The organism is Siminovitchia terrae, assembly GCF_003605405.2.
In the GTDB taxonomy this organism is placed as follows: domain Bacteria; phylum Bacillota; class Bacilli; order Bacillales; family Bacillaceae_C; genus Siminovitchia; species Siminovitchia terrae.
On record NZ_QYTW02000001.1, the window covers coordinates 173,015 to 230,685 of the forward strand.

The 57,671-nt window shown below is 41.6% G+C and carries 62 protein-coding genes and 1 pseudogene (1 of these 63 cut by a window edge); 10 read left to right on the forward strand and 53 right to left on the reverse strand.

What is annotated here, in order from left to right; genetic code table 11:
• The 18 genes from ccpN to rpsU all read right to left on the reverse strand — a co-directional run.
• Positions 1-574, reverse strand: the 5' portion of a protein-coding gene (gene ccpN, locus D5F11_RS00860; protein WP_120114943.1) for a transcriptional regulator CcpN. The gene continues 65 nt to the left of window position 1, outside the view; 574 of the gene's 639 nt are visible here — the first part of the coding sequence; the start codon lies at positions 572-574; its stop codon lies off the left edge, out of view.
• A gap of 259 nt (positions 575-833) precedes the next feature.
• On the reverse strand, positions 834-2,900 hold the full coding sequence (glyS, locus tag D5F11_RS00865) for a glycine--tRNA ligase subunit beta (protein WP_120114942.1): 2,067 nt from the start codon (positions 2,898-2,900) through the stop codon (positions 834-836).
• Positions 2,893-3,786: a glycine--tRNA ligase subunit alpha gene (gene glyQ / locus D5F11_RS00870; RefSeq protein ID WP_120115107.1), complete on the reverse strand. Its 894-nt coding sequence runs from the start codon at positions 3,784-3,786 to the stop codon at positions 2,893-2,895. The genes glyS and glyQ overlap by 8 nt, the downstream gene beginning before the upstream one ends.
• 660 nt (positions 3,787-4,446) lie before the next feature.
• Entirely contained in the window at positions 4,447-5,199 is a 753-nt protein-coding gene (gene recO, locus D5F11_RS00875; protein ID WP_120114941.1) for a DNA repair protein RecO, read from the reverse strand.
• 62 nt (positions 5,200-5,261) lie between these two features.
• Complete coding sequence (locus D5F11_RS00880) at positions 5,262-5,408, reverse strand: YqzL family protein (RefSeq protein ID WP_018705897.1); 147 nt, start codon at positions 5,406-5,408, stop codon at positions 5,262-5,264.
• Positions 5,409-5,501: 93 nt separating this feature from the next.
• Positions 5,502-6,428, reverse strand: a complete 927-nt coding sequence (gene era / locus D5F11_RS00885) for a GTPase Era (RefSeq protein WP_244862073.1) — start codon at positions 6,426-6,428, stop codon at positions 5,502-5,504.
• Positions 6,421-6,816 carry a cytidine deaminase gene (locus D5F11_RS00890; RefSeq protein WP_120114940.1) on the reverse strand — a complete coding sequence of 132 codons (396 nt, stop codon included), beginning with the start codon at positions 6,814-6,816 and terminating at the stop codon, positions 6,421-6,423. Before D5F11_RS00890 ends, era begins: the two co-directional genes overlap by 8 nt.
• Before the next feature lie 397 nt (positions 6,817-7,213).
• Positions 7,214-7,603, reverse strand: a complete 390-nt coding sequence (locus D5F11_RS00895; RefSeq protein ID WP_120114939.1) for a diacylglycerol kinase family protein — start codon at positions 7,601-7,603, stop codon at positions 7,214-7,216.
• Positions 7,587-8,060, reverse strand: a complete 474-nt coding sequence (ybeY, locus tag D5F11_RS00900) for an rRNA maturation RNase YbeY (protein WP_120114938.1) — start codon at positions 8,058-8,060, stop codon at positions 7,587-7,589. Before ybeY ends, D5F11_RS00895 begins: the two co-directional genes overlap by 17 nt.
• Before the next feature lie 21 nt (positions 8,061-8,081).
• Positions 8,082-10,232, reverse strand: coding sequence for an HD family phosphohydrolase (locus D5F11_RS00905; protein WP_120114937.1), 2,151 nt, complete (start codon positions 10,230-10,232; stop codon positions 8,082-8,084).
• A gap of 107 nt (positions 10,233-10,339) precedes the next feature.
• Complete coding sequence (locus D5F11_RS00910) at positions 10,340-11,314, reverse strand: PhoH family protein (RefSeq protein WP_120114936.1); 975 nt, start codon at positions 11,312-11,314, stop codon at positions 10,340-10,342.
• An 11-nt stretch (positions 11,315-11,325) separates the two neighbouring features.
• A complete protein-coding gene (gene yqfD, locus D5F11_RS00915) occupies positions 11,326-12,504 on the reverse strand; it encodes a sporulation protein YqfD (RefSeq protein WP_120114935.1) in 1,179 nt (392 codons plus the stop codon).
• Between the two features lie 12 nt (positions 12,505-12,516).
• Positions 12,517-12,801: a sporulation protein YqfC gene (gene yqfC / locus D5F11_RS00920; protein ID WP_120114934.1), complete on the reverse strand. Its 285-nt coding sequence runs from the start codon at positions 12,799-12,801 to the stop codon at positions 12,517-12,519.
• Between the two features lie 447 nt (positions 12,802-13,248).
• Positions 13,249-13,743: a hypothetical protein gene (locus tag D5F11_RS00925; protein ID WP_120114933.1), complete on the reverse strand. Its 495-nt coding sequence runs from the start codon at positions 13,741-13,743 to the stop codon at positions 13,249-13,251.
• A 146-nt stretch (positions 13,744-13,889) separates the two neighbouring features.
• Complete coding sequence (floA, locus tag D5F11_RS00930) at positions 13,890-14,885, reverse strand: flotillin-like protein FloA (protein ID WP_120114932.1); 996 nt, start codon at positions 14,883-14,885, stop codon at positions 13,890-13,892.
• Positions 14,886-15,313: 428 nt separating this feature from the next.
• Entirely contained in the window at positions 15,314-16,615 is a 1,302-nt protein-coding gene (locus D5F11_RS00935) for an NfeD family protein (protein ID WP_120115105.1), read from the reverse strand.
• A gap of 583 nt (positions 16,616-17,198) precedes the next feature.
• On the reverse strand, positions 17,199-17,645 hold the full coding sequence (locus tag D5F11_RS00940; RefSeq protein ID WP_120114931.1) for a GatB/YqeY domain-containing protein: 447 nt from the start codon (positions 17,643-17,645) through the stop codon (positions 17,199-17,201).
• Positions 17,646-17,657: 12 nt separating this feature from the next.
• On the reverse strand, positions 17,658-17,831 hold the full coding sequence (gene rpsU, locus D5F11_RS00945) for a 30S ribosomal protein S21 (protein WP_120114930.1): 174 nt from the start codon (positions 17,829-17,831) through the stop codon (positions 17,658-17,660).
• 169 nt (positions 17,832-18,000) lie between these two features.
• On the opposite strand from rpsU, the gene D5F11_RS00950 reads away from it, so the two are divergent.
• On the forward strand, positions 18,001-18,927 hold the full coding sequence (locus D5F11_RS00950) for a Na/Pi symporter (RefSeq protein ID WP_120114929.1): 927 nt from the start codon (positions 18,001-18,003) through the stop codon (positions 18,925-18,927).
• Positions 18,928-19,219: 292 nt separating this feature from the next.
• Here D5F11_RS00950 and D5F11_RS25755 read toward each other — a convergent pair whose 3' ends face one another.
• The 17 genes from D5F11_RS25755 to gpr all read right to left on the reverse strand — a co-directional run bounded on the left by D5F11_RS25755 (position 19,220) and on the right by gpr (position 37,589).
• On the reverse strand, positions 19,220-19,369 hold the full coding sequence (locus D5F11_RS25755; protein ID WP_185830423.1) for a hypothetical protein: 150 nt from the start codon (positions 19,367-19,369) through the stop codon (positions 19,220-19,222).
• Positions 19,369-20,820 (reverse strand): carbon starvation CstA family protein, encoded by a 1,452-nt coding sequence (locus D5F11_RS00955; RefSeq protein WP_120114928.1) that lies wholly within the window; start codon positions 20,818-20,820, stop codon positions 19,369-19,371. The genes D5F11_RS25755 and D5F11_RS00955 overlap by 1 nt, the downstream gene beginning before the upstream one ends.
• 126 nt (positions 20,821-20,946) lie before the next feature.
• The gene (locus D5F11_RS00960; protein ID WP_120114927.1) at positions 20,947-21,144 is read right to left on the reverse strand and encodes a hypothetical protein; all 198 of its coding nucleotides are present in this window, start codon (positions 21,142-21,144) and stop codon (positions 20,947-20,949) included.
• A 40-nt stretch (positions 21,145-21,184) separates the two neighbouring features.
• Positions 21,185-21,916: a LytR/AlgR family response regulator transcription factor gene (locus D5F11_RS00965; protein ID WP_120114926.1), complete on the reverse strand. Its 732-nt coding sequence runs from the start codon at positions 21,914-21,916 to the stop codon at positions 21,185-21,187.
• Positions 21,882-23,654: a LytS/YhcK type 5TM receptor domain-containing protein gene (locus D5F11_RS00970; RefSeq protein WP_120114925.1), complete on the reverse strand. Its 1,773-nt coding sequence runs from the start codon at positions 23,652-23,654 to the stop codon at positions 21,882-21,884. Before D5F11_RS00970 ends, D5F11_RS00965 begins: the two co-directional genes overlap by 35 nt.
• Positions 23,655-23,753: 99 nt before the next feature.
• Complete coding sequence (deoC, locus tag D5F11_RS00975; protein ID WP_120114924.1) at positions 23,754-24,410, reverse strand: deoxyribose-phosphate aldolase; 657 nt, start codon at positions 24,408-24,410, stop codon at positions 23,754-23,756.
• 60 nt (positions 24,411-24,470) lie between these two features.
• The gene (gene mtaB / locus D5F11_RS00980) at positions 24,471-25,820 is read right to left on the reverse strand and encodes a tRNA (N(6)-L-threonylcarbamoyladenosine(37)-C(2))-methylthiotransferase MtaB (RefSeq protein ID WP_120114923.1); all 1,350 of its coding nucleotides are present in this window, start codon (positions 25,818-25,820) and stop codon (positions 24,471-24,473) included.
• Positions 25,821-25,824: 4 nt separating this feature from the next.
• Entirely contained in the window at positions 25,825-26,577 is a 753-nt protein-coding gene (locus D5F11_RS00985) for a 16S rRNA (uracil(1498)-N(3))-methyltransferase (RefSeq protein WP_120114922.1), read from the reverse strand.
• 15 nt (positions 26,578-26,592) lie between these two features.
• On the reverse strand, positions 26,593-27,525 hold the full coding sequence (gene prmA / locus D5F11_RS00990; protein WP_120114921.1) for a 50S ribosomal protein L11 methyltransferase: 933 nt from the start codon (positions 27,523-27,525) through the stop codon (positions 26,593-26,595).
• A 17-nt stretch (positions 27,526-27,542) separates the two neighbouring features.
• Positions 27,543-28,664, reverse strand: coding sequence for a molecular chaperone DnaJ (gene dnaJ / locus D5F11_RS00995; RefSeq protein ID WP_120114920.1), 1,122 nt, complete (start codon positions 28,662-28,664; stop codon positions 27,543-27,545).
• A 142-nt stretch (positions 28,665-28,806) separates the two neighbouring features.
• Entirely contained in the window at positions 28,807-30,648 is a 1,842-nt protein-coding gene (dnaK, locus tag D5F11_RS01000) for a molecular chaperone DnaK (RefSeq protein WP_120114919.1), read from the reverse strand.
• Positions 30,649-30,682: 34 nt separating this feature from the next.
• Positions 30,683-31,336 carry a nucleotide exchange factor GrpE gene (gene grpE / locus D5F11_RS01005; protein WP_185830456.1) on the reverse strand — a complete coding sequence of 218 codons (654 nt, stop codon included), beginning with the start codon at positions 31,334-31,336 and terminating at the stop codon, positions 30,683-30,685.
• A gap of 359 nt (positions 31,337-31,695) precedes the next feature.
• Positions 31,696-32,727: a heat-inducible transcriptional repressor HrcA gene (gene hrcA, locus D5F11_RS01010; protein ID WP_120115104.1), complete on the reverse strand. Its 1,032-nt coding sequence runs from the start codon at positions 32,725-32,727 to the stop codon at positions 31,696-31,698.
• 114 nt (positions 32,728-32,841) lie between these two features.
• Positions 32,842-33,972 (reverse strand): radical SAM family heme chaperone HemW, encoded by a 1,131-nt coding sequence (hemW, locus tag D5F11_RS01015; protein WP_120114917.1) that lies wholly within the window; start codon positions 33,970-33,972, stop codon positions 32,842-32,844.
• 89 nt (positions 33,973-34,061) lie between these two features.
• A complete protein-coding gene (lepA, locus tag D5F11_RS01020) occupies positions 34,062-35,900 on the reverse strand; it encodes a translation elongation factor 4 (protein WP_120114916.1) in 1,839 nt (612 codons plus the stop codon).
• Between the two features lie 120 nt (positions 35,901-36,020).
• Positions 36,021-36,365 (reverse strand): DUF3679 domain-containing protein, encoded by a 345-nt coding sequence (locus D5F11_RS01025; RefSeq protein WP_120114915.1) that lies wholly within the window; start codon positions 36,363-36,365, stop codon positions 36,021-36,023.
• Positions 36,366-36,440: 75 nt separating this feature from the next.
• The gene (gene gpr / locus D5F11_RS01030) at positions 36,441-37,589 is read right to left on the reverse strand and encodes a GPR endopeptidase (RefSeq protein WP_425470716.1); all 1,149 of its coding nucleotides are present in this window, start codon (positions 37,587-37,589) and stop codon (positions 36,441-36,443) included.
• A 338-nt stretch (positions 37,590-37,927) separates the two neighbouring features.
• Between gpr and rpsT the strand changes: the two genes are divergently transcribed.
• Positions 37,928-38,191 (forward strand): 30S ribosomal protein S20, encoded by a 264-nt coding sequence (gene rpsT, locus D5F11_RS01035; protein ID WP_120114913.1) that lies wholly within the window; start codon positions 37,928-37,930, stop codon positions 38,189-38,191.
• Between the two features lie 121 nt (positions 38,192-38,312).
• Here rpsT and holA read toward each other — a convergent pair whose 3' ends face one another.
• Positions 38,313-39,332, reverse strand: coding sequence for a DNA polymerase III subunit delta (holA, locus tag D5F11_RS01040; protein WP_120114912.1), 1,020 nt, complete (start codon positions 39,330-39,332; stop codon positions 38,313-38,315).
• A gap of 294 nt (positions 39,333-39,626) precedes the next feature.
• Here holA and D5F11_RS01045 point away from each other — a divergent pair, with 294 nt between their 5' ends.
• On the forward strand, positions 39,627-39,773 hold the full coding sequence (locus D5F11_RS01045; RefSeq protein WP_120114911.1) for a YqzM family protein: 147 nt from the start codon (positions 39,627-39,629) through the stop codon (positions 39,771-39,773).
• A gap of 279 nt (positions 39,774-40,052) precedes the next feature.
• Here the strand turns inward: D5F11_RS01045 and D5F11_RS01050 are convergent, their stop codons facing one another.
• From D5F11_RS01050 to D5F11_RS01060, 3 genes are all read right to left on the reverse strand, one after another.
• Entirely contained in the window at positions 40,053-42,380 is a 2,328-nt protein-coding gene (locus tag D5F11_RS01050; RefSeq protein WP_185830424.1) for a DNA internalization-related competence protein ComEC/Rec2, read from the reverse strand.
• Positions 42,381-42,874: 494 nt separating this feature from the next.
• Positions 42,875-43,339, reverse strand: a complete 465-nt coding sequence (locus tag D5F11_RS01055) for a ComE operon protein 2 (RefSeq protein WP_120114909.1) — start codon at positions 43,337-43,339, stop codon at positions 42,875-42,877.
• 55 nt (positions 43,340-43,394) lie between these two features.
• Positions 43,395-44,015 (reverse strand): helix-hairpin-helix domain-containing protein, encoded by a 621-nt coding sequence (locus D5F11_RS01060; RefSeq protein ID WP_120114908.1) that lies wholly within the window; start codon positions 44,013-44,015, stop codon positions 43,395-43,397.
• 87 nt (positions 44,016-44,102) lie between these two features.
• Here D5F11_RS01060 and comER point away from each other — a divergent pair, with 87 nt between their 5' ends.
• Positions 44,103-44,921, forward strand: coding sequence for a late competence protein ComER (gene comER / locus D5F11_RS01065; RefSeq protein ID WP_120114907.1), 819 nt, complete (start codon positions 44,103-44,105; stop codon positions 44,919-44,921).
• Between the two features lie 281 nt (positions 44,922-45,202).
• Here the strand turns inward: comER and D5F11_RS01070 are convergent, their stop codons facing one another.
• Genes D5F11_RS01070 through D5F11_RS01105 form a run of 9 tightly spaced genes read right to left on the reverse strand, consistent with a single transcriptional unit; the run spans position 45,203 to position 50,410 of the window.
• On the reverse strand, positions 45,203-45,949 hold the full coding sequence (locus tag D5F11_RS01070) for a class I SAM-dependent DNA methyltransferase (protein ID WP_120114906.1): 747 nt from the start codon (positions 45,947-45,949) through the stop codon (positions 45,203-45,205).
• The gene (rsfS, locus tag D5F11_RS01075) at positions 45,946-46,302 is read right to left on the reverse strand and encodes a ribosome silencing factor (protein WP_120114905.1); all 357 of its coding nucleotides are present in this window, start codon (positions 46,300-46,302) and stop codon (positions 45,946-45,948) included. The genes D5F11_RS01070 and rsfS overlap by 4 nt, the downstream gene beginning before the upstream one ends.
• A gap of 14 nt (positions 46,303-46,316) precedes the next feature.
• Entirely contained in the window at positions 46,317-46,874 is a 558-nt protein-coding gene (gene yqeK, locus D5F11_RS01080) for a bis(5'-nucleosyl)-tetraphosphatase (symmetrical) YqeK (RefSeq protein ID WP_120114904.1), read from the reverse strand.
• Positions 46,864-47,436: a nicotinate-nucleotide adenylyltransferase gene (locus D5F11_RS01085; protein WP_120114903.1), complete on the reverse strand. Its 573-nt coding sequence runs from the start codon at positions 47,434-47,436 to the stop codon at positions 46,864-46,866. Before D5F11_RS01085 ends, yqeK begins: the two co-directional genes overlap by 11 nt.
• 4 nt (positions 47,437-47,440) lie before the next feature.
• A complete protein-coding gene (gene yhbY, locus D5F11_RS01090; RefSeq protein ID WP_120114902.1) occupies positions 47,441-47,740 on the reverse strand; it encodes a ribosome assembly RNA-binding protein YhbY in 300 nt (99 codons plus the stop codon).
• On the reverse strand, positions 47,734-48,576 hold the full coding sequence (gene aroE / locus D5F11_RS01095; protein ID WP_120114901.1) for a shikimate dehydrogenase: 843 nt from the start codon (positions 48,574-48,576) through the stop codon (positions 47,734-47,736). The genes yhbY and aroE overlap by 7 nt, the downstream gene beginning before the upstream one ends.
• A gap of 24 nt (positions 48,577-48,600) precedes the next feature.
• Positions 48,601-48,747, reverse strand: coding sequence for a hypothetical protein (locus tag D5F11_RS25760; RefSeq protein WP_185830425.1), 147 nt, complete (start codon positions 48,745-48,747; stop codon positions 48,601-48,603).
• A 44-nt stretch (positions 48,748-48,791) separates the two neighbouring features.
• On the reverse strand, positions 48,792-49,898 hold the full coding sequence (gene yqeH / locus D5F11_RS01100; protein WP_120115103.1) for a ribosome biogenesis GTPase YqeH: 1,107 nt from the start codon (positions 49,896-49,898) through the stop codon (positions 48,792-48,794).
• Positions 49,895-50,410 carry a YqeG family HAD IIIA-type phosphatase gene (locus D5F11_RS01105; RefSeq protein ID WP_120114900.1) on the reverse strand — a complete coding sequence of 172 codons (516 nt, stop codon included), beginning with the start codon at positions 50,408-50,410 and terminating at the stop codon, positions 49,895-49,897. Before D5F11_RS01105 ends, yqeH begins: the two co-directional genes overlap by 4 nt.
• 340 nt (positions 50,411-50,750) lie before the next feature.
• Here D5F11_RS01105 and sda point away from each other — a divergent pair, with 340 nt between their 5' ends.
• On the forward strand, positions 50,751-50,891 hold the full coding sequence (gene sda, locus D5F11_RS01110; protein ID WP_120114899.1) for a sporulation histidine kinase inhibitor Sda: 141 nt from the start codon (positions 50,751-50,753) through the stop codon (positions 50,889-50,891).
• Positions 50,892-51,439: 548 nt separating this feature from the next.
• Here sda and D5F11_RS01115 read toward each other — a convergent pair.
• The gene (locus D5F11_RS01115) at positions 51,440-52,234 is read right to left on the reverse strand and encodes a phosphatidylserine decarboxylase (RefSeq protein ID WP_120114898.1); all 795 of its coding nucleotides are present in this window, start codon (positions 52,232-52,234) and stop codon (positions 51,440-51,442) included.
• A 104-nt stretch (positions 52,235-52,338) separates the two neighbouring features.
• Between D5F11_RS01115 and pssA the strand changes: the two genes are divergently transcribed.
• Entirely contained in the window at positions 52,339-52,878 is a 540-nt protein-coding gene (gene pssA / locus D5F11_RS01120; RefSeq protein ID WP_120114897.1) for a CDP-diacylglycerol--serine O-phosphatidyltransferase, read from the forward strand.
• Between the two features lie 47 nt (positions 52,879-52,925).
• Here pssA and D5F11_RS25765 read toward each other — a convergent pair whose 3' ends face one another.
• From D5F11_RS25765 to D5F11_RS25770, 3 genes are all read right to left on the reverse strand, one after another.
• Complete coding sequence (locus D5F11_RS25765) at positions 52,926-53,072, reverse strand: hypothetical protein (protein WP_185830426.1); 147 nt, start codon at positions 53,070-53,072, stop codon at positions 52,926-52,928.
• Positions 53,073-53,101: 29 nt separating this feature from the next.
• A complete protein-coding gene (gene sigK, locus D5F11_RS01125) occupies positions 53,102-53,839 on the reverse strand; it encodes an RNA polymerase sporulation sigma factor SigK (protein WP_120114896.1) in 738 nt (245 codons plus the stop codon).
• A gap of 561 nt (positions 53,840-54,400) precedes the next feature.
• Entirely contained in the window at positions 54,401-54,541 is a 141-nt protein-coding gene (locus tag D5F11_RS25770) for a hypothetical protein (RefSeq protein ID WP_185830427.1), read from the reverse strand.
• Between the two features lie 173 nt (positions 54,542-54,714).
• On the opposite strand from D5F11_RS25770, the gene D5F11_RS27235 reads away from it, so the two are divergent.
• The 4 genes from D5F11_RS27235 to D5F11_RS27965 all read left to right on the forward strand — a co-directional run bounded on the left by D5F11_RS27235 (position 54,715) and on the right by D5F11_RS27965 (position 57,235).
• Complete coding sequence (locus D5F11_RS27235; protein ID WP_245998004.1) at positions 54,715-56,127, forward strand: thermonuclease family protein; 1,413 nt, start codon at positions 54,715-54,717, stop codon at positions 56,125-56,127.
• Between the two features lie 337 nt (positions 56,128-56,464).
• Entirely contained in the window at positions 56,465-56,659 is a 195-nt protein-coding gene (locus D5F11_RS25775) for a hypothetical protein (protein ID WP_185830459.1), read from the forward strand.
• The gene (locus D5F11_RS01135) at positions 56,566-57,051 is read left to right on the forward strand and encodes a DUF1828 domain-containing protein (RefSeq protein WP_120115102.1); all 486 of its coding nucleotides are present in this window, start codon (positions 56,566-56,568) and stop codon (positions 57,049-57,051) included. Before D5F11_RS25775 ends, D5F11_RS01135 begins: the two co-directional genes overlap by 94 nt.
• Positions 57,052-57,079: 28 nt before the next feature.
• Entirely contained in the window at positions 57,080-57,235 is a 156-nt protein-coding gene (locus D5F11_RS27965) for a hypothetical protein (protein WP_373316027.1), read from the forward strand.
• Positions 57,236-57,312: 77 nt separating this feature from the next.
• On the opposite strand, the pseudogene D5F11_RS01145 reads toward D5F11_RS27965, so the two are convergent.
• Positions 57,313-57,615, reverse strand: a pseudogene (locus D5F11_RS01145) (sigma factor); the annotation flags it as partial.
• Positions 57,616-57,671: the final 56 nt, after the last annotated feature.

The following is a 57,671-nucleotide window of genomic DNA, read 5'->3' on the forward strand; positions in this document are numbered from 1 at the left end:
TGACTTCGTAACCAGAATCTGTCTTTTTTACTACTGGAACTGCGTCAATCTGTGTGTCAATCAGCTTTTTGGCAACATCAATCAACAAATCATCCTTCTCACACATCGTAATGTTGGGCATCCTTGTCATAATGATGTTAACCGGTAATGTTGATAACTCCTGTTTGCCCAAGCTTGCCCTTAATAAGTCTTTGCGGGAAAGGACCCCAGCCAGATGATGCTCATCATCTGTTACAAAAACAGTCCCAACGTCCTCAAGAAAAATTGTGACGATTGCATCATAAACAGAAACATTTTCATGGATGACAACAGGAATCGACTGAAACTCTTTAACTGTCAGCTTTTTCAAGCTTTCAGTTAGCAATTGTGTCCCTGTTTTTCCTGTATAAAAATACCCTACCCTTGGCCTCGCATCCAAATATCCGGCCATTGTTAAAATGGCCAGATCCGGACGCAGAGTGGCGCGTGTCAAATTCAGTTTTTCTGCAATATGTTCACCCGTGATCGGGCCGTTTTCCTTGACGATTTCTAATATTCGATCTTGCCTTTTGCTAAGTTCGATCGTGCTCACCACCTATGGACATGAAATGAGACATACTTATTAGAATTAGTATATACTATTTAACCATTAAAGAAAATCTCATCCATAAAAGGTACACAAATAAAGATTGTATTTTACATTAATAAAGACAATTTATTTTTAGAACAACACGATTGAGACCGCCAAATAAATCCCTTCCAGGTAACAGGAAAGCTGGCGCCAGTATAAACAACACTCGAAGGAAAACATAAGTTTTTTCGAGGGCATAACTTTTAAAGGTAACTATCCTTATTTATTTCACCTGAATTTTGTTCACCATGGCATAACTTGCAAGCACATCAGAGAGTTTTTTCATTTGGGCAAGCCGGTTTTTTCTAATGTTTTCGTCTTCTGACATCACCATTGTATGATCGAAGTATGCGGTAATCGCAGGTGATAAATTTCTTAGCACTGAAAAGCGACTCTCAGAATCATTTTCCGAAGCAAAAATATCGAGCACATTTTTGTATTCCTTGTAGAGCTGTTCTTCTTCGTTATTCTCAAATAGCGCTGAATTTACTTCATCCTCGCCTTCCGCTTTCTGGGCGATGTTCATAACACGAGCCAATGATTCAATCGTTTCCTTGAAGCCCTCTTCATCTTTATGCTCATTCAAGGTACCGGCTCGACTGATGATATCAGGAACGCTGCCAAGTTCTCCGCCGAGTACTGCTTCAACAATATCATAGCGGACATTTTGTTCTTGAAGAAGATACTTAATCCGAAGTTTGAAGAATTGAACAAGATTTTCCACCAATTCTTCATTCTCGATGCTTAGATCTTCTTTGGTAATTTTAATCACCCGGCGGAGGAGATTCTCAAGTGAGATATTCCAATTCATCCCCTTTAATATATTGACAATGCCAGTTGCATTTCGACGCAGGGCATATGGATCATGCGAACCCGTCGGTATCAGGCCAATGGCAAAGGCTGTTACAATCGTGTCCAATTTATCGGCGACTCCGACAATTGCTCCGGTAAGGGAGCCTGGAATATCGTCTTGAGCATGGCGCGGTTGATAATGTTCGTTGACAGCCTTAGCGACTTCTTCATTTTCTCCTTTTTGAAGAGCGTATTTTTCCCCCATTATCCCTTGTAGCTCAGGAAATTCATCCACCATATTTGTCACAAGGTCAAATTTGCAGATTTCGGCAGCTCTATTAGCCAATAGTGTTTCATTTTCTGACAACCCAAGGAGGGTGCTTAATTCTCGAGTAATTTTTTGAATCCGATTGACTTTTTGAGCCAATGTACCGATTTTCTCTTGATAGATAATAGATTCAAGCTTTTTCAAAGCATCTGCGATTTCAAGCTTTTGATCTTCTTCATAAAAGAATTCCCCATCAGCCAACCTCGCACGTAATACCTTCTCGTTTCCTTTTGCCACAGTATCAATATGGCTGTTTCCGCCATTCCTGACTGAAATGAAGTATGGGAGCAAGCTGCCCTGTGCATCCTTCACAGGAAAATAGCGTTGATGGGTTTTCATCGAAGTAATAAGTACTTCTTCCGGAAGCCCTAGAAATTTATCATCAAATTTCCCAGAAAAAGCAGTTGGATATTCCACAAGATTTGTGACTTCCTCCAGCAAATCTTCTTCAATAGGAACACTCCAGCCGTTTTCTTTTTCCAACTCCGTTATTTGTTCTACTATTATCCGCTTTCTGTTTGGTTCATTCGCGATTACAAATTGAGAATGAAGAGCTTCTTCATAATCTTCAGGACGATCGATCGATATATCTTCTCCCAAGAAGCGATGTCCTTTCGTAACCGTTCCAGTGGATACTCCGGCAATTGTGAATGGGATAACCTCATTGCCAAATAAAGCAACTAGCCATCTAATAGGCCGGACATAACGAAGCTGATGGCTTCCCCATTTCATGTTATTTGGAAAATGCATGTCTTCCACCAATTTTTGGAGCTGCGGAAGCAGTTCAAAGGTCTCTTTCCCTTTTATAAAGCGTTTAATATGGGCATATTCAACTCCCTTGATCTCTTTAAAGTAAATGTCCTCTGGAGACATTCCCTGAGATCGGCTAAAGCCTAATGCCGCTTTTGACCAATTGCCGTTTTCATCCTGAGCAATTTTCTTTGCAGGCCCCTTCGCTTCTTCTTCTGTATCCTGCTGTGATTCCGCCACATTGTTTACAAGGACAGCCAATCTCCTTGGCGTTGAAAAAGCTGACACGTCGCCGTGCTCAATTCCGTTTCCATCCAGCCAGCTACGGACTTTTTCTTCAAGCTGTTGAATGGAACCGCGTATAAACCTTGCTGGCATTTCTTCCAAACCGATTTCAAGCAATAAATCGCGTTTATTCATGGCTGTATTCTCCCTTCGTGTGCTGCAAAATCGGAAAACCTAGCTTTTCCCTTTCTTCATAAAAAGTTTTTGCCACATGACGAGCCATATTTCTCATTCTGGCAATATATGCAGTTCTTTCCGTTACAGAAATAGCACCTTTTGCATCCAAAAGATTAAATACGTGAGAGCATTTTAAAATATAGTCATATGCCGGATGTACGAGGCCAAGTTCCATTTGTCTTTTTGATTCCTTTTCATACATGCCGAATAAAGTAAAAAGTAAATCCTGATCGGAAGTCTCAAAAGCATATTTTGAATGCTCATATTCAGGTTGATAAAAAATATCCCTGATTGTAAATCCGTCCGTCCATTCCAAATCAAAAACATTGTCTTTTTCTTGGATGTAAGAGGCAAGACGTTCAATTCCATATGTTAATTCAACCGATACTGGCTTGCATTCCAGACCTCCGACCTGTTGGAAATAAGTAAACTGAGTTATCTCCATACCGTCTAGCCAAACTTCCCATCCGAGACCTGCACATCCCAGTGACGGATTTTCCCAATTGTCTTCAACAAAACGGATATCATGTTCAAGCGGATCGATTCCCAGTTTCCTTAAGGAATCCAGATACATTTCCTGAATGTTTTCAGGTGAAGGCTTCATAATCACCTGAAATTGATGATGTTGGTAAAGCCTGTTCGGATTTTCACCATACCGGCCGTCTGCTGGTCGTCTTGATGGTTCTACATAAGCCACATTCCATGGTTCAGGACCTATCGCCCTTAAAAACGTATAAGGGCTCATCGTCCCTGCTCCTTTTTCCACATCATATGCCTGCATTAAAATACATCCGTAATCTGACCAATGCTTTTGCAAAGTCAAAATCATTTCTTGGATATTCATGTCATCCATCCTTTCCATCAAATAAAAAAACTCCCATCCCTATGCTCAATTAGCATAGGGACGAGAGTTAACCCGCGGTTCCACCCTATTTGCCGCAATAATCGGCCACTTTCATTTTCCCGCTCAGGACTGCCTTCACTGCCATTACCATGCCCGGCTTGCACCTTCCCGGGTTCGCTGAAATGGATTAGAACAGCTACTACTTTCCGTCTTAGCAGGATATATAGTTACTAAAGATTGAACCACCCTCACTTAGTTAACACTTGAAGTTCGGGATTCCTACGAACACCAGCGTAACCGCTAGTTATTTAGAAGGCTACCCCCCGTAGTCCCTACGGGTTGATACGAGTTTCGTATGGTATTGCAGTCTTGTTTACTATGTGGCACTTGGTTTTCGTGCCACAGGTTTGTGGTTTATCCTTTTTGCGACTTTTGAAAGGTATAGGCGAACGACAGCCACTCGACAAGTTCTATTTACGCAACAAGCAACCACGCTTGAATTTGTTCTACATCCAGTATACAACACATTTTGGCTATCGCCAACCAACATTCATCTCCCATTTACCCATTGGACTACGCCCTTCACATTTCTTGAAGTGGGAGTCTTCTGTCGGGAAATGATAAAAATAATCGAAACGAAGCTACATGTCAACCTCTTGTTCACATCTTATCCTTCAATGAATCCATTTGATCCAAAAAGCGCTTGGATTTGAAATGAAGGCCGGAATATTCCTCGTAATACAAATCAATTGCTTTTTTTAGCTCATTTTTTGTCTCCTGCTTGACTGAAATAGTACCAAGACGATTCAAGTCAAAATAATAAAATAACCGCAGAAGTTTAACCGCATTTTGGCTAATTGGTAAAAAATGCGGATCTCTCTCCTGGCAGCGATGACAAATAAGTCCATTTTCTTTAATAGAAAAGCCAAAGCTGCCTTCAGTTGCACCACATAAAGAGCATCTTTTCATTTCCGGATAAAGCCCAAGAACTTGAAGCATTTTCATTTCAAAAATATGGGTGATGATATCAGGATCATACCCCTCGCTTATATAGTTCAGCGATTGATGCAGCAATTCAAATAAATATGGGTTTGGTTCGTTATCCTGGGTGCTTCTGTCAACCATCTCTACAATATAGGAAGCATAGGCGGTTTTAAAAATATCCTCTTTCAAGCCCCTTAATGGCGAAATGATCTCTCCCTGCTGTAAAGTTCCAAGACCGTGTCCAGTCTGAACTAAAAAATAACCGTATGTAAACAGCTGGGAAACTGCAGCAAGACGGCTGTTTGTTTTTTTGGCGCCTCTTGCCATCGCGGGAACCTTCCCTGCTTCCCTGCTGTATATGGCTGTTATTTTATGTGATTCACCAAAATCTGTTGTTCTGATTACAATGCCTTCAAATTTTTTCAACATGTCGCTAACCCCTTTTACAGTATCATACTGCATCGGGTGCTCAAAAAAAAGTAAAGTAACGGTCAGGAAACAGGATAATTGATCACATCGGGCTTGTCGGCAATCGGCAGTGTATTCATCATGTGTTCTTCTTTCTCCAGTTCCTTTAGAAGCAGGTAAATATCGATATTCCCCGTCTTCTTAAAAACCTTCCAAGTAAACTCATACATTTGAATCCCGCCTTTCTTTTTGATGGTTATATGAATATGTTTGTCCATGCACCCAAAGAAGATTCAACATAAAATTTGCTAAAACAAACCAATTTAATATTCGTCGTCTCTAAAACCAAAATCCCTTAAGTGAGTGGCTTTATTCCTCCAGTCTTTTTGGACCTTGACCCACAGTTCAAGAAAAACCTTCGAACCCAAAAGGTTCTCGATATCCTTACGGGCACGCTGTCCGATTTCCTTCAGCATTTTCCCTTGTTTTCCAATAACAATTCCTTTTTGTGAATCCCGTTCAACAACGATTGTCGCCATGACATGAATAAGCTCCTTATTGTCTTCCTTTTTCATTTGATCAATGACAACAGCGATGGAATGCGGCACTTCCTCCCGTGTAAGATGGAGTGCTTTTTCACGGATCAATTCCGATACAATGAATCGTTCAGGATGGTCAGTCACTTGATCAGAAGGGTAATATTGAGGGCCTTCAGGCAAATATTCTTGGATTTGCTGGATGAGCCGCTCGACATTATTTCCTTCCAATGCTGATATTGGAATAACTTCTTTGAATGGATACATTTCTTTATACTGCTCAATTAAGACAAGCAACTGGTCAGGATGCACCTGATCGATCTTGTTAATGACGAGAAAAACCGGAGTCTGAACATTTTTCAATTGTTCAATGATGAACTCATCTCCGCGTCCATAACCTTCTTCTGCATTAATCATGAACAAAATGAGATCGACTTCTCTGAATGTATTAATTGCAAGCTTGATCATAAAATCGCCAAGCTTATGCTTCGGTTTATGAATACCCGGCGTATCAATGAAAACCATCTGAGCTTCATCAGTCGTTAATACACCTTGAACCTTATTTCTGGTCGTTTGCGGCTTATCACTCATAATCGCTATCTTTTGGCCAATCACCCTGTTTAAAAAGGTTGATTTCCCTACATTAGGCCGTCCAATGATTGAAATGAAGCCCGATTTAAATTCCCTATCGTCTCTCACCATTTTATTATTCATTCATATCACCTGCCGAAAAAGCAAATGGCAGTAGATCCCCGACTGTAAACTCCTGCACATCCCCTTTACTATTGGTCAAGATGACTTTCATATCTTGTGAACAATGCTCAGCTATTACTTGCCTGCATGCTCCGCATGGAGGCACCGGGCGATCAGTATTAGCCGTAACCACGAGCATTTCAAAAGCTTTATCGCCTTCTGAAAGCGCTTTAAATATTACAGTTCTTTCCGCACAATTTGTCAGCCCGTAAGAAGCATTCTCAATATTGCATCCGTGGTAAATAGTTCCATCCTTCGTTAACAGTGCTGCCCCAACTGGAAAGTTTGAGTATGGAGCATACGCTTTTTCCTTGGCACGTACTGCTTCTTTCATTAATTGTTCCTTCATGTAATGATTCTCCTCGTAGCTTACTTCTAATTTTACTACAATTTCATAAAAAAAGTTATCTTTTTTCGAATAAATTTTTGGATAATTTCCGCAAATTCATTCCATCCTTTGGATGTGAGATTATTTTATCCGAATGGGGTTTGACTTTCAAATAAAAACAAACTCATCGGCGTACAGATTGAACGGAAATATGCAAATGCCTTGTCAGCACTGGAAATAAGGTGATGCTTTACAATCAGTTCTTCAGCCTCTTTATTTCATATCACTTTGCTATGATGTTCGCCAAACACCTACGACGCTTGAGCATATAGCGAAGTGTCATTGAAATTGCTTCACGATACTCTTCTTTCAGGGTTATCTTTCGATTATAAAACAAAAACTGCCCAATGATTCAGCTTCATTGGAACAGCTCAAAAACTTTCGGTATGAAAATAATAAGCCCAATCACCACCGTCATGATGGCATAAACCATAACAGCGCCTGCCGCCATATCCTTCGCCTGCTTAGCCAAAGGCTTTATTTCATCTGTAACAAGATCAACGGTTTTTTCAATCGCCGAATTTAGTAATTCTAGAGCGATCATCCCAAAAATGCAGATAAGGATAAAAACCCATTCCATTCTGTTCAATCGAAAAGCAAAACCACACATACTAACAATCAGGGCGGCGGTTAAATGGATTTGAAAATTTCTTTCCGTTCTAACAGCGTGCCGCAAGCCCTGAATAGCATAGGAGAAAGAATCTAGAAGGCGTCCGAAACTGAATGCGTTTCTATCTTTCCAAGCCATAGCTCTTCAAAATATCCTCTTGTTTTTTGAACATACGTTTTTCGTCTTCGTCATTCATATGATCATATCCAAGAAGGTGAAGGAAACCATGCACCGTCAAAAAACCAAACTCCCGCAGATAGGAATGGCCATATTCTTCCGCCTGCTTTTCCGCCGTTTCGATTGAAATGACAATATCCCCCAATATCCTTGGTAGGTTTTCAACACCGGCTATTTCCGTTTCCCCTTCACCCATATCTTCCATCGCAAAGGAAATAACGTCCGTGGGGGAATCCTTCCCCCTATAGGCTCTGTTCAATTCCTGAATGGAATCATCATTAACGAAAGTAATGGAAAGCTCACTTCCATCTTCCACGTTTTCCATTTCCGCTGCATGGTTCAACAATTCTTCCAATAAATGATAATGTTCTTCTTTTACATCGCCTGTTTCATCAATGAAGTCAACTTCGAGACTCATTTTCGCATCACCTTCTGCTCCTTATTTCGGATATTCAATCCTTGAATGAAAAATACCACCCAGCGTTTCGCAAAACGTTGTTTTAATGATTTCCAGTTGTTTCATAGTAATATCGCACTCATTTAACTGGCCATCCAAAAGCCGGTCTTGAACAATGGAGTCAACGAGCGACTTGATTGCCTCGGGTGTCGGCTGGTTCAAAGAACGAACCGCTGCTTCTACACAATCCGCCAGACTGATAACAGCCGCTTCTATAAATTGCGGTTTCGGGCCAGGATATCTATAATCAGACTCTTCCACATCACCTTGAATCTCAACAGCTTTATAATAAAAGAATTTTAACAATGTTGTCCCATGGTGCTGCTCCGCAATATCTACGATTTCCTTTGGCATTTTATGTTTTTTCAATTCCGCCACGCCATCCGTAACATGGGCAATAATAATATCTTTACTTGTTGCGGGCTCCAGCTTATTATGAGGATTTTCCATGTTCATTTGATTTTCAATAAAAAAATGCGGTCTTGTTGTCTTGCCAATATCATGATAATAGGCCCCAACCCTTGCAAGCAAGCCGTTTGCACCGATGGCTTCACATGCCAACTCCGCCAAATTGGCCACCATTACACTATGATGGTAGGTGCCTGGCGCCTCTATCAAGATCTTCTTTAGCAAAGGATGATTCGGATTGGATAATTCAATCAGCCTCATTGTTGATAATATACCGAATCCCGCTTCAAGGAAAGGCAAAATCCCCATTGTCAATACGGCAGACAAAATACCTGAAACAGCACCATTAATTATAAAATATACATATTCCATATTGGTCATTTGACCGCTGCCAATAAATTGCAGGAAGAAAATAAGCAGTACATTAACAACGGAAACAAGCATACCAGCACGCAATAGATTAAAGCGTTCGTTTTTATCAGATAGGAAAATGATGCCTGCAAGACCGCTGAATAAAATGTATAGTGCAATTTCCACATCTATTGTTCCCGAAATGCCGTCATGAAAAACGATACTTCCGCAAGCAGCCAAAATAATTGCCATCAGCAGGCCAAAACGCTCATTGACCATAACTCTGATCAGCATGGGAGCCATCGCAGCGGGAAAGACATAGGAAATATCGTATTGATCCAGGCCTGCCACCAGACTGATGAGCTTCATTACTAGAATAGCCCCTACAAAGACGATTCCGAAAATCAGCAAATAGCTCTGTTTCTTTTCTTCTGGCTCTTTCAATTTTGTAAAAGGTATATATATAGCGCCTATTGAAAGCAGAACAAAAATAGCAAGACCGATGAACGGCTTGACTGATGGCTTACCTTTCAATAGCCCCAACGTATCAAGCTGGCGGTAAATATCCCTGTCAATGAGGTGTCCTTCTTGAACCACTATCTGCCCCTGCAATATTTTTACGGGCTCCACTTCATCCATGGCTTGCTGCTTTCTTTCTTCAGTAAGCCCTGAATCAAAGACTTCATTTGCGATAATAGCGTATTTTCCAAGCTCAATAGAGGCATTTTCCACATTTTTATCCAAGTTTGCTGACTTGATTCTATCAATTAAAACAGATCTTATTTTGTTCGCTTGATCTTCACGGATCTTGTCGTTCATGATGGCTTCGACATTATTGATTAGGATACTCCTGGCCTTTTCCAATTCATCTGGGCCAGCCGCCAATAGCTGAGTAAGAGTCTGATCCGATATCGTTTCGGTAACATCCTCAGTAACGTCAGCTGTAAGCTTTGATTTCAATAAGGCTAGCTTGGACGCAGTAAGTTGAGTACTTTCTTTTTCCGTTTTACCTTCTTCCTCTTCTTTCTTTTTTTTATCTGACCCCTCTTGATTTACTTCGTTTACAAAATCGAAAATGGAAGTAAGCAGAAGCACTCTGTTTTGAGCGACCTCTTTTTTATACACATATACGTCTTCGACCTCTCCGGCAGCTTTTTTCCGTTCTTCCGCTGTTTTTTCTTCATCTTCAATGGTTTTTGGTGAACGGATCGTTTTATCGGCGACAGAAAATAGCTCCATGTCATAGGTCTCAGGCTTAACGTTCGTGTAAAGGATTGCAAATAATAAAAGGCCCAACACCAAAAAGACTAGAGCCGTAAACAGCTTATAACTAAGAATCTTTCGTATATTTTTTATATACTTTTGAAAGTACATTGTTCTCCCCCACCGCCTTTTTTTAGAAAAAAAGGATTCCTATGTCAAATATAGCAGTTTCGGAGAGTAAAGACACTACCTAAATTTCGAAAAAGAAACCCGCGGACTTAACGTCCGGGGGTGGTTTCATTCTGTGCATACGCTTTGATAACGCTCGCGACAAGAGGATGGCGCACAACGTCTCCCTCTTCAAAGTGAATAAAGGCAATGCCCTTTACTCCCTGCAATATAACCTCTGCAGTCGCAAGACCGGATTTAACTCCTTGCGGAAGATCCACTTGAGTTGAATCTCCCGTTATGACCATCTTTGATCCAAAGCCAAGCCTCGTTAAAAACATTTTCATTTGTGCATGGGTTGTATTTTGAGCTTCATCCAATATGACAAAGGCATCATCAAGCGTACGCCCTCTCATATAGGCTAGAGGCGCTATTTCGATTGTTTCCCTTTCAATGAGCCTTTGAGTATGTTCAGCCCCCAATACATCATGTAGGGCATCATAAAGCGGCCTCAAATAAGGATCTACTTTTTCTTTTAAATCTCCTGGCAAAAAGCCAAGACTTTCCCCTGCCTCTACTGCTGGACGAGTTAATATGATCTTATTGATCTTCCCGCTTTTCAATGCAGCCACAGCCATCACAACTGCCAGATATGTTTTTCCAGTACCCGCAGGACCTATACCAAATACCAAGTCATTTTTCCGGACTGCTTCGATGTAATGGCGCTGGCCAAGTGTTTTTACGCGGATGGCTTTGCCTTTTGCATTGCGCGTAATTTCTTCATCATATAATTCCGAAAAATACTCTATTTTTCCTTGCTTCGCCATTTGAGCCGCATAAGCAGTGTCCCTAGGCCCAATCCGGATACCGCTCCTTATTACAACGAGCAGCTGCTTTATCGTTTCCTCTGCAAGGACTGCTGCTTCAGGTGTTCCCGTGACATTAAGCGTTTCTCCGCGAGTCACGATTTTAACGCCAAATGCATCTTCAAGCATCTTTAGATTGCTGTCACCATTTCCAAATAAGACAGGTGCTTCATCATCGCTGTCCAATTGTATTTGATTTGTTATGAATTCTTTTGTCATTTGTAATCTCCTTAAGTGATCGGTTTTTCTTTTGCTATATTTTCTATCACTTGGAAATAGATTGTCAGCTTAACTTTACCATTCTCTACTTCTTCATGCAAAATAATCTCGTCGTCTATACGGGCGTCTTCAGAAATATTTTTTATCAGGTCCCTTCTTGCTAGTTCTCTTGCTGCCTCCTGTGCTTGCTTTTTTGTAAGTGATCGTTCGTATTCCTCTGTCGCTCTTACCGTTTTCTCAACATAGGCAATAGGAAGCTGCCAGCCAAGAAAGCGAACTGGGTACACTTCGGTCTCTACTTCGAAACTTTTAAAGCCTGTCTTGCCAAATCCCCAAACTGGCATTGAAAAAGAACCGAATTTTAAGGCATGTGTTCTTTTTTCTTCTCCGCTAAAGACTTGAAAAGTTGATCGGAGTGGGAATTCGGCATGCGTTTGATACCATGTTTTCCCCAAAATCTCTCCCTGAGCTGAAACTTTTTTCGTTGTTTCTCCCTCTCCTATCGTTCCCGAAACAAGAATCTGCCCCTTTTCAACAAACTGGTTCACTTTAACCAGCGGCTTGCCTTTTTCCACAAACAGCTTTTCTATAACAGCCTTTTTTGTTGCAATAAGATGGGACGGGGAGCGAGCTTCCTGTTCTTTAGGCTCCGTTTTCTCCACAACTTGAAAATGAAAGGTTGTCCCTTTCAACTCAACACCAATCCAGGTGATATTATCAACGCGTTCAGTTAAATTACGTTGTATTTTTTCCAGATCTTGATTTAAAAAATGGGAGTTACCGATACTGATTCCCATTTTTGTAAGTTCCTTCCTGATTTTGTGTTCCGTTTCGGGGTTGGCCCCTTTAATTTCTATCCCCCATGTGATGTTGGAAAGCACAGTGATCAAAATAAAAAATATGATCATTCCACCCAAAAAACCACTGTTCTTGAATAATCTTTTCAATAAAAAAGGAGCCCCTTCGCCGCGGACGAAGGAAATTCGGCACTTAAAACGACGTGCTGCTTTCCTTAATTTATGTATGTCTTGAAGTGAAATATAAAAAAGCATGGCACCCGTTTTAAACCGTTTCACTCTCCATATTGCAATCCCGTCCCTCGTCATTTTGTTCAGCAGAAGCTCCAATCCTTGTCCATCTGCTTTAACCAGTACCCGGCCTGACAGAAATGTGATCCAACGGTTCTTCATTTTGTGCCACTCCTATTCTTTCAAATACAAGACTTCACTTATTTTTCCTTCCAGCAGTATTTCTTCTGGTAGGATTGTTTTGATGATAAAAGAGTTACCTTTTATCAGAATCTGCCCCTGCTTAAGAAGTAGCCGAACCTCTTTATCGGAAAAAGCGAGAAGCCCCTGATGATTCTCGATATATATGTGCAATTGACCGATGATCGTGACACGTGGGAGGTCCATCATTACATCGGGCGGCAATTCCATCTTTTCTAACGCCCACTTGCGAAATCGGTGTGTCCATTTTTTCGCCATGAAAAAGAACCCCCTTTCATCTCATATGTATGAGTTGAAAGGGGGTTTCATCACTTTAACGTTCAAGAAAGTATAAAAAATTAGACGAAACTTTTTTGATATCAAATGCGCCTTTGCGTATTTGAGCCCAGATTTTATCGAGCTTAAGCTCGATAAATTTCCTCTGAAAATCTGTGGCACCCGCCGGAGGCTTTAATTTTATTCAGCCGGGGGTTTGAACCCCCACTGAATGGAATACCAATAGGCATTCATCTCAACACTTACAGAAGTGAGAGACTTCTGCTGAATGAAGTTAAACGGTTATGAGATCTTTCTAGGTAAAGCGACAGCCCTGCAAGCATGAAGGCAATTCCCCGTGTGGTTGAAATATTGCCTGGTTGTTTGCCACGTCTCTCCTTTTCTGATCAGTCTGACGCGGATGAACAGCACGCTTACACTTGTATTGTTTTAATGCCGCCCATATCTTTTTTTGGCTCTTGGAGGCCCCAGAACCTCTGACATGATGATCCCTTTTACAATATCATTCTGTTGAAAAAAAGGTTCGATCTGCGGGCCTGCCGGCTTTGTCTCTTTGACGGCTTCCGCTTTTCTTTGCATCTCAATTGCCTTTTCCTTATAAGCTGCGGCCTCTTTTCTGAGCTCTTCCATTTTATCTTCTGCTTCAGCTTTTTTTTCCTCAATCTGAGGCTGCATTTGAGACAGCAGTATTTCTGCAGCCTCTTTCAAGCTGCGCGGTCTCTCAACACGTACAGGCTGTGGCTTTTCATGGATAGGCTTCTGATTAGCAGGAGATACCGGCCTCTCCTGTTGTCTAGGCTGAACCGGCCTGCTGTTTGGACCCTTGGGCTTTTCTTGATTGGTAGCTCGCTTTTTTTGCTCACTTGCCTTGTTTACAAAGAAACTAATCAGTGCAATGATAATTATCGGCAAAAATTGTTCCAAAGGAGTTACCTCCTTTCAATTGAATAGAAAACTGTAAGCGACCGTTTAATGCTGGCAAACAAGACGATTCCCGAGGATTTGGTTCTCAGTCACCAAAGGGATTCGTCTTTGCTTCGCCTAATCTTTCCTATCCTAATAATAAGAACTTACTCCGGCTTGTTGCTATCCTTCGGCTTTGTCATTCTTCCGATGGAATCCCGCATATCTGTATCTGCATCAATATTCCGCAGTGATAAATAATCCATTACTCCTAAATTTCCTGACTTGAGCGCTTCGGACATAGCAAGCGGCACTTCGGCTTCGGCCTCCACCACTTTCGCTCTCATCTCTTCTACGCGGGCCTTCATTTCCTGTTCGTTTGCAACAGCCATTGCCCTTCTTTCTTCGGCTTTCGCTTGGGCAATCTTCTTGTCCGCTTCGGCCTGGTCTGTCTGTAGCTGGGCACCGATGTTTTTGCCGATATCCACATCAGCGATGTCAATCGAAAGAATCTCAAATGCAGTACCTGCGTCGAGTCCTTTGGCCAAAACTGTCCGGGAAATCATATCAGGATTTTCAAGGACTTTCTTATGGTTGTCACTGGATCCGATGGTGGAAACAACCCCTTCACCAACACGGGCGATGACAGTTTCTTCCCCTGCTCCCCCGACCAACCTATCAATATTGGCGCGTACAGTAATCCTTGCCTTTGCCTTCACTTCAATACCGTCCATGGCGACACCAGCAATAAATGGTGTTTCAATAACTTTAGGGTTAACACTCATCTGAACCGCTTCTAATACATCACGACCAGCAAGGTCAATAGCCGCGGCACGTTCGAATGTTAATTCAATATTTGCCCGCTGAGCTGCAATCAGCGCATTGACAACCCGATCCACATTACCTCCCGCCAAATAATGACTTTCCAATTGGTTTGTTGCGACCGGAAGGCCTGCTTTATGTGCCTTGATTAACGGTTCAACGACACGTCTTGGAATAACTCTTCTCAGTCTCATACCGATTAAAGTGAAAATACCAACCTTTACTCCTGCGGCAAGGGCAGAAATCCAGAGCCCGATCGGAACAAAGGTGATTAAAACAGAAACTACAATAATCGCTATTACGATTACAACTAATAAAAACAGTGTGTCAGCACCAAGCATTCATTTTCCTCCTCATATTTGCATTAGTGTGCGTGTTCAAAGGTTGCCAAATTAGAAGGTCGACTAAAGACGCCACGTCCTGTGGCAACGTCGACACTAGCACGTCGTGTGCGTCGCAAGAAGTCGAGGCGGCGAAATTTTGAGCAGCCGAATGTATGCTATAAAATACATGAGCAGCACAGAAACAAGCCAACGAAGAGATTCACGACTTATCATTTGGTGACTTTTGAACATTCTTATCAAATGCGCCTTGGCGTATTTGCGCCCAGATTTTATCGAGCTTAAGCTCGATAAATTTCCTCTGAAAATCTGTGCATCCGCCGGAGGCTTAGACTTTATTCAGCCGGGGTTTGAACTCCCACTGAACGGAATACCAATAGGCATTCATCTCACCACTTATACAAGTGGGAGATTTCTGCTGAATGAAGTTAAACAGGGCGAACTACTATTCGAGACCCCTCCACTTTTACAACTTTCACTGCCGTATCATTTTCAATAAAGCTGCCTTCTGCAACGACATCAAGGCGTTCATCATCAATTTTAACCGTTCCGGATGGCCTTAAAGGCGTGACGGTCACTCCTTCACGACCGATTAATTCCAATCTGTTTACATTTGAAACATAGCCGCTTTCAGTATTCGTCGAATCAGTTAGTATGAATTTTCTAAATATATTCACTCTTTTACCAAACACCTTTAACATAATAATAATTAATATGAACGCAAGGATCAGCGCAGTGACAATCGACATTCCCATTTGGACGACATTTTCACCCGCCAGAAACATACTTCCAATAACCGCCACCGTCCCCAGGATTCCCAAAATTCCACCTGCAACAAAAATTTCAGCTGCAATCAGGATCAGCCCGGCGACAAACAATAGAATGGCTTCATACCCGGCAAAACCTGCGACATAGTGTCCATAAAAGAAAAGCAGCAATGCGGAGATGCCCATTCCTCCCGGCAATCCGAAACCAGGGGTATATAGTTCAAGTACAAGCCCAAGACTTGCAATTGTTAGCAGAATCGGAACTACAACAGGATTAGTAATCAGCCTTGCAAGTGATTCGGCAAAAGCTGGTTTGGTCGTATGAACCTTGGCATCCTGCATCTCCAATTCCTTGAGCAGTTCATCCAAATTGTTGACGGTTCCCTCAGAATAGCCTACCTTAAATGCCTGATCAGCTTCAAGTGTCAAGAGTTTCCCATTTTCCTTCAGGTCAGGGAGATCAACCTTCTTACTGGCCATCGCCTTAGCGATTTCGGGGTCGCGCTTACTTCTTTTCGCTGCTGCCTCCATTGCCGCAAGCCACATGCTCTCTGCTTTTTCCCCGGCAGTATTGCCTTGCTGGTCAATAACGGCAGCCGCGCCCATGACGGCATTTGGCGTCATATAGATGTAATCAGTATGAAGCGCTATATACGAACCTGCAGAGATGGCCCATGAATTTACAAATGTGACCGTTTTCACCTCCGTATTAGCAATCCTATTTCCAATATCACGAGCAGCATCCACTGCTCCTCCCGGAGTGTTCATGTCAAAAACGATCAGATCCGCATTTTCTCTCTCTGCTGTAGTGATAGCCCTGTCCAAAAAAGCATAAAGGCCTTTTTCAACTTCATCTTTTATCGGGATGACGTATACATTCTTTTCCTTGCCCTCAGCTTGAACGGGAAGAATGAATATGAGCCCCACCAAAATGAGAAAAACAGAAGCAAAAATCCTTTTCACAATATCCCCTCCCTTCAAAAACCCGTCATTTACATTACGATTTGCAAGGGAAAAAGTTTCAACGTTTATGATTATATTATATCTAAAACTTCTAGGAATTGCGCATGCATCTGCAGTAATGAGTCGTTTTTCCAACGGGCGGCCTATCTTCCAAACATCTGGTTCTCTATCCATACAAGGATTGTCTCATGAAGCCTTTTGCTAGTCCATAAACTTTCGTGAAAAAGCTATCCCTGTTTTCCGGTTGCCTTGTCTCCACAAGTTTCAGAATACCAAGAGGTTTTTTCTCTCTTAATGGTTCAGCATTTCCATCTATCTCAATACTAAAACGAACTTCGCAGAAAGGAATTTATTTTGATATTTAAGCTCATCCAATCGTACATAGCCAGCTATAAAAGTCGTATTCCTCAGACCCGACGTTTGCCGCTCACTGCCTTCAGACTCCATGTCACAATAGACAACTTTCGTGAAGCTAACGGCTACTTCTGTCTTCACAATTCAGGATTTTCATCGTATAGACTGCGCCTATACTGGGCGCACGTAACAAAGCCGGAAAGCGCTGCTTTCCGGCTTTTATTCCTGTTTATGACAGATGCCTTTGAACAAGTTTGCTAACAAGTGCCCCGTCCGCCTTACCTTTTACCTTTGGCATCAAAGCACCCATCACTTTGCCCATATCAGCCTTGGATGAAGCCCCTGTATCAGCAATTGCATTACGAACAAGCTCTTCCACTGCTTCCTCGGACAACTGTTCCGGCATATAGTAACTTACAAATTCAAGCTCTTCTCTAGTTTTCTGGGCGAGATCTTCACGTCCAGCCTTTTCAAATTCATGGAGGGAATCTTTACGCTGCTTCACTTCGCGAGAAAGGACTGTCAACTCTTCATCTTCTGATAATTGCTTGTTGCCCTGCTTAATTGCCTCGTTTTGTAATGAAGCCTTGAGCATGCGAATGACAGAGAGCTTTTCTTTTTCTTTATTTCTCATTGCCTGCTTCATATCTTCGTTTAAACGATCAAGAAGATTCATTGGTCCACCCTCTTAATATTTACGTTTTCTTGCTGCTTCAGATTTCTTCTTCCGCTTTACGCTTGGTTTTTCATAAAACTCGCGTTTTCTATATTCTTGTAGAGTCCCTGTTTTAGAAACAGTACGCTTAAAACGGCGAAGAGCATCCTCAAGAGATTCATTTTTGCGAACTACTGTTTTTGACATCTAACTTTCCCTCCCTCCGAACGTAACAATCACATGCCAATGGATCAAAATCCATGTACTTAGCAATTATATTATAACAATTATATCAGGTCAATGGATTGTGCATCTGATTTAGATTTTCTTGCATGTCCGAGTATTTGATCCCATATCATTCATTAGAGGTGAGGACATGCTCTACATTCTTTTATTTTTTGTTTTAGCCGGATGTTTCTTGCTGGGCATGACCTGGATGAGAATAGGGCTTTTCAATTTGTCGGGGAGCAGTCTGGAACTCTGGCTCCGGAATGCTACCAGCACGCCGGTAAAGAGCTTTATTGCTGGTATTTTCATGACAGTAGTCCTTCAAAGCAGTTCAGCTGTGACTGTCATCGCGGTTGGTCTTGTCTCTGCCAGAATTCTAACATTCCCGCAGACAATCGGGATTATCCTGGGAACAAATATTGGGACTACAGTGACTTTGGAAATTCTGTCCTTCGATTTATCCGTCATTATTATTCCGCTGCTATCTGCCGGTACCGTCTGTCTTTTTTTTCGAAGCGCAAAAATTAGAAGCACCGGTTTTATTTTTACGGGAATCGGAATCATCTTTGCTTCTATGAACGGCTTTGACTGGCTATCCAGTCCATTGACAAACATAGACCATGTACGTGGTTTGATTGAAAATATGGAGGGAAACGTATTTTTCTCATTTATGATGGGGGTTTTATTGACCGCTGTTATTCAGTCTGGAACCGTCGTTACCGGAATTGCCATGAGCTTTATCGGATCTGGAGTCTTCAGCTTGGAAACCGGCATCCTCATTATGATGGGCTCCAATATTGGCACCTGCTCTACAGCCCTTTTGGCAAGCATTGGTGCTGGAAATGAAGCGCGGCTCACTGCCTATGCCCATTTGTGGCTGAATATTATCGGGGTCCTGGTCTTTTTGCCGTTCATACCGAATTTGGCTGACTGGAGCATCTCCTTGACAGGAAATCCGGAAACTCAGCTTGCACATGCAAGCGTCATATTCAATATCATTTGCTCATTGGCTGTACTTCCGTTTGCCCGCCAGTTCGGACAATTCATTATGAAGCTTCATAAAAAGAAACCTTAAAGAAAATGTTCAAAAAGTCACCCAATAATAAGCGGCAAATCTCTTCGTTGGCTTGTTTCTGTGCTGCTCATTTATCTAAAAGCATGCTTTTCCGCTGCTCGTAACTTCGCCGCCTTGACCTTCTTGCGACGCACACGACGTGCTAGTGTCGACGTTGCCACAGGACGTGGCGTCTTTAGTCGACCTTCTAATTTGGCAACTTTTTGAACACGACTTAATAATGCTTCTGCCTTGTAATATAAATGCACGCGGTGACTTCGCGTGCATTTATAATGGAAAACACCATTTCTTTTTATAAAATGACTACTAGCCCGATTGCTCCAACAAGTACGACAAGACTGAGAATCTTGACATAAAGAGGCAACGACTCCCTCCCCTTTGCGTTCACTGTTGTTTCTTTCTCAAGGACCTGTTTACGATACTCTGGACCACAACACCCCATTATGCTACCCTATTCCAATCAGAAATATCCTCATCAAGCGGAAGATGGTTTGCTCGATTTTTCTTCGCGGCAACAAAGAACAGAGCTAACAGTATGGCTGTACCGATAGATCCGCCTACCCACGCAATATTCATTGGAAGATTAAAGCCAATTTGTGCATTTAAAATATAGGTGATGACCATAACAAGCATAAATGTTCCTGGCACAAGAGAAATAAAATAATTTTTCTTTGCTACGTAAAGATACATGGCTCCGACAAATAAGGCAATGACGGCAGTTGACTGGTTTGCCCAGCTAAAATATCTCCATAGCACATTAAAATCAATCTGTGTCAGAACAACGGATATTGCAAAAAGCGGGATAGCGATCCATAAGCGGCTGCTGAATTTCTTCTGAGCAATATTAAAATATTCTGCAATGATCATACGCGCACTGCGGAAAGCTGTATCTCCAGATGTAATCGGCAAAACCACAACCCCTAAGATGGCAAGGGTTCCTCCAATTGCTCCAAGCATAGCCACAGAAACTTCACTTACAACAGCACCTGGACCACCTGCCGCCAATACTTCATTCAAGCCTGCGTATCCGCCAAATAAGCTCATCCCTGCCGCTGCCCAAATCATAGCGATAATCGCTTCAGCAATCATCATACCGTAGAAAATTTTACGGCCTTGTTTTTCCTTCTTTGTCGTACGCGAAATAATTGGCGTTTGTGTTGCATGGAAACCAGAAAGCGCTCCGCATGTAATCGTGAAAAAGATTAACGGGAAAACGGGTAAATGATCAGGGTGAAAATTTTTCAAAGACAGTTCTGGGATTGGTGCCCCAGTAACAACTAAACCGACTCCCACTCCAACGGCACTGATTAAAAGCAACGCTCCGAAATAGGGATAAAGTCGGCCGATAATTTTATCAATAGGCATTAAGGTAGCCAAAATATAGTAAAGGAAAACGGCTCCGATAATGATACCAAGTGCTACTTTCCCATTCATTAAAACATGAAGCAGACTTGCGGGAGTTGAAACAAAAACAGTACCAACTAAAAGAAGAAGTAAGACCGCAAACACATTGACAACATGTTTCATCACTTTTCCTAAAAACTTGCTTGCGAGTTCAGGTAAATGAGCTCCCCGATTGCGGATAGAAATCATACCCGTCAGATAATCGTGCACTGCCCCGGCAAAAATCGCTCCGATGACAATCCAGAGAAAAGCAACAGGCCCGTAAAGAGCTCCCATGATCGGACCGAAAACAGGCCCAGTACCGGCAATATTCAGAAGCTGAATCATGGAATTTTTAGAAGTGCTCATTGGAATGTAGTCCACACCATCAGCATTCACATACGCGGGTGTATCCCGTTCATTTTTCACACCAAAAACCTTTTCAACAAATTTTCCATAGGTAAAATATCCTATGATCAAAAGTGCAATTCCCGCAAAAAATGTATACATATGCCTCCCCCTTCTTTATTAAATCATGAATGCGCTTACGCGCATAGTATAATAGAGAAAAGGAAAACTAAGTTGAATATCAGAATAAAAGGTGAATATATTGGATTAAGATGCTTGCATAGCCCATTAAGATGCAAAACTTCTCGAAAGTAACAAAGGAAGCAACGCATTTATATCAAATGCGCCTTGGCGTATTTGCACCCAGATTTTATCGAGCTCCGCTCGATAAATTTCCTTTGAAGATCTGTGGCATCCGCCGGAGGCTTTAACTTTATTCAGCCGGGGTTTGAACCCCCACTGAACGGAATACCAATATGCTTTCATCTCACCACTTACAGAAGTGGGAGACTTCTGCTGAATGAAGTTAAATTTCTAATCTACCCCTTAATGCCTTTACATAATTTCGGCTGACCGACAACATTTCTTTTCTGCCCTCCAGTTCAAGCTGATATGCCCCATTAAACCATGGTGTCAAGCGTGAGACATATTCAAGGTTGACCAGGTAACTTTTATGAATTCGGAAAAAGCTGTATGGCTTAAGACGGCTTTCTAAGTCCTTCAATGAAGTTTTTAATACGTATTCTCCATTTTTCGCAATAATCCGAGTTAACTTTTTATCCCTGAAGAGATAAAGGATTTCTTTTGGCTCTAGATAGATAATCTCTCCATAGACGTCAACAGCAAGCTTTCCTGTATGCTTTCCCTGATCAATACTTTTTGCGAAAACGAACTTTTTTTCAATTCTCTCAATTGTTTCTTGAAACTGATCTTCGTCATACGGCTTAAGCAAATAATCAACTGCATCAAATCGGAAGGCTTCCGCTGCAAACTGCGGGTAAGCTGTTGCGAAGACCACCAAAGGAGCTTTTTTTAAGTTCCTCAACGCCTTGGCAGCTTCCATCCCATTCATCTTTGGCATCTCAACATCCAAAAACACAACATCTGGCTGCAATTGCAAAGCTTTAATGACTGCCGATTCCCCAGATTCGGCTTCACCAACTATTTGGATGCTCTTAAAAGAACTTAATAAGTGTTTCAATTCATCACGGCTATATAATTCATCATCGACAATGATCGCTTTTATGGTTTTGTCCATTCCCAATCGCTTCCTCTTCATTTTCAATAGAAAATGCAACACTAGTGCCTTTTTCAGCACTGCTACTGATTTTTAATGCTGCTGACTTACCAAAAGTCATCATTAATCTGCGGTTCACATTGTATAAAGCTAAACCGTTTCCATTCTTGGATTCAATTGGCGCCATACCGATTTGCCCCCTGCGTTCTTCACTCATTCCATCCCCGTTATCCTCGACGGTAACGTAAATATTTCGATCATCCTTTCTGATCAAAATATTTAACATACAATCGCGCTCCTTGTTTTTAAAGCCATGCTTAACTGCATTTTCTACAAGCGGCTGCAATGTAATCGGAGGTATGGAGTGTAAGAGTACATCTTCGTCTATATCATAGAAAACCTCTAGTTTATCGACAAACCGGGCCTGCTCAATCGAAAGGTAGGCCTTCGTATGCTTTAATTCCTGTTCTAGAGTTGTCATATTGTTTGTCGTAACGGAAAGATTCTGTCTTAAAAAGTGAGAAAGAGAGACTAATAATTTCCGAGCTTTGGAAGGGTCATTGCGGATAAGTGAAATAACCGTATTTAGTGTATTAAATAGAAAGTGCGGGCTGATTTGTGCTTGCAGGGAAATAATTTCTGCTTCTTTCGCCAGTTGATATGCTTTATCCGCTTCTGCCATTTCAAGCTGGTTACTGATGATCATACTCAGTCCCGAAATCAATTCCATCACCACATGGGTGACTTCCTTTTCGGAACGGAAATAAAAGATGAGGGTCCCGACTGTATCTCCTCTTATTTTTAAGGGGGCAATGACTGTAGCACCGAATTGGTTGCCTTTCTCCCTGTATTGTCCGGTCTTTTGCTGCCCGACAACAATTTTTCCCTTTTTAATAGCATCCTTTATAAACGCAGTCTCGACGGGACCTTCTCTCCGATGATCCTCCCTCACGCCGGCATGGGCCAAAATATCGGTCAGGTTTGTCATGGCAACAGCGCTCGTCTGAATGTCATTATGTATAATTTGACAGACTGCACGTGCCGATGAAATTGTGATACCATTGCGAAGATGTACAAGGGTCTGGTCGGCAATGCGCAAGATTTTTTGCGCCTGCAATGCCACAGCCTTCTCTTCTTCATTTATCACATTTTTTATGATGAGCAGAAAAAGAGCACAGCCCAATCCATTTGCAATTATCATAGGCATGCCAATTACTTCTACCAAAGCTAAAGCTTTTTCAAACGGACGGGAAATAAGTAAAATAATCAGCATTTGAATCGTTTCTGCAAGTGCACCGATCTTAAAAGCTGATCTTAGTTTTACCTGCTTGTTTTTCTTGTGAAACATGCCGGCCAGCACCCCGGCAAAAATAGTAGCAAGACCGCATGAAAACGCTGTAAAACCACCCAATGTAAAACGATGTATGGCCGCAATTAGCGCAGCACCGATTCCAACCCTGTATCCACCAAGCATACCCGCTATGACAATACCAATCACCCGAGAATTTGCGATGGCTTCATCTGCAGAAAGATCAATAACCCAGCGGTCAATGTTCAAAGTCTCCGTGCTCAGTCTCAAACCTGTATATGTTCCTATGATTCCAAAAAACCCGAAGAAGAAAATCGCGGTAAGCTGCTGCTTGCGATCAAGCCTCTCCAGGTAAATCATATTTCTAAAAAACTGAAAACGCGTTAAAATAAAGGCGATTGTTACGATAATACCCAGCCGCTCCATCATCGTAATGAACAGTTCAAACATAAAAATGCTCCTTTATTTATAAATAGACACTTGACATCTGATCATCGGCTGTTATCCATTCGGTCTGAAGTTTTTTATGCCAGTTCCGGTATAAAGTTGTTAATTCCCCTCCAAAATCTTTGCACCTGAGCTTGTCCCTATCCTTGTTGCTCCGGAATTAATCATGTTCACAGCATCCTCCTGTGAGCGGACACCACCAGATGCTTTCACTCCCATCTGACTTCCGACTGTTTTCCTCATGAGTGCAACATCCTGTTCTGTAGCTCCACCAGTTGAAAAACCTGTGGAGGTTTTTACAAAATCTGCTCCAGCCTGCTTGGAAATTTCACAAGCGATCTGCTTCTCGTCATCAGTCAAAAGGCATGTTTCTATGATCACCTTAACAAGCGCCTTATCTTTTGCCGCAGCCGTGACAGCTTGAATATCCTTTTCCACAAGATCAAGGTCCCTGCTCTTCAAGGCCCCGATATTGATCACCATATCCACTTCCTGCGCACCTTTTTCGATTGCATCTTTTGTTTCAAATGCTTTCACATCCGATGTGGAAGCTCCCAGCGGAAATCCGATGACCGTACAAACCTTTACATCCGTCCCATTTAAAAAGGCTGCCGCAGCTTCAACCCATACTGGATTTACACAAACGGAAGCAAATTCGTATTCTTTGGCATCTTCACATAAAGCTTTAATCTGTTCTTTCGTTGCATCGGGCTTTAGTAAAGTATGATCAATCATCTGAGCGATATTATTTGGAAGCATGTTTTATCCTCTCCTGTTTTTATTATTGAAAAAAACTGCAGCGATGCGCTGCAGTTTAATTTATACTACCATAGAAGCAGGGGCATCTTCATCCATTATACGGACAAACTGTCCTTCACAATACGGATATCCCGCTTTTGTTATTTTTACCTTTACGAGCTTACCGACCATTTCTTCAGTCGCTGGGAACACGACTTTTAAATAGTTGTCCGTGTACCCTTCATACAGGCCACTGTCAGGGTTATCTTTGAACGGCTCCTCCGGAATGACTTCAAGTACCTCATCTTCGAATTTGGAGGCATATTCTTTTGCCAACTGATCCGAAAGAGAAATTAAGCGGTGAACCCGCTCATTCTTTACGCTTTCATCGATCTGATCCTTCATTCTGGCTGCCGGCGTTCCAGTCCTCATGGAATAAGGAAATACATGTAACTCCGAAAATTTATGTTCTTTTACAAAATTGTAAGTCTCCATGAATTCTTCTTCCGTTTCGCCCGGAAAACCGACAATCACATCGGAAGTGATCGCCAAATCAGGCAATGCCTTCTTTAAAAGCTCTAGACGCTCGGCGAAAAATTCCATTGTATACTTACGGCGCATTCTCTTTAATACAGTATTTGAACCAGATTGGAGAGGGATGTGCAAATGTCTTACCACAAGTTTGGACTTGTCGATGACATCAATTACCTCGTCTGTTAACTGGCTGGCCTCAATGGAAGAAATCCGAAGTCTTTTCAGCCCTTTGACGTTTGCTTCCAAATCACGAAGCAAAGCAGCAAGATTGTAATCCTTCATGTCTTCCCCGTAGCCGCCTGTATGGATGCCGGTTAATACGATTTCTTTATACCCTGCATCAACAAGCTGCTGTGCCTGGTGGATGACTTCCTGTGGATCGCGGGAACGCATGAGTCCGCGTGCCCATGGAATGATACAAAATGTACAGAAATTGTTGCAGCCTTCTTGGATTTTAAGGGAAGCCCGTGTACGGTCAGTGAATGCCGGAACATCCAATTCCTCATACACACGATTTTTCATAATATTGCCCACACCGTTAATCGGTTGGCGCTCTTTCTTATACTGCTCGATATAAGAAAGCATTTTTACCCTGTCCTGTGTCCCGACAACAATATCAACGCCGGGAATTGCCATAATTTCCGCCGGTGATGTTTGAGCATAGCACCCTGTCACACAAATAACAGCGTCAGGATTTTTACGGATTGCACGGCGGATGACCTGGCGGCTTTTTTTATCACCAGTATTGGTGACCGTGCATGTATTGATGACATAAACGTCAGCGGTATCCTCAAATTCCGCCCGCTCATATCCATTTTTTTTAAACAGCTGCCAAATGGCTTCCGTTTCATAGTGGTTGACTTTACAGCCTAATGTATGAAATGCCACAAGAGACATCATATCACCTCATTAATTCAAAATGATAGGAAACAGCAGATAATGCATATAATGGAGCTGTCTCCGTCCTTAAAATCCTTGGTCCTAGTCCAATCAGATCAAAACCATAAGATTTCAGTTGCTCGGTTTCTATTTCTGCAAACCCGCCTTCCGGACCGAAAACCAATAAAATACGGCTTTGGGGTTCAGCTGAAGCAAGTATTCGTGCCAAGCCGCTCTTTTCTCCATTTTTCGCTGCTTCCTCATATGCAACCGCCGTATAGTCAAAGCTGTCTCTTAAAATAAGAAGTTGTTTGAATGAAAGAGGCTGCGAAACTTCCGGAATCCTTTGCCGATGCGATTGCTCTGCTGCCTCTTTAGCTATCTTCTTCCATCTTTCAAGCTTTTTCGAGGCTTTTTTCTCTTCCCATTTTACAACGGAGCGAGCAGCAATGAAAGGGACAAATTGTGAAGCGCCCAGTTCGGTTCCTTTTTGTATGACCCACTCCCATTTATCCCCTTTTGGCAACCCGCTCGCAATCGTCACGTGGACTGGAAGCTCCTTTACTTTTGCTTCCCATTCAGCCACTCGTATTTCTACAGAAGATTCCCCAATTCCTTCAATAACTCCTATTCCGGCTTCTCCACTCTCAAAAACCACATAAAGGGTATCACCCTGCTTCATTCTCATGACGCGGGTGATATGATGGAAATCTGTTCCAGAAATACTTGCCAATTCCTGTCCAGTAAATGGCTCATCTATAAAATACCGCTGCATTTCTTCACCTCTAGTTCAACGTCTGGCAATAAATGCTGCCCAATCTTCCATTCTGATTGTTTCTTCAATGGTAAAGCCGGCTTCTTGAAGCACTGCCTTTACTTCCTCGCATTTTTGCTCAATAATGCCTGAGGTTATGAAAAATCCACCTTTTTTTACTGCTTTTGCGGCCTCGTCAGCAAAGGAAATGATCACTTCCGCCAAAATGTTCGCAACAATGATATCTGCTTGTTTAGTGATACCGTTTAAAAGGTCATTCTTTTCAACTGTTACTGTTTCCGCCACACGGTTCAGAGAAATATTTTGACGCGCCGCTTCCACAGCCACCTCATCTAGGTCCAGTGCTTTTACTTCCTTCGCACTAAGCAGCGCCGCAGCTATGCTCAATACCCCGGAACCTGTCCCCACATCAATGATGGTGTCACCTTTTTTTACTGTTTTCTCAAGTGCCTGTATACACATGACCGTTGTCGGATGAGTGCCAGTTCCAAATGCCATCCCCGGGTCAAGTTCGATAATGAGTTCATTATCAGAAGGCGTATAATCTTCCCAGGTAGGCACAATCGTAAACCGATCAGAAACATTGACAGGATGGTAGTATTTTTTCCAAGCTGTTGCCCAATCCTCTTCCTTGACATCTGAAAGGCCGATTTTATTTTCTCCTATATCAATATTAAACTTCTTGAGGTTAGCGATATTTTCTTTAATTTCATCAAGTGCCTCATTTAAATTTGACGTTTTGGCAAGATAGGCTTTGATAATGACTCCTTCTTCAGGAAAATCATCGGGATCCAATTCATATATTTCCCCAAACCGATTTTCTCTCACTCGCAAAAAGTCAGCTCGGTCCTCAATCACCAATCCGCTGATGCCTGCTTCGTATAAAATGTGGCTGATCGGTTCCACAGCCTCATTGGCAGTGAGTATACTGATTTCAGTCCAATTCATTTGACTGCTCCATTCATTTAATCGCCTTTGAAAGCACGTTTCATTTTTCCAAAAAAGCTCTCGTTCTGTTCATCAGGCACGTTTCCGCTTATTTCTGCAAATTCGCGAAGCAATTCTTTTTGCCTTTCATTCAGTTTTGTCGGAGTGACAATTTTCACAAGGACATGCTGATCGCCTTTACCGTAGCCACGGACATTCTGAGCACCTTTGTCACGCAGCCTGAACCTTGTGCCTGTTTGAGTGCCGGCAGGGATTTTCAACTTCACCTTACCATACAATGTAGGAACTTCTATTTCATCTCCCAGTGTAGCCTGGACAAAGGTTATGGGCATTTCACAATAAATGTCATCCCCGTCCCGTTCAAAGAATTCATGTGGTCTTACATGGAAGACGATAAAGAGATCCCCTGGTGGCCCTCCGTTGACACCCGGCTCCCCTTGACCGGACACACGCATCTGTTGACCATCGTCAATGCCTTTAGGGATTTTCACGTTGATTTTTTTCCTTTTCTTGACTTTGCCTTCCCCATGACATGTCGCACACTTATCTTTGATGATTTTTCCCGTTCCTTGGCAATGATGACACACCCTGCGGTTAACAATCCTTCCGAAAGGCGTTTCTTGTTCCACATTTAACTGGCCTGTTCCGTGACAATGCTGGCACGTTTCAGGTGATGTTCCAGGTTTCGCACCTGATCCATTACAAGTCTCGCACGTTTCTTCCCGAGGAATTTCAACGACTGTTTCTTTTCCAAAGATGGCCTCTTCAAATGTCAGAGTCATCGTATATTGTAAGTCAGCCCCTTGCCTAGGTGCGTTAGGATCTCTGCGGCCGCCGCCGAAGAAACTGCTGAAAATATCCTCAAATCCACTGAATCCTCCAAAATCAGCCCCGCCACCAAAGCCTCCGAATCCACCTTGTGGTCCTTCGTGACCAAATTGGTCATATTGGGCCTTCTTTTGATCATCACTCAACACTTCATAAGCTTCCGTTATTTCCTTAAACTTCTCGTCAGAACCCGGCTCTTTATTTATATCCGGATGATATTTCTTCGAAAGTTTTCTATATGCCTTTTTAATCTCATCTTTCGAAGCATCTTCCGAAACGCCAAGCACTTCATAATAATCTCTTTTGCTCATGTTTCCACACTCCCGAATCTTTTCACATAACGTTCATTTTACCATATTAGTTCTATACAAGAAAAGCGCAAGAGACTTTGCCAGCCCCATTAATATAAAAGTCAAAGCCCGGTTCGATCGGGCTTTGACTTTAGAGACCTATTTATTTTGATTCTTTGTCATCGTCGACTTCTTCAAATTCCGCGTCAACAACGTTGTCGTCTCCGCCGGCATTTGTTCCTTCCCCATCTCCCTGCTCGGCCTGAGCTTGTTTCGCTGCTTCTTCATACAGTTTAACAGAGAGGTTTTGAACGATTTCTTGCAGAGCGTCTTTCTTTTCACGGATTTCAGCTGTGTCATTTTTCTCTACAGCTGCTTTTAAAGCATCTTTTGCTTCTTCCGCTTTCTTAACTTCAGCTTCTTCCACTTTGCCCTCAAGTTCTTTTAACGTTTTTTCCGTTGTAAAAATTAATTGATCGGCTTCGTTTCTAAGTTCTACTTCTTCTTGACGTTGCTTGTCTTTTTCCGCATTTTCTTCGGCTTCTTTAATCATGCGATCAACTTCTTCCTCTGAAAGGCCTGAAGAAGATTTGATTGTGATGTTCTGCTCTTTACCTGTTCCAAGATCTTTGGCGCTTACGTTGACAATGCCGTTTTTGTCGATATCAAATTTGACCTCGATTTGTGGAATCCCGCGAGGCGCAGGTGGAATATCAGACAATTGGAACCTTCCAAGCGTCTTGTTGTCTGCTGCCATCGGACGCTCACCCTGCAATACATGAATGTCAACAGCTGTCTGGTTGTCTGCTGCAGTAGAAAATACCTGCTGTTTGGATGTTGGGATAGTTGTATTTCTTTCAATCAATTTTGTAAAGACGCCGCCCATTGTTTCGATTCCAAGCGATAATGGTGTAACGTCAAGAAGTACGACATCTTTAACATCTCCAGACAATACGCCGCCTTGAATAGCCGCACCCATTGCTACTACTTCATCCGGATTTACTCCTTTATGAGGCTCCTTACCTGTTTCTTTGCGAATAGCCTCCTGAACAGCCGGTATCCGTATAGATCCACCGACAAGGATGACCTTATCAATTTCAGCAGCTGTTTTTCCGGAGTCTTTGATGGCTTGACGAGTAGGCCCCATTGTCTTTTCGACAAGACCAGAAGACATCTCTTCAAATTTCGCACGGGTTAGCGTGACTTCAAGATGGAGCGGTCCTGCTTCACCTGCTGTGATAAAAGGAAGAGAAATTTGTGTCTGTGTAACTCCAGACAAATCTTTTTTCGCTTTTTCCGCCGCGTCCTTTAATCTTTGCAAGGCCATTTTATCTTGGGAAAGATCTATTCCATTGTCTTTCTTGAATTCTTGGACAAGATAATCAATAATGACTTGGTCAAAGTCATCTCCACCCAAGCGATTATCCCCTGCAGTCGCTAATACTTCAAAGACGCCATCTCCAAGCTCAAGAATGGAAACGTCAAAAGTACCGCCACCAAGGTCATATACTAAAATCGTCTGATCTACATCTGTTTTTTCCAAACCATAAGCAAGAGCCGCAGCTGTCGGTTCGTTAATGATCCTTTCCACTTCAAGACCGGCAATTTTACCGGCATCCTTTGTTGCCTGGCGCTGTGAATCATTGAAGTAAGCTGGAACAGTGATAACTGCTTTATCCACTTTTTCTCCAAGGTAATCTTCAGCATATGACTTCAAATACTGAAGGATCATTGCAGATAATTCTTGAGGAGTATATTCTTTTCCCTCAATCTCTTCTTTAAAGTCTGTACCCATATGACGTTTGATGGACATGATTGTATTCGGGTTAGTGATCGCCTGACGCTTAGCAACCTCCCCTACTTGAATCTCTCCGCTTTTAAAAGCAATGACTGAAGGAGATGTACGATTTCCCTCTGGATTTGGAATAACCTTCGGCTCCCCGCCTTCAAGCACTGCCACACATGAGTTTGTAGTTCCCAAGTCAATACCTATAATCTTGCTCATGCCTATATAACCTCCTTAACAATATGTACCTTGACTATTTGCTCACTTTAACCATTGATGGTCTAATGACTCGATCTTTCAGTAAATATCCCTTTTGGAATTCTTCCAAGACAATATTCTCTTCTGTTCCTTCTTCCTCAGCCTGCATTATCGCCTGGTGAAGGTTTGGATCGAATTCGTTGCCAACAGCCTCAATTTGCTCGGCACCCTCGGTCTTTAAAGCTTCAATGATGCTTCTATAAACCATTCCAACGCCTTCAAGCAACGCCTTCGTTTGCTCAGTATCAGGCTCAATTTGCATGGCTCTTTCAAAATTATCGATTGCAGGAAGAAGATTCGTGATCAAGTGCTGCGCTCTATATTTTTCATCCGCTTCCCTGTCAAGCTTAGTTCTGCGGCGGAAATTGTCAAAATCTGCAAGTAGGCGCAAATAGCGGCTTTCCTTCTCCTCAAGCTGTGCTTCGAGCTCTTTGATTTTATTCGTCAGCTCTTGCTCCTGCTCATTCTCTTGATTCGAAGACTGAACATCATCAGCTTGCTCATTTTCTTGTCCGCTAAGCTCCTCATGCTCTACATCATTATTTTCTGCCGTATTTTCTTGATTCAAATCTTCCGGCTTCAGTGTTTCTTTTGATTCTTCTTGCAATGTCTTCACCTCCTTAAAAGAAAATCGTAAGCGCCTGTCCATCGACGTACGGACTGGAGTTCCTTCGACGAGATAATGGAAACACGGCGACGTAGGCCGCCTCAAGCCGCCACGTCCTGTGGCTTCGGTGGCACTAGGACGTCCTGTACGTCGGAGCCGATGTTGACTTATCGTAGGAGAAGGAGCGAAGTCTGCTAGTCGATAGGCGCTAAAGCTGGACAATCGAAAAGCGTAAGCGGCTCGGCTTAGCCCCGGCGAGGAGGCAGGTTTTTAGCTGCCACAGGGAATTGGATTATGACCTCGTAGGACTAGGCGCTGTACCAGACAAAGAAAAGCATATACACCTATTCAATAAATAAGGGAAATTAGCAGTATAGCTAATTTCCATTCCAGTTTGCCGTCTAACTTTCGTAAAACATTCTTGTTAATGCTTCACTCATATCTCTGCTTAAAAAATCAAGCAAACCGATCACTCTGGAATATTCCATCCTAGTCGGTCCCAATATAGCGATTGACCCGACGGGCTCTTGCCCGATGGAGTATGTGGCCGTTATAAGACTGCAATCTTCCATGGCCATATTTTTATTTTCTTTTCCAATCGTAACATGTATCCCATGGGGAATATGTTTAAAAAGTTCATAAATCCCCTCTTCTTTTTCAATCATGTTCATCAATAATCGGACTTTATTAATATTATGGAATTCTGGCTGATTAAGCATATTTGTTTTTCCGCCAAAAAATATTTTTTCATTGCCCGGAACGTCCAACGTTTTTAAAATAGATTTCAGCAAAGTGTCGTATTGATGGATATTCTGTCTCAGAATCTCCGCCACTTCATACTCAATTTTAACTCTCAATTCCGAAATTGGCACTCCAGCCAATTTTTCATTCAGAATATTAACCAGCTTTTCAATATTTTCGGGTGCATGGTTTTCTGGTAATGAAAAAAGCTTATTTTCCACATGTCCGGTATCCGTTATGATCACTGCGACAGCCATTCCTCCGGAAAGGGGAACAATTTGCAGACGCTTCAGCTTGTTTTCTTTGACTGCTGGACCAAGAAGGATGGTCGTGTAATTTGTCAACTCTGACAACACGCTGGCAGATCGCTGAACAACATCTTCCAATTCATATATTCTCTCCGCAAAAATAGAATGGATCAGCTGTCTTTCATGAGCATGAAGCATTTCTGGTGCCAATAGATGATCTACATAATATCTATACCCTTTTTCAGAAGGTATCCTTCCTGATGAAGTATGGGTTTTTTCAATATACCCAGACTCCTCCAAATCTGCCATTTCATTCCGTATTGTTGCAGAACTCAAATTTATTTCTTCTCTTTTTGACAATTTTCCCGATCCGATGGGTTGGGCTGATCTGATAAATTCGTCGATAATGGCTTGCAGTATGAGTAGTTGCCGATCTGTAAGCACCATTCATCACCCCTGTTAGCACTCTATCAGCATGAGTGCTAAATCTAATATAAAAGTAACAAAATGCCCTATTGATGTCAACGAATTTATCCTCGTTTTAGGTATGACTTTTGATTAAATAAGAAAGGTTTGAAACACTTCATTTCCAAGAAAAAGACCCTGGCGAGTTAGTCGAATACTGTCGTTTTTCTCTTCAAGCCAGCCTTTCGAAGTCAAGTCTTCAATCTGCTGTTGGAAAAGCACCCTTGGATTAATAGAAAATTTCTTAACAAAATCAGGAATGCTGACTCCAATTCTCTTTCTTAACCCGAGAAACATTTCTTCTTCCATTTTTTCACGATCAGTCACTTGATGTTGTTCAAATACCGGGAGTAGATCCTTACCCAGTGGTTCCATATATTTTTTCAAAGGCCCATAATTTGAGTAACGGATACCCTTAACATATCCATGTGCTCCAGCACCAAAACCATAATATTCTTCATTGTTCCAATAAACGAGGTTATGGATACTCTGAAATCCCGGCTTGGAAAAATTACTTACTTCATATTGCTGAAGCCCGCTCTTCTCCATTTGATTAATTAACATCTCATACATGGCTGCTTCCTGATCTTCCCCTGGCAATTTAAGCTTGCCCTTTCTCATCAGATTATAAAAAACTGTCTTCGGCTCAACGATCAAGGAATATCCCGAATAATGCGGCAGGTCCAGTTCAACCGCCTTTTGTACAGTATCCGAAAAATCTTCCACTGTCTGGCCTGGCAATGCGTAAATCAAATCAATACTTATATTTGAAAAACCGGCCTGCTGCGCATGGCTGATGGAGCGATAAACATCTTTCACCTCGTGGGACCGTCCTATTTTCCTTAACAATTCATCATTAAAGGATTGGACACCAAAACTGAGCCTGTTGACGCCATAATTTGAAAGAACATGAAGCTTGTCCAGCGTCAGGTCTCCTGGATTGGCTTCAAAAGTAAATTCCCCGCCCTCCGAGAAAGGAAGTTTTTTTCGGATTGCTGAGCATAGTTCGTCAAGCTGCCGTACATTTAAGGCTGTTGGCGTACCGCCCCCCACAAATATCGTTTTCAGATTCATGTCCGGAAATTGAGCCCGATACAAGTCAAACTCTTTTTCGAGGAGCTGTAGGTATTCATCAACGGGCTGGCCGTTCATAAAAAATTTATTAAAATCACAGTAATGGCAGATGTGTTCACAAAAAGGTATATGAATGTAAGCCGAATGCATTTTGTCACAACCTTGTTAAACTTGATTTGCAGAAAAAAGAAAGGGCACAAGTAAAAGATTACTCTCCCTTTCTATTCATGCTGATAATCTTATTTGGAGCTATTTCCGGAATCATCCATTTTCAAAACAGCCATGAACGCCTCTTGTGGAACCTCAACAGACCCAATTTGCTTCATGCGTTTCTTTCCCTCTTTCTGTTTCTCAAGAAGCTTCCGTTTCCTAGAAATGTCCCCACCGTAACACTTCGCGAGAACATTTTTCCTCATAGCTTTGATGGTGGACCTTGCGACAATCTTCTGGCCGACCGCCGCTTGAACAGGAACCTCAAACTGTTGGCGTGGAATGAGGTCTTTCAATTTTTCCACTATGGCCTTCCCTCGTTCAAATGAAAAATCTTTATGGACAATAAAGCTGAGGGCATCCACTTTTTCTCCATTTAACAAAATATCCATTTTCACAAGGCTGGACGGCTTGTAGCCAATCGGTTCGTAATCAAACGACGCATAGCCCTTCGTATTGGATTTTAATAGATCAAAGAAATCATAAACGATTTCTGCGAGCGGAATTTCATATACAACATTGACTCTGATTTCATCCAAGTATTGCATGTCGATGAAATTCCCACGTTTTTCCTGGGCCAATTCCATGACGGCACCCACGTAATCATTTGGCACCATCATCGAGGCTTTTACGTATGGCTCTTCAACCCTGTCGATTTTCTGCGCATCCGGCATATTAGCAGGATTATCGACAGAAATCTCCGTTCCATCATTCATGTAAACTTTGTAAATAACACTGGGAGCAGTCGTGATCAAATCGATTTTAAATTCGCGTTCAATTCGCTCTTGGATGATTTCCATATGCAAAAGCCCCAAGAAGCCACAGCGAAATCCAAATCCAAGTGCCTGCGAGGTTTCCGCCTCATACTCAAGGGCCGAATCATTCAATTCAAGCTTTTCTAGCGCTTCTCTTAAATCATTGAATTTAGCTGAATCAATCGGATAAAGCCCGCAGAAAACCATCGGATTCATTTTCCGGTAACCTGGAAGCGGCTCACTTGCCGGATTGTTCGCATTTGTTATCGTATCACCGACCCGCGTATCAGCCACATTTTTGATGGAAGCTGTAACGAAACCAACATCGCCTACAGTTAATTCGTCAACAAGCATCGGTTTCGGAGCATGGACACCTACCTCGTTTACTTCAAACTCTTTTCCGGTTGCCATCATCCTTATTTTGTCCCCTGCTTTGATCGTCCCTTCCATTACACGAATAGACGCAATGACCCCTCTGTATGCATCATAAAGCGAGTCAAAGATGAGAGCCTTGAGCGGCGCACTCGGATCGCCATCAGGTGCAGGAACCTTTTCCACAATTTGCTCAAGGATATCTTCAATCCCAATCCCTGCTTTTGCTGACGCAAGTACCGCATCAGAGGCATCCAAACCGATAACATCTTCAATTTCCTTCCGAACTCTTTCCGGATCCGCCGCAGGAAGATCGATTTTATTGATGACTGGTACAATTTCCAAATCATTGTCCAAAGCTAGATAAACATTTGCAAGCGTCTGAGCTTCGATACCCTGCGCTGCATCAACAACGAGTATAGCTCCTTCACAAGCAGCAAGACTTCTGGATACTTCATACGTAAAGTCGACGTGTCCAGGAGTATCTATCAGGTGGAAAATATATTCCTCTCCATCCTTTGCTTTATATGTCAATTGCACTGCATTTAATTTTATTGTTATGCCCCGCTCACGTTCCAGATCCATGGAGTCCAACAGTTGGTCCTTCATTTCCCTTGAAGACAGGGCTTCTGTCTTTTCGAGAATGCGGTCAGCTAAAGTGGATTTACCATGGTCAATGTGGGCAATAATTGAAAAGTTGCGGATCTTCTCTTGTCTTTTCTGTCTGTCAATATGATTCATTTTTTTCACTCCTGTTAATAGGCACATGTCCACTAGCTTAGATTATATCAGCACCGGCCTCAATTCACAAAAAAAAGCACATATAAGAATATGCGCAATTTTTTATGTGGATCCAGTAGTTTAGCCTTTAAAAAGGTTCATAAAAAAATCAATTAAAAATTTTGCCGCCGCTTTTACAGAGGATGCCAGCGTTTTTCCCACAGAAGAGAAAAAATTGAAAGTTTCGAGATCCTCTAGTTCTTTCTTTTTCTGTGCAAGTTCCTCCGCATGGTTGATTTCATTTCCTAACAGCGCCGCCTCCATTTTCCCGTCCTCACTCTCATTTATATGAACCGGAGGCGGAAGTGCCGTATCTTCATACCCTTTCATCCCCTGCATTCCTTGGTGAGCTTTTTCCATACCGATAAAAACTCCTACAAACAGAACCATCAGCAAAAACAGTAATTTTAAGATAAATTTAGCCAAACCGGTCACCTCCGTCTCCGCCTACTCTAGTAATTATTTTATGTAAATGAGAGTATTAATAGAACCGCAAGTCTATTATCGTGTTTTAAATCCGGCATCTTTTTTATCAACAGATAAATGGAGTGCCGCATTTAAACCTGCAGCAATAAGATTGGCCATATCTTCAATAAATACATCCACCTCTTTGGGCGTAACCATCAGATTATGTCCCAATGGTGCCAGAACTTCCTGGATCAGTCTTCTTTTTTCTTCATCATCCAGCATCCCAACAATCCCCATAAAACTTCTCCTTTGATCCTCGCCAGGTAAATCCTGTTCTGTAAGCTTCTTCTTTTTACCGAAAGTTAGGCCCGCCGGCGCCAATGATCTTGATGGCTGCCCTGATTCTTTTATTTCTCTTCCAAAGTGCTTCAAAATATAATCGATCGTATCACTTGTAATGGTAACTGCGTCAACCACTGTTGGTACACCGATAGAAATGACTGGAATCCCTAACGTTTCTTTGCTTAATTCCTTTCTTTTGTTGCCGACTCCTGAACCCGGATGGATACCCGTATCTGAAATCTGGATTGTTGAATTGACCCGATCAATAGAACGAGATGCCAGCGCATCGATTGCTATTATAAAATCTGGCTTTGATTTTTCAGCTACGCCGAAAATGATATCGCTTGTCTCGATGCCTGTGATGCCCATCACCCCGGGAGAAATGGAACTGACAGGTCGGTAGCCCTCCTCAACATCCTGTGCTTCAAGTTCAAATAGATGCCTCGTGATGATCAAATTTTCACAAACCCTTGGTCCAAGCGAATCAGGCGTTACATTCCAGTTGCCAAGTCCTACAACCAGACAACTCGCTGATTTTGGTATACCGAGCATTGTTACAAACCGGCTGAATTCCAATGCAAAAACTTCTTGTACTTTTTGCTGAAGGACAGTGTCTTGGTTTCTGATGCCTTGCACTTCAATCGTTAAATAATTCCCGGCCTTTTTTCCAATCTGCTCCTCACCTTCGGGGGTTATGTTGACAGAAGAAATAGTTACTCCATCCTGCTCCCGCTCTTCGACCATGACACCGTTTATTTCACGCTGTTGCTCCTTTTCCAATTGGTCAAGAGCCATTTCAAATGCTTCTTTCGCCAAATCGGTCCTGATTGAGTACCTGCTTAAATCCAATTCATTTTCTTTCAATGTACAAGATACCTCCCTTGCTGTTCGCTTTACCATTCATCTTCTCCGTTCTTGTGATGGTTCATTCACAGAAGAGAGCCGGATTGTCATTTAACTTCATTCAGCAGAAATCTCCCACTTCGGTAAGTGGTGAGATGAATGCATATTAGTATTCCATTCAGAGGGGGTTCAACCCCGGCTGAATAAAGTCAAAGCCTCCGGCGGATGCCACAGATTTTCAGGGGAAATTTATCGAGCTTAAGCTCGATAAAATCTGGGCGCAAATACGCCAAGGCGCATTTGATTATTGCAATATTAGAGCCCGTTTGGTAAAATACTCTTGTTCTATTGGATAACGAATGGGCAAACCGAATGGTCTGTGGGAGGTGAACGAAATGCCAAACATTAAATCTGCGATTAAACGTGTAAAAATCAATGAATATAAAAACGAACAAAATGCAGCATTTAAATCATCTATGCGTACAGCTGTCAAAAAGTTTGAAGCTGCTGCAGCTCAAAATGACGAAAATGCTAAAGAACTGTTCAAAAATGCAGTCAAGCAATTGGACAAAGCTGTCACAAAAGGAATCATCCATAAAAATACAGCCAACCGTCAAAAAGCGCGCTTGGCTAAAAAGCTCAGTGCCATTACTGCATAATTAAAAACGACCTGTTCAAGGTCGTTTTTTCGTAGCTATGGTCAGTTATTAATGGCTGATTGGTCATTTATTCATGCTGCATTCAGCCGCAAACATGCTACAAAGCCTCCGCTTGTATTCTTTACGATTTCCCCTTCAGAATTTGCATCAATAACAATTCCACTGCGACTGACCGATCCAGCCCGCCAGTTTTTAATTTAAGGTCGCATTCCGCTATCAAATCAATGATCTTCTTCAGCTCATCGTTTGAAAAGGAAGCTGCATGCCCTGCCGCCAATTTCACTCGATAAGGATGGACCTTCAACAAACCAGCTGCATGCTTTTGACTGTATCCCCGCCCTGTCAATTCCTTGACCTGATAAATGAGTCTAAATTGGCCCGCAATGAGAGATAGTATTTTAATCGGCTCTTCATTTTGTTTCATCAAATCGTAATAAATGCGAAATGTCTCTTCACTTTCCTTATTAATAAAGCTCTCTGTCAAGGCAAATACATTCTGTTCTAAAGATCTTGATATGAGGCTTTTAACTGTTTCTTCAGTGATCAACCCTTTTTCTCCCACATTCAAAGATAGTTTAATCAGTTCCTCGTTCAACACCATCAAGTCATTTCCTGCCATAAACAGCAATATGTCGACAGCCGGCTCCTCTATTTCGGCATGATGGAAAATCGCACGTTCTTTGATCCAACTTTTTAACTGGGGCTCGTTCAGCGGTTTCGCCTCAAAAACTTCTGCATTTTTTTTGAGCAGCTTAGTGATTTTTTTCCGCTCGTCCAACTTTTCATAATCAGCAATGAAGACCATCACTGTGTACGGAGCAGGATCGCTTAAGTATTTCTCCAGTCTTTTCAGATCATGCTCCACCTTCTCCTTTTGCTTCCCAGCCGTTAAAAATAAAGGATTATGCACAATCACCAGTTTTTTTTCACCCATGAACGGATAAGTTTCTGCATCCTCGATTGCAAGCTCCACCGGTGTTTCTTCAAGATCATAAGCTGAATAGTTAAATTCCTCACTGTCATTCGTTAACACGTTCGCCATCAGTTTTTGTTTTATGTCATTGATTAAAAAGCTTTGCGTTCCGTATAATAAATATATTGACGAAAATGTTTTGTTCCTAATATTTTTCATTATGCTCATACGATATTCTTCTCACTTTCCAGACTTTAAGGCTATATATTATCGTAAGGAAAGAGAAGAAGTTTGACAAGAGGCAAAGGGGGCTTTCCCATACAAGCCAAAGCCCCCTAATCTATATTGAACGCCTTTAAACGAGGCCTAGGACACTCATTCAAAAGCGGAGTAACGTCCGTAAAGATAGTTTGACCACAAGCAAAAAAAGTATATGTGTCAACTCTTGTCAACTGAGGTAAAAGGAAAGTGGATTTTTTTCAAAGCTTCATCTATACTATAGTGGAAATAGGAGGGGTAGTTGTGAGAGAATCTGAATTTGAATTTGAACAAAATGTACAGTCCACGCGTAATGATGCTGTCGATTCAGGAGTTGGTTTCGTTGTATCATTTGTATTCTTCACAGCCATTTTTGTGATTGGCACAGTAATCGAAGTGCTCGGAAAGTAATCAGAAAAAGAGCCTTAAGAAGAAGGCGTTTGGAGCAATAATGGTTTTTGGCGGGAATCATGCAATTATTCATCCAAGAAAGAAGAAGTTTGCGTAAAAGGCGAGCTTCTTCTTTTCCTTTATGTGCGTGTTCAAAAAGTTGCCAAATTAGAAGCAAAAAGATCGAGGCGGCGAAGTTACGAGCAGCTGAATATATGCTTTTAGATACATGAGTAGTACAGAAACAAGCCAACGAAGAGATTTGCCGCTTATTATTGGTTGATTTTTTGAACATCCTCTTTAAGGACTTCTCGCACTATCATATGGCAGCACCGTCTTAAAGGTTCCCCCTTTGGATGTAAATCGATAGTGAATTGCACCGGACTCATCCGTCCGTACTGTTCGTACATTCTCTCCTTCAAGAATTTCCAGGACCTCAGCATGTGGATGGCCGTACCTGTTTGATTTTCCCGCCGAAATAACAGCATATTCAGGGCTTATCATTTGAATGAAAGGCTCGCTGGACGATCCCCGGCTGCCATGATGGCCCACTTTTAACACATCAATCTCCAGCTTGCCGTATGCTGATATCACTTCCTGTTCTCCCCCTTTCTCCAAATCACCGGTAAACAGCCAGCTAAGTCCTCCAAAGTAAGCATGCAGAACAAGTGAATCATCATTCCCTTCGTATTCATCATCAAATGGATAAACGAAATAAAACGATCCTGATTTATTTTCCCACCCATATCCGGCTTTTACTTCTTTCACTTTTATCTTTTCTTCAAAAGCACGATTTACGATATCCGCCATCATCGGTTTTTCCCAGGAATTCGGACTGATTAAAATTTCTCCAATTTTCAGTTCACTGATCAGCTCATCAGCCGCTCCGATATGGTCGGCATCGCTATGGGTTAAAATCAATTTATCAATCCGGCTGATCTTTTTACTTTTTAAAAAAGGGAGCAGCGTGTCTCTTCCTACCTTGAACGGCTTCCTTCTCTCTTGCCATTCGGCAACAGGGAAATGGAGCTGCCCGCCCGTATCAATCATGTAGACTCCGCGATTGTAAGGGAGCTTGATTAAAATACTGTCACCTTGTCCTACATCAACGAAAACCACTTCTCCATAAGGCGAGTACTTTTGACTTGCAGAATATGCAGTTAAAACAAGGATAAGAGGTAAAGCGCATTTTAGAGGATGAATCCTCCTTTCCCTCAATACGAAAAAAATCAGGATGCCGCCCACGATGAAAATCATGCTGAGAGCCGAGGGCTTCCCTGTCAAAAACATTGAATAAGGCATGGATCCGGCTGCTGATGCAACTTTCTCTGAGAAATGTACAACCCCGTCAAGAACTCCAGCCACAAAATCAAAAAACGGCAATTTTATAAATGAAATAGCAAAAAGCAAGAAAACAGCCGGCAATAAGATGATTGTATAAAACGGGACGAAAAGCAGGTTTGCAGCGATACTGATTAAGGAAAATTCGTAAAAATGATAAGAAAGAATAGGCAATGAGGAAAGCATGGAAATGAGCGATATGTTTATCATTTGTAAAATGACATGTACTTTTTGATGGAGAAAGTAAGCGAATGATACTGTCAATGCAAAGCTGACTGCAAAGGAAAGCTGAAAACCAATATGATAAATCAATAAAGGGTCAAATAAAAGAAACAACATGAAACTAAGTGAAAAAATATCCAGTGTGGAGAGCGGAAGCCGCCATCTATTTGCCGATAAAATCAGGATAGCCATTATGACTGCCCTAATTACTGGAGGATTGCCGCCACTCAAGACTGCATATACCGGCAAAAGGAAAAAAAGCGTCCAAAAGACGGTCTCTCTCGTCATCCCCGCCCATATACACAAAAAGAAAACACTCCCGACAATGATGCCCACATGAAGACCGGATATGGCAAGTAAATGCACCACCCCAAGCTGTTTATATGAATGATCCGCCTCTTCTGAAATGAATGATCTTTCGCCAAAAATGAGCGCAGAAGCATAAGAAGCCAGTTTTTCCGGAAATTCGTTTTCAATTACTTGCACGCCTAATGCACGCAAGTTTTGTAAAGTGGCCGTCAAAGATGTACCGCTTGAATGGCAATCAAAAGTGGAGATACTGCCCGGTTCAAATATCCAGTGGATGTTCATTCTTTTTAAATATTGTTCATAATTAAAAGCATGCTCATTTCGATTGGCTTCAGGCCATACTAATTTACCATCCACAGTGCAGGCAGTTCCGGCACGCAGCTTCCTTACTAGTTCATCTTTTTCACCTTCTGTAGGAATTTTATAAAGTAGCATAAATTTTTCTTTTTGAGGGGAGACGGCGACAGCTTTGAGTCGATTTCCGTCAATTTGAGGATATTCTTTGAAGGTCAGAACAACAGCTTGAAGTTTCGCAGGGGATTTGTAGTAAGAAACATGTGTAACTTTCGTATACTCACTGGCAAAAAAGAATAATAGTACAAAGGCAAAGTAAAAGATGAGTATTTTGAAGCTTTCACGATGAACAATCCTAATGATAATGATGGAAAGTACAAGGATTGATATCAAATGCAGCTCAAAAGACAAAAGAATGCCAGTGAAAGCTGCCAGCGCCATGAAAACCCATTTTCCTGACATAGCTGCCTCCTTTGTTAAGTAATGATAAGGGGCGGTTCCAGCCCCCTTTTTTATAAGAGAAAGCATAAAATTAAATGAAATATTTTGTTCAAATTAAGATTTTATATGTCTGCTAGTACTAGTGCAAGCGAAGCGACAGGATATGGCGGCTTGAGGAGGCCAGGCGCCATCGGCGCAAGGATCAAGTCACGCGGAAGTTTATTCAGGAAGAATGTGCTCCTGCGGCACAGCTCATTCAAGGAAGCATATGTTTCCTTCGTCGCAAAGCTGCATGAAGCATACTCAAGGAAGCTTTTCACGATGTAATTGAAATGAGCAGCTTTGCNCATTCAAGGAAGCATATGTTTCCTTCGTCGCAAAGCTGCATGAAGCATACTCAAGGAAGCTTTTCACGATGTAATTGAAATGAGCAGCTTTGCTGTGGTGGCTGAGGAAACGCCTTCTCGCAATTCGCCTTGTGCTTGTCACCTAAGGCTGCGCGACTTTCACTTTTCTTATTCATTTGCATAGGCAAATTTCATGAAGATGTCCCTATCCAGCGGCACCTGTTCCATATGAACCCCAGCCTGTTCAAATAATTCGACTGCGTGCGGATGATTTTTATAATCCTCAGCGTAATACACCGCCTTTATTCCTGCCTGAATAATCCCCTTCGTGCATTGGAGACATGGGAAATGTGTGACGTATATTTCCGCTCCATCCGTCAGAACTCCAAATTTCGCACATTGGATAATTGCATTCATTTCGGCGTGGATCGTCCTGACGCAATGCCCGTCAATCACATAACAGCCTTCGTCAATACAATGGACACCACCTGCGATTGATCCGTTATATCCCCCTGCAATAATCCTATTATCCCTTACGATTGTCGCTCCGACCGTAAGTCTCGTGCAAGTGCTTCGGAATGATAATAAATGGCTTTGGGCCATGAAATACTGTTTCCAAGATATTCTTTCCATATGCTGCTCCCTTTTTGACGTTTTCTTTTAGTTTATCGGCTTGTATCTGCTCCAGTCAATTGACAGTGATTGATTCCTGCAGTTTTTCAAATGTTTTTTCACCGATGCCTGAAACATTCTGAATATCTTCCACCTTTTTAAAAGGCCCCTGCTCCTCTCTATAGTCAATGATTGCTTGTGCTTTGGCCGGGCCCACTCCTGGAAGGTTCTGAAGCTCAGATAAATCAGCCCGATTGATATTTATCTTACCAGCTGCCTGAGTACTTGAAGGGGCTGCCATTGCAGGCAGCGCTTCTTCGACGACCTCTCCTTTTTCCGGTATATAAATGATCATTTCATCATGGACTTTTTGAGCAAAATTAACCTGCTTCTCATCGGCGGTATTGATCAGCCCTCCAGCCTGATCAATAGCATCAAGAACTCGATCTCCCTCCTTAGCCTCATAAAGTCCAGGCGAAGAAACAGCTCCTTTCACATCGACAAAGAGCGGCCCTGAAGCTACCTCGTGTTCTTCCATTTCAAAAGGTTTCTCACTTTTCTCCTCCATCACTCCAGGTAGGCCAGCATCACCCCCGGCTGATAGTTCCTCTTTTGGTTTACTAATAAAAAGAAATACCACAAGAGCAGTTACGACGCCACCGATTAAAAGCATCTTATATTTTTCCAGCCAAATCATTTCAAATCGCCAGCCTTTCTATATGAATAATTTTCTTTTAAAAGCATAGATTGTCAGGGATAGAGAAAAGTTGAAGGGGGGAACAGCATGAAGGTCGGAATTATTGGAACTGGAAACATGGGAACCATTCTTCTAGAGGCCTTGATCACTGGCGGAGCGGTTTCTCCTTCGGATCTCATGATCACCAATCGGACAAAACCTAAAGCTGACAGGCTTAAACAAGTGTATGGAGATATCACTGTGGAAAACCCGGACGAAGTCATAAAGCAGTCAGATATCATTTTTATTTGTGTAAAGCCGTTGGATATTATTTCTTTGACAAAAGAAAAAGCTCCATTGTTCAGTCGGGAAAAATGTCTTGTTTCGATTACCAGCCCTATCCAGGTGCCTTGGCTGGAGCAGTTGGTTGATTCATCTTGTGTACGAATCATTCCAAGCATCACGAACAGGGCTTTAGCAGGAGTGTCTCTGTTTACGTTTGGAAGCAGTTGTAAAAAACATTGGAAAGATACATTGTGGGAGATGTTTTCCAAGGTATCCGTCCCACTTGAAATAGATGAAAGCATTATTCGGGTTTCCTCGGATATTGTAAGTTGTGGACCTGCGTTTATCAGTTTTTTGACAAGAAGTTTCATCGAAGCCGCAGTGGCAGAAACTAAAATTGATGAGGATACAGCAACGATGCTGTCAGAAAATATGTTGATTGGACTGGGGGAGCTTTTAAAACAGAAGCATTACACATTGCCTACCTTACAGGAAAAAGTTTGCGTCAAAGGAGGAATTACAGGAGAAGGCATCGCTGTCATGGAGCAGGAAAAAGGGGAATTGTTTGAAAAGCTTTTCCGCGCAACACATAAAAAATTTGCCGATGAAGCCTTTCATATCTACAAAAAATTTAACTCATAACAATGTATTCTATATTCAAAGCAAAATCCCTTCTTTTTTTATGGGTCGTATCGCAAAAAAGAAGGAGGCCCAAGCACCAATGATACTAGGGCAAACAAGACATCGGACGGTCGTACCCTGAGCATGCTGAGGCCACAGGGTGCGACGCTTTAAAGCAGCGACGGGCAAGGAATCCCTAGTACCACGGACGGACAGGAAGTACTAGTGCAAGCGAAGCGACAGGATGTCGCGTCCTGAGCCTGCCGAAGCCACAGGACTTCGCAATCTGAGGCGGCCTCCCCTTATTTTTTTCTGCACGTAAAAAAGATGCGTTGAGATGTTTCCTCCGGAGGAGCATCGCTAAAATCAGTAGTGACGGAAAGAACATCAAAGCTGGCTTCCTGAAGCCAATTTATAAAATCACGTACCGGAAAGGTTCTCTGTTGGTGAAACTCTTCGATTCGGTCATACCGGCCTGACTCTTCGTCCAAAACAAAGAAGGTCAAATCATGCTCAACTGAATGAGGCTCTTCTCCTGGGAAGGAGCTCCATATATAAGCAACTTCCTCCTCATTCAATGTAAACGTCTGATTTGAAAAAATTTGGGCCATTTGATAAGTGGAATGGACATCAAATAGGAACAAGCCTTCCGGCGCTAAATGACTATGGACATGACGAAAGGTATCCCTTACTTCTTCAGGCGTTGATAAATAATTGAGGGAGTCGCAAAATATCGTGGCAATGTCGTATTCTGGTAATCCCTCGAGCTTGCTCATATCTTGTTGGAACAAGGGAAAAACCACGCCTTCTTTTCCTGCTTTTTCTGCAGCAACAGCCAGCATATTCTCTGACATATCCACTCCAGTTACATCGAACCCCTTCTTGATCAGGCGGATAGACAACTCACCCGTACCGCAGCCTAAATCAAGCACCCGGTTTCCGGGTGCCTGAAAGTGTTCCGTTTCCTCGCATAAATATCGGACCCAGCTATCATATGGCGCATCAGCCATCAAATGGTCGTATACATACGCTAGCTGTTCATAACTCACGGAGCCAATTCCTTTTGGATATTTTCGATCGGGGCATCTCCCCAAAGCCTTTCAAGATTGTAATAGTTTCTTTCATCTCTATGGAACACGTGTGCAATCACATCCCCCATGTCAATCAAAACCCATTTGGCTTCTTCGAATCCTTCTATTTTCTTGACATCAAGGCCCGCTTTCTCTGCAGCTGATTTCACTTCCCGTGCAATCGCCTGAACCTGTTTTTCTGATGTCCCATGGCAGATGAGAAAATAATCCGTAATAAGTGAAATCCCTTGCATATTCAAGACCACAATGTCTTCCGCTTTTTTGTCATCGGCAGCCTTTACTACCGTTTTCAAAAGTGCTTTTGAATCCAAATTTTATCTCCTCCTTATTTTTTAAACATATCGTTATATGCTTCAAATGTGTCAGGAAAAACAGGGGTAGATTTGTCGATTAAAAACTTGATTGTATTGCCCAGAGACTTTCTTAAAGCTTTATCCAAATCAATGTCTGCAAGCATTCTAACTTCATCAAGACCGTCAAACTGCCTTCCTGGCTCTATATAATCCGCAATATAAATGATTTTTTCCAGGAGCGACATTCCTGCCCTCCCGGTTGTATGATAGCGGATCGCATTGAAAATATCTAGATCATCAATTCCTATTTCGTCCCGGACAAGTATAGCTCCTGCCGGACCATGCCAAAGTTCCGGATGGTAATCCACTAACCGGGGATCCATCTGATGATCAGAAATGATTTTTCTCAACCCATCGACAGGAAGAAGTTTGGCGTAATCATGAAAAATCGCAGCCAGAACTGTTTTCTCAACATCTTCTCCATATTTGACAGCAAGTTTTTCTGCTGTTTCCGCGACCCTTTTTGTATGTTCATATCGCGGACCTGCTATTTTTTCATTGACTATAGTAAAAGCTTGTTCACGATTCATATAAATAATTCTCCTCTATATAACGAATAACCTGATCCGGCAATAAATATTTTATGGACATTCCTCTTTTTATTCGGTCTCTGATCATGGAGGAAGAAATTTCAATCATCGGGACTTCGACAAATTTAACCGGATAGGGACTTTCCAATTTATTATGAGGCCGATTCGTACCAACAAACTGAACAAGCTTGACTAACTCTTCAATATTATACCAGTGGGGCAAATATTCCACCATGTCAGCCCCGATAATAAAATAATAGTCGTTATCCGGATTCTTCTCTTTTAATATCTTCATCGTATCGTATGTGTAAGAGCGTCCGGCTTGATTTAATTCTATTGTTTCTATAGAAAATTTCGGATGTCCTTCAATAGCCCTTTCCAGCATGGCCAGTCGATTTTCCGCCGTAGTCCCGGTATTCCGGTCTTTGTGTGGCGGTTCATGATTAGGCATAAATTTCACTTCATCAAGCCCCAAACGATCCAGTACTTCATTTGCTATGATCAGATGACCCAGATGCAGAGGATCAAACGTTCCTCCCAAAATGCCTATTTTCCTTTTCATCCGATCAACCCTTTGCCGGCAGCTCTATTTGTTTGTTTTCACGTGATTCCTTATATAGAACGATGATTCGCCCGATGATTTGTACAAGTTCACTATGAGTGCCTCTGACTATTTCCTCAGCCACAGTCTCCCTGTCTTCTTCACAATTTTGAAGAATGCTTATTTTGAGCAGCTCCCGCGCTTCTAATGCATCATCAATCTGTTTTATCATATTTTCGCTTACTCCGCCTTTTCCAACTTGAAAAATAGGCTGGAGATGATGCGCTTTTGCTCGTAAAAATCTTTTTTGCTTTCCAGTCAGCATGGTGATTCCTCCAAGAAATTAGTCAAAGTCTGTTTCATGCGCAAGACATCCGGTTTGACATTTGTCCATTTTTCAAAAGCCAACGCCCCTTGATAAACAAGCATGCCAAGGCCGTTTTGCGTTTTTGCCCCTTTTTGTGCCGCCTGTTTAAGGAACATTGTTTCAGCTGGATTATAAATAATGTCAGAAACAAAAGCAGATGACCTGACACCTTCTAATGAAATAGGGCTTTTACCTATCTCAGGATCCATTCCTATGGAAGTCGTCTGTATAATCAAGGAATAGTCCCCAATGTTTGCTTCCCCTTCTTCCAATGTTATCGCTTTTGAATCAGCTTGATAAGGCTGGCCTGCAATCAATGCTTCTGCTTTTTGAATCGTCCTGTTACAAATATCCACCCGCTGAACCCCAATGGACAATAATGTATAATAGATCGCCTTTGCCGCACCTCCGGCTCCTATTATTAAGGCCCGCTCCCCTGTAAAATCTTCTTTCCAAGCTTGCTTGAGAGACTCCACAAAGCCGGCGCCGTCAGTATTATAGCCGACTAATAAATTATCTTCCCTGACAACCGTATTGACTGCGCCGATGGCTTCAGCAAGCGGATCAACTTTATCCAATAATGGAATGATAGCTGTTTTATGAGGGATAGTGACATTAAAACCGGCAACCCCTATCACTTTCATTCCATCTACAGCCATTTTCAAATCCTTCCCTTTTATATGGAATGGATGATAATAAGCATCGATTTCAAGCTCCTGGAGCTCTTTATTATGCATTGCCGGTGATAATGAATGGGCTATCGGATCCCCGATCACGCCATATAATTTTTTCAAACCAATCATCCTGTCTTTATATAATCAAATGCGCCTTGGCGTATTTACGCCCAGATTTTTATCGAGCCCCGCTCGATAAACTTCCTCTGAAAATCTGTGGCATCCGCCGGAGGCTTTAACTTTATTCAGCCGGTGTTTGAACCCCCTGCTGAATGGAATACCAATTTGCATTCATCTCACCACTTACAGAAGTGGGAGACTTCTGCTAAATGAAGTTAAATAAGAGAAGGCCTTAATAAGACCGAAACACCTTTAGGCGCATACGCCGCAACCTGCGCTCCCTGTTCTTTTAACGTGATCCAGCCAAGCCCCGAAAAGACGATATCCATTTTATCATCTTTTAATTTGAATTCATGTCTGACGAGCTCCGGAAAATTTTCAAGCTCCTCTTTTCCTGGAGGCTGAAGCATTTCACCAGCATGTTTCTCATACAGCTCGTCCGCCTTTTCAAGCTTGGTCCGGTGGATATCAATGCTATTCGCCAAATAACAAACAACTGGTCTACGACCACCTTTGATGTAATCAAACCTTGCAAGACCTCCGAAGAATAATGTCTGGTTTTCATTTAATTGATAGACACGCGGTTTGATTTCTTTTTTAGGCGTAATGATCTTCAAATCTTTTTTACTTACATAGTGTGCCATTTGATGATGGTTGATAATGCCCGGGGTATCAACGAGACTTTTTCCGTCATCCAGCGAGATTTCAATCATATCGAGCGTTGTGCCTGGCACATGTGAAGTGGTAATCACATCATTCCCACCCGCAGCAGTCTTAATGATACGGTTGATAAACGTAGACTTTCCTACATTAGTACAGCCTACAATATACACATCTTTTCCCTGGCGAAGAGAGTCGATTTCAGCAAGTGCCTCTTGGATTCCGTTGCCTTTCGCAGCACTGACAAGTAAAACATCCAAAGGACTGAGTCCCAATTCCTTCGCCTGCTTTTTCATCCAGTTGACCAATTTATTTGTGTTGGTCGATTTTGGCAGAAGATCCGCTTTATTACCAACTAAAAGAATTGGATTTTTGCCAACAAACCTTTGAAGACCAGGAATCCAGCTTCCATTGAAATCAAAAATATCAATGATCTTAACAATCAGGCTGTCTGTATTACCAATCGCATGGAGGATATCCAGGAAGCTTTGATCCGACAATTCCACGTCCTGCACTTCGTTGTAATGTCTTAAGCGAAAGCATCTCTGGCAGATGATTTCTTCTTTCTCCAATGCAGAGCGAGGTGTATATCCGAGTTCACCCGGCCTATCAGTCTGGATAGCTACACCGCAACCGATGCAATGTAAATTGTTCACGTTCATTCCTCCCATTTAACTAGACCTCTACGTTTAAACTTAGACATGATCCTTCTTTCCACCATTCGGTTAAAGCGCGTAAAAAAACCATCTGACTGGGCAACTGGGACAACAAGAATAGTATAAAATCCGGCACGATTGCCCCCGAACACATCTGTCAAAAGCTGGTCGCCGATAATCACAGTCTCCTCACGCGATAATCCCATTTCTCTCACGGCCCGCTTAAAAGCTTTCCTGGATGGCTTTTTGGCTCTATGAATAAATGGGATATTCAATGGATTAGAAAAATCTCCTACTCTTTTTTCATTATTGTTCGAAACAATCGTCACTTTCATGTCATGGCTCTTTAACTCCTCCAGCCATTCGATTAGCTGGGGAGTAGCATAAGGGCGGTCCCATTCAACAAGTGTATTATCCAAATCAGTGATAATTCCTTTCACGCCCTTTGCTTTTAAAACAGCTGGATCTATTGAAAAAATGCTTTTCACATACTCATTCGGTAAAAATTGTTTTAACAAATTATGCACCCCATTATTTCTTCATCATATTTCAATCTTAATCAATCTGCCAAAGAGTTTCAAAATATTACAGGAAGAAAAATATTTCCTAAACTTTTCGACAAATTCCAACACCAACCTAAATTGTGGGTAACTTTACGAACAGAACAAAGGTATCAACGAACAGCTTAAATCCTGTTATAAACAAATTGACCACAGGTTATCCACTGTTGATTGTGGATAAAAGAACGCTTGTTCCATAAGGTTTTCTTTGCTAAAGTGAAGTTACAATAAAAGAACTTATCATTTTATTCAATATGCCTTTGCTTTAGAACGTGAATATCTTCTGGAGGTGAAGCTGGTGAAAAAGCTATCCGACGAATTATTGATTGAAACTTATTTTAAAGCAAAAAGATTAAACCTAAACCCTGAATTCATCAGTCTTATGGAAACCGAAATAGAACGTCGCTCATTGGCTCGTCGCTCAAAAATGCCTTGCTGAACAGAGCTGTATAAAGAAAAGTACTGGATGAACTTTAATAACAAAGTCCTTCATTACCATAGAAAATCAGGTAATATCAAATTACTCCAGGCTGCTTCTTTCGACAAGTTGAAGTAAAGCTTCCTTGAATAGGTTGTATTCAAGGAATACGTTTATTTTGAATTCCTTACGAGCCTACTTCAATGATAACCGGCCCCTGCATCCTTCAGTATAATCTAAACTAGGGCCTCAGTTTGTGAAACTAAAAATAACAGAAATTTTGTTTAATTTTATGATTACTTAAGAAAAAGCGAAAGGCGCGCAGCCTTAGGCGACAAGCACAAGGCGAATTATGATGAGGGAGTTCCTCAACCACCACAGCAATTTGACTTGTGACCTCGAGCCGATGGCGCCTGGCAAGCTCAGTGCGCGACATCCTGTCGCTTCGCTTGCACTAGTACGTCCTGTATGTCGTAGCTGGACAAAGATAAAGCTTCCTTTGAATAAAATTTTCCATAAAAAGTTATACTTTCTTTACTCTTTAAATAAAGCACCTTCCCAGGTGCTTTTTATTGATTTTTTTTGCCTGACAATCTTCCAAGTGGCTCTCCCATCTTTATTTCCCCTGCTGATTTGACAATATCGCCTGGAATAAATGCTCCTTTTTGGAAAAGAAGGATTACTGTGGATCCGAAGGAAAAATAGGCGACTTCTTCTCCTTTTTCCCATTCCCGTTCCGTATTCGTGACAACAACAGAGTTGATGAACATTGCCCCAACCTTGACTACAGCAACTGTTGTCTCTTCAGAACAAATTTCGGTGACGACCCGATGATTTTTCGCCAATACAGAATGTCCAAATTTTAATCCAAACCGATTAACCGGAAACGATTTGCTCCCAAGGGAATAGCTATTTACCACTTTGCCGCTCACAGGGCTATGAATTCTGTGATAATGAGAAGGACTTAAGTATATAATGATATACGTCCCGCCTTCATACTTTTCAGTTTGATGCTTACTTCCGAGCATCTCAGAAATTGAATAAGTTTTTCCCTTGGCTATTATTTCCTTGCTGGAGGTAATAGTACCCGTGTCTTCTATTACACCATCAACAGGACTAGCGACACTGTCATGGGTGTTATCGACTACTCTTGCCCCTTCTTTCAAGCGTCTTGTGAAGAAAGAATGCAAGGTAGAATAGGATCGGATATCTTTTGACATCTCGTCCTGATTTATTTGATAATGGGCAGCGTAGGATTTAATAAAAACTCTGCTCATCCGGGAATTTGTAAACTTCCTTAATGCTGCCGATATAAATGGTCCATTTGTAAGTTCGATAAAAAAGCGATATAGAGCGGCTTTCAATCCGATTGCCTCCAAACAAATCTTAAATTTATGCTTAACTTTATGATGAAGAAACCATATAATTAAATAATGAAATATCTATTATACCGAAAAGGAGGAGTGTTATGTTTCTGTCCGATGTCGTCGATCATACGATTAAAAAATTAAAAGCCCAGATGGCCAATGTCCTAACGTTCACAAACCTGGGACTGGGTGGCTTTGCTATCATCGCAGGGACTAATGGTCAGCTTCATTTAAGCCTCCTGCTTATATTCATAGCTGCAATGACCGATCGTTTCGACGGAATGGTTGCAAGAAAGCTTCAAATCGAATCAGAACTTGGAAAACAGCTTGATTCCATAAGTGATATCATTTCCTTTGGCGTAGCACCCGCTTTGTTATTATACCAAGGAATTTTAAATTTGTTTGGTTTCCCAGGCGTCTTTTTTACAATATTTTATATTGGTTGCGGCGCTTTTCGACTTGCGAGGTTCAATATTTCCGATAATAACGGCTTTTTCACCGGTCTTCCCATTACAGCGGCAGGCTGTCTGCTTACTCTAAGTTATTTGGCAATTCCTTACCTCCCACCATTTTCTTTCTTGTTCATCACTCTCGTTCTATCACTTCTAATGATCAGCACGTTTACATTGAAAAAAGTATAATAAAAAGCCAGTTTCGCTCTTGTTCCACGAAACTGGCTTTTTATTATTTACTTCCTTCTATCCTTCATATTTTTTTCTGTCTTTTTTATCTCTTTTTCTTTTAAGAGATATTCCTGAAAAATAGCCCCTCCTTCATAAATCATCCTCTGTACTTCCAATTCGTATTGTTCGCATCCATAATTTTTTCCAAGCAAATTACTCCAGACCTCCCTTAATTTATTTGCTAACCTCCTTTTTCGTCGCCCTTCATATTTTTCATCTTATCTTTTTCCGCTCTATAAAACTCATGGAACATCTTCATTAGAGCCCTTTTTTCAATTCGCGAGACATAACTTCTTGAAATACCTAGTTCTTTGGCTATTTCCCGCTGTGTCCGTTCCTTTTCAAGATTCAGACCAAATCTGCCGACAATCACTTCTTTTTCCCTTTCATCCAGTACGTCAATATACTCCTTGATTTTTTCCAGCTCCATATTTAGTTGAATCGTATCAAAAATATCCTCTGCATCAGATTTCAATACATCAATTAATGAGATTTCGTTTCCTTCTTTATCCTGCCCGATCGGATCATGCAGAGAAACGTCTTTGCGTGTTTTTTTGAGGGCCCGTAAGTGCATGAGAATCTCATTCTCTATACATCTCGCTGCGTATGTTGCAAGTTTTGTTCCTTTTCCGAACGAATAGCTTTCAATCGCCTTGATTAACCCGATGGTACCGATTGAAATTAAATCCTCTGAATCTTCTCCAGTATTTTCGAATTTCTTAACGATGTGGGCGACAAGCCGGAGGTTATGTTCGATCAATATGTTCCGTGCTTCTTCATCTCCTTCCGCCATTCTCATTAAGTATTTTTTTTCATCTTCCGAAGAAAGCGGCTGCGGAAATGCATTATTCTTTACATATGACACAAGGAAAATAAGTTCTTTGAACAGCAAGCCGATAGCCGTAATGATTCCCGACAAATGCTCACCCCCCTGATGTAATGACCCACTGATTACATGTATATGATGATCAAAAAGGACAATTGCTTGTCTAACGAAAATAGTTCTTGTTTTCAAGGGCTTTGTTATGAAAATTAGAGTATTTATCAAATACGCGTACACAAAGGTTGAGACGGGAAGCAAAAACACTGTTACGGTTCTAATAATTCAATACAACACTAATGATTCGTTTGACCAACTGCTAAAAAATTGAAGTGTTTGAGCGGGACTTACATGAAGAGATATTAAGATTTTTTAAGGAACAAATTATTCACATGAAAATTTCAATTTGAGTACTGAGAAAAACCATATTTTCGCAGGGTAAAATTGAAATTTCGGCTAATTTTTAACGATTGTTTAGATAAATATGGTAATCTATCTATATTGCAATATTACTTAAGAAATTGGCGCACTTAAAAAAATTTAAATAAATTATAGGGATATTCGCACATGAAAATAGTCTCCACTCACTAATTTTGTTACACAATGTCTTTATGCTTATTTTGTTTTGTATAAAGATGATCGTATGTAGCAGAACCTAAATTAATTTGGAGGTACAAAAATCAAATGCGCTTTGGCGTATTTGCGCCCAAATTTTATCGAGCCCCGCTCGTTAACCTCCTCTGAAAATCTGTGGCATCCGCCGGAGGCTTTAACTTTATTCAGCCGGGGTTTGCCCCCCACTAAAAATTTGCATTCACCTCACCACTTACAGAAGTGAGAGATTTCTGCTAAATGAAGTCAAATAATAGCAGATTAGCCCTTCGAGGCTTTTCTTATAAAATCTTGGGAGCAAAATGTTTCCGAGAACTTAAACAATTTGTATTGTAACAAAAATAAAACGGGGGTAATTTAAGTTGTTTGTTAATCTTTTGCTAATTATGACCTTCTTAGGTAGCGGGATGGCATTTTTAGCTTTCATCGTCCTCTCTATTATTAGAGGCTTATTCAAAAAAGGACCAAATTTTAAATTTATTAGCTTGGTAACAGGTGTTCCGGCTCTGGTTTTATTCATTTTTACTATCGTTTTGTTATCTTATGATGAACCGGAAGAAGCCGTCTCAACAGCACCAGAAAAACAAACTGAGACTGAGTTGGTTGAGGAAGAAAAAACATTTACACCAAAATTAAAGATTGCTAGTGAAGTTATTGATAACCAAGTTGAGATAGCTGGGGAAACTAATCTCCCTGATAAAACTGCCCTCTTGGTTACTTTAAAGAACAACAAAGATAAAAATATAGAAAAAACTACCTCTGTCAAGGACGGGAAATTTTCTTTAGATGCTATCCCTATTGAAGAGTTGAAATCTGGAAAACAAAAGTTTGAATTATCACTGTCTGATGACCAGCCTGATTCAGTTATAGAAATTATTGGTGTCGACGGAAGATTATTGACTGGCGAACTGATTGATGATGAAAAACAATTAATCGTAACGGCCAAAATGGATGTTCCCAGCGAGCGCTCCCCTCCTAGTGACGTAAAGGGAGAAAAAGTTAAAGTCACCCATGCTGTTGATGGTGACACTATCGTTGTGGATCTGGATGGAAAAGAAGAGAAAGTCCGAATGATTCTAGTCGATACCCCTGAAACCAAACATCCGCAAATGGGAGTCCAACCATTCGGACCAGAAGCGGTTGAATTCACGGCTAAGACTCTCGAGGGGAAAACAGTCACTCTTGAATTCGGAACACAAGAAAGAGACAAATCTGGAAAGCTCCTAGCCTATGTATGGATTGAAGACAAGCTATTTAATAATATGCTACTGGAAAAAGGCTTTGCCAGAGTAGATGTTTCACCATCGAATACAAAGTATCTGGAAGAATTTGAAGCCACACAAGACAAAGCGAAGAAAAAAGGTATCGGCGTCTGGTCAATCAAAAATTACGTTCAAGATGACGGATTTAAAAAGCCGAAAAAGGAAAAAGAAAAATCAGTTGCTGTTGCACCTAAGAAAGAAACAAGTCAACCACCTTTGAAGAAAGCTGAACCGAAGCCAGAGCCGCAACCCGAAAAGCAAGCAGCTCCGTCGGAGCCTAAGGAAGAAGCTAAGCCCGCTCCACAACCCAAACCTGAGACAAAGCCGGCCCCTACTCCTGAGCCAGAACCGGAGCCTGCGCAGGATCAATCAGCTTGTGATATTAAAGGCAGTAAAACTGGTATATATCACGTTCCTGGAAGTACCTATTATGATAGGACAACAAACGTAGTTCAGTGGTTCTGTTCTGAGCAAGAAGCAATAAATGCTGGATACAGGGCTCCGGAGAGATAATAACAGTTTGAAGAAGCAAAAAAGAGATATGGAGAATAATTCCTACGGGCTTTTCTTAAATAAACATATAATAAGGTGGTTAATTTATCTTGGATCAACAAAATATTAACGAGTTAATCAACTGCCTGAAAAGGATTGTATATGACACCCAGAATACGGTGATTCAATAGCATACCCATTAAATGAGGATATGCTAATATGTACTTAACCGAACAACAACTGGATGATTTGGTCCTTATCCTTAAAGAGTTTTTAAAGTACTGCACTACGGCCAACGTCCACGACATTACCTTTACTTACCAAACTAAATTAATTTAACGAATGGGAGGTAGTCTTAATGATAAATAAACTCAAGCGGTTGTTTGATCAGTGGAACAACAAAAAGCTAAAATTGGAAGATTTTAATGATTTCATTGAGTTACCGCCCCTTTCGTTGATATGCATCATGATTACATTCAACTTTTTCTTACAAAAGAGAAAGATGGAAAGTTCACCATCTCAGATGATGGTCACACTGTCAGCGAACTCATGATTTTAGGAATGGATGTAAATACATCTATAAAGAAGAAACAATTTTTCAAAACCACATTGAAAATCTTTGGAGTCTCTTTCGACGGTAATGCCGATGAACTATTTGTTACCTTTGACGAACTTGAGGATTATCCAAAAAAACAGCATAACTTGCTCCAGTGCATTACCAGAGTATCAGATATGCTATTAACTGCAAAAAACACAGTGGCCAGCATCTTTTTCGAAAAAATTAACAATTACTTTGAGGATAATGACGTATTTGTTACTCCTGATGTAGGGATTATTGGAAAATCTGGAAATCAACAAGCATTTGATTTCATTACACCTAGAACAAAGAAGAAAAAAGAAAAGTTAATTAAAGCGATTAACAATCCGTCCCGGAGAAAATTATAAAGGGGTCGCCTTCTCGTTTATTGATGTTATAGATGCACGACCTAATTCTGATTTCTTTGTCTTTGCCAATGATTTGAACATCCCTATTGCTGACAAATTCTCAAGTTCCTTAAAAAATTATGATGTGGAAGTATTATCACGGTCGAACCGTGATAAATGGGTCGACCAATTAAAGGTTATATAAAAACAGTCAGGAGCGAGTTAAGCATCTGACTGTTTTTCGTTACAACTTTTATGTAAAGGTTTAGTCACGCATTATGACATTAGAATCTCATTCTCTATACACCTCGCTGCATATGTTGCAAGTTTTGTTCCTTTTCCGAACGAATAGCTTTCAATCGCCTTGATTAACGATAGTACCGATTGAAATCAAATCCTCTGAATCTTCCCCAGTATTTTCGAATTTCTTCACGATGTGGGCGACAAGCCGAAGGTTATTTTCCTGTTTCTTCATCTCCTTCCGCCATTCTCATTAAGTACGTTTTTCATCTTCCAGAGAAAGCGGCGCGGAAATGCATTATTCTTTATATACGACATCAAGCAGTAATAATGGCAAATGCTCATCCCTTATGTAATTGCTGGTCTAGCGAAAATAGTTCTTGTTCATAAGTGCTTTGTTA

What these genes read in the sequence shown, in the direction of transcription:
- glyS (WP_120114942.1), bottom strand. Translation starts at nt 2,900, where the DNA reads ATGAATAAACGCGATTTATTGCTTGAAATCGGTTTGGAAGAAATGCCA.
- glyQ (WP_120115107.1), bottom strand. Translation starts at nt 3,786, where the DNA reads ATGAATATCCAAGAAATGATTTTGACTTTGCAAAAGCATTGGTCAGAT.
- recO (WP_120114941.1), bottom strand. Translation starts at nt 5,199, where the DNA reads ATGTTGAAAAAATTTGAAGGCATTGTAATCAGAACAACAGATTTTGGT.
- D5F11_RS00880 (WP_018705897.1), bottom strand. Translation starts at nt 5,408, where the DNA reads ATGTATGAGTTTACTTGGAAGGTTTTTAAGAAGACGGGGAATATCGAT.
- era (WP_244862073.1), bottom strand. Translation starts at nt 6,428, where the DNA reads ATGAATAATAAAATGGTGAGAGACGATAGGGAATTTAAATCGGGCTTC.
- D5F11_RS00890 (WP_120114940.1), bottom strand. Translation starts at nt 6,816, where the DNA reads ATGAAGGAACAATTAATGAAAGAAGCAGTACGTGCCAAGGAAAAAGCG.
- D5F11_RS00895 (WP_120114939.1), bottom strand. Translation starts at nt 7,603, where the DNA reads ATGGCTTGGAAAGATAGAAACGCATTCAGTTTCGGACGCCTTCTAGAT.
- ybeY (WP_120114938.1), bottom strand. Translation starts at nt 8,060, where the DNA reads ATGAGTCTCGAAGTTGACTTCATTGATGAAACAGGCGATGTAAAAGAA.
- D5F11_RS00905 (WP_120114937.1), bottom strand. Translation starts at nt 10,232, where the DNA reads ATGTACTTTCAAAAGTATATAAAAAATATACGAAAGATTCTTAGTTAT.
- D5F11_RS00910 (WP_120114936.1), bottom strand. Translation starts at nt 11,314, where the DNA reads ATGACAAAAGAATTCATAACAAATCAAATACAATTGGACAGCGATGAT.
- yqfD (WP_120114935.1), bottom strand. Translation starts at nt 12,504, where the DNA reads ATGAAGAACCGTTGGATCACATTTCTGTCAGGCCGGGTACTGGTTAAA.
- yqfC (WP_120114934.1), bottom strand. Translation starts at nt 12,801, where the DNA reads ATGGCGAAAAAATGGACACACCGATTTCGCAAGTGGGCGTTAGAAAAG.
- floA (WP_120114932.1), bottom strand. Translation starts at nt 14,885, where the DNA reads ATGCTTGGTGCTGACACACTGTTTTTATTAGTTGTAATCGTAATAGCG.
- D5F11_RS00940 (WP_120114931.1), bottom strand. Translation starts at nt 17,645, where the DNA reads ATGAATCTTCTTGATCGTTTAAACGAAGATATGAAGCAGGCAATGAGA.
- rpsU (WP_120114930.1), bottom strand. Translation starts at nt 17,831, where the DNA reads ATGTCAAAAACAGTAGTTCGCAAAAATGAATCTCTTGAGGATGCTCTT.
- D5F11_RS00950 (WP_120114929.1), top strand. Translation starts at nt 18,001, where the DNA reads ATGCTCTACATTCTTTTATTTTTTGTTTTAGCCGGATGTTTCTTGCTG.
- D5F11_RS25755 (WP_185830423.1), bottom strand. Translation starts at nt 19,369, where the DNA reads ATGGGGTGTTGTGGTCCAGAGTATCGTAAACAGGTCCTTGAGAAAGAA.
- D5F11_RS00955 (WP_120114928.1), bottom strand. Translation starts at nt 20,820, where the DNA reads ATGTATACATTTTTTGCGGGAATTGCACTTTTGATCATAGGATATTTT.
- D5F11_RS00960 (WP_120114927.1), bottom strand. Translation starts at nt 21,144, where the DNA reads ATGAAAGCATATTGGTATTCCGTTCAGTGGGGGTTCAAACCCCGGCTG.
- D5F11_RS00965 (WP_120114926.1), bottom strand. Translation starts at nt 21,916, where the DNA reads ATGGACAAAACCATAAAAGCGATCATTGTCGATGATGAATTATATAGC.
- D5F11_RS00970 (WP_120114925.1), bottom strand. Translation starts at nt 23,654, where the DNA reads ATGTTTGAACTGTTCATTACGATGATGGAGCGGCTGGGTATTATCGTA.
- deoC (WP_120114924.1), bottom strand. Translation starts at nt 24,410, where the DNA reads ATGCTTCCAAATAATATCGCTCAGATGATTGATCATACTTTACTAAAG.
- mtaB (WP_120114923.1), bottom strand. Translation starts at nt 25,820, where the DNA reads ATGTCTCTTGTGGCATTTCATACATTAGGCTGTAAAGTCAACCACTAT.
- D5F11_RS00985 (WP_120114922.1), bottom strand. Translation starts at nt 26,577, where the DNA reads ATGCAGCGGTATTTTATAGATGAGCCATTTACTGGACAGGAATTGGCA.
- prmA (WP_120114921.1), bottom strand. Translation starts at nt 27,525, where the DNA reads ATGAATTGGACTGAAATCAGTATACTCACTGCCAATGAGGCTGTGGAA.
- dnaJ (WP_120114920.1), bottom strand. Translation starts at nt 28,664, where the DNA reads ATGAGCAAAAGAGATTATTATGAAGTGCTTGGCGTTTCGGAAGATGCT.
- dnaK (WP_120114919.1), bottom strand. Translation starts at nt 30,648, where the DNA reads ATGAGCAAGATTATAGGTATTGACTTGGGAACTACAAACTCATGTGTG.
- grpE (WP_185830456.1), bottom strand. Translation starts at nt 31,336, where the DNA reads ATGGACAGGCGCTTACGATTTTCTTTTAAGGAGGTGAAGACATTGCAA.
- hemW (WP_120114917.1), bottom strand. Translation starts at nt 33,972, where the DNA reads ATGCATTCGGCTTACATTCATATACCTTTTTGTGAACACATCTGCCAT.
- lepA (WP_120114916.1), bottom strand. Translation starts at nt 35,900, where the DNA reads ATGAATCATATTGACAGACAGAAAAGACAAGAGAAGATCCGCAACTTT.
- gpr (WP_425470716.1), bottom strand. Translation starts at nt 37,589, where the DNA reads ATGGTAAAGCGAACAGCAAGGGAGGTATCTTGTACATTGAAAGAAAAT.
- rpsT (WP_120114913.1), top strand. Translation starts at nt 37,928, where the DNA reads ATGCCAAACATTAAATCTGCGATTAAACGTGTAAAAATCAATGAATAT.
- holA (WP_120114912.1), bottom strand. Translation starts at nt 39,332, where the DNA reads ATGAGCATAATGAAAAATATTAGGAACAAAACATTTTCGTCAATATAT.
- D5F11_RS01050 (WP_185830424.1), bottom strand. Translation starts at nt 42,380, where the DNA reads ATGTCAGGAAAATGGGTTTTCATGGCGCTGGCAGCTTTCACTGGCATT.
- D5F11_RS01055 (WP_120114909.1), bottom strand. Translation starts at nt 43,339, where the DNA reads ATGGAAAGAATATCTTGGAAACAGTATTTCATGGCCCAAAGCCATTTA.
- D5F11_RS01060 (WP_120114908.1), bottom strand. Translation starts at nt 44,015, where the DNA reads ATGATTTGGCTGGAAAAATATAAGATGCTTTTAATCGGTGGCGTCGTA.
- comER (WP_120114907.1), top strand. Translation starts at nt 44,103, where the DNA reads ATGAAGGTCGGAATTATTGGAACTGGAAACATGGGAACCATTCTTCTA.
- yqeK (WP_120114904.1), bottom strand. Translation starts at nt 46,874, where the DNA reads ATGAATCGTGAACAAGCTTTTACTATAGTCAATGAAAAAATAGCAGGT.
- D5F11_RS01085 (WP_120114903.1), bottom strand. Translation starts at nt 47,436, where the DNA reads ATGAAAAGGAAAATAGGCATTTTGGGAGGAACGTTTGATCCTCTGCAT.
- yhbY (WP_120114902.1), bottom strand. Translation starts at nt 47,740, where the DNA reads ATGCTGACTGGAAAGCAAAAAAGATTTTTACGAGCAAAAGCGCATCAT.
- D5F11_RS25760 (WP_185830425.1), bottom strand. Translation starts at nt 48,747, where the DNA reads ATGCAAATTGGTATTCCATTCAGCAGGGGGTTCAAACACCGGCTGAAT.
- yqeH (WP_120115103.1), bottom strand. Translation starts at nt 49,898, where the DNA reads ATGAACGTGAACAATTTACATTGCATCGGTTGCGGTGTAGCTATCCAG.
- pssA (WP_120114897.1), top strand. Translation starts at nt 52,339, where the DNA reads ATGTTTCTGTCCGATGTCGTCGATCATACGATTAAAAAATTAAAAGCC.
- D5F11_RS25775 (WP_185830459.1), top strand. Translation starts at nt 56,465, where the DNA reads ATGATAAATAAACTCAAGCGGTTGTTTGATCAGTGGAACAACAAAAAG.
- D5F11_RS01135 (WP_120115102.1), top strand. Translation starts at nt 56,566, where the DNA reads ATGCATCATGATTACATTCAACTTTTTCTTACAAAAGAGAAAGATGGA.